This is a genomic window from Pantoea endophytica (assembly GCF_002858935.1).
Taxonomy (GTDB): domain Bacteria; phylum Pseudomonadota; class Gammaproteobacteria; order Enterobacterales; family Enterobacteriaceae; genus Pantoea; species Pantoea leporis.
The window spans coordinates 799,788-855,763 of the sequence record NZ_PJRT01000005.1; the positions used below are offsets into that span (position 1 = coordinate 799,788).

General features: G+C 56.8%; 54 protein-coding genes and 2 pseudogenes (1 of these 56 only partly in view). 19 read left to right on the forward strand and 37 right to left on the reverse strand.

All coding sequences use genetic code 11. The annotated features are described in order from the left end of the window. The first annotated feature begins 117 nt into the window (after positions 1-117). The 5 genes from PZBJ_RS06250 (at position 118) to yahO (ending at position 3,552) form a co-directional block, all read left to right on the forward strand. Positions 118-684, forward strand: a complete 567-nt coding sequence (locus PZBJ_RS06250) for a peroxiredoxin (RefSeq protein WP_101761694.1) — start codon at positions 118-120, stop codon at positions 682-684. A 15-nt stretch (positions 685-699) separates the two neighbouring features. Then, the gene (locus PZBJ_RS06255; protein ID WP_101761695.1) at positions 700-1,929 is read left to right on the forward strand and encodes a protein-disulfide reductase DsbD family protein; all 1,230 of its coding nucleotides are present in this window, start codon (positions 700-702) and stop codon (positions 1,927-1,929) included. A 17-nt stretch (positions 1,930-1,946) separates the two neighbouring features. Then, positions 1,947-2,504, forward strand: coding sequence for a sigma-70 family RNA polymerase sigma factor (locus PZBJ_RS06260; RefSeq protein WP_101761696.1), 558 nt, complete (start codon positions 1,947-1,949; stop codon positions 2,502-2,504). Beyond that, positions 2,491-3,120 carry an NrsF family protein gene (locus PZBJ_RS06265; RefSeq protein WP_101761697.1) on the forward strand — a complete coding sequence of 210 codons (630 nt, stop codon included), beginning with the start codon at positions 2,491-2,493 and terminating at the stop codon, positions 3,118-3,120. The genes PZBJ_RS06260 and PZBJ_RS06265 overlap by 14 nt, the downstream gene beginning before the upstream one ends. A gap of 162 nt (positions 3,121-3,282) precedes the next feature. After that, complete coding sequence (gene yahO / locus PZBJ_RS06270) at positions 3,283-3,552, forward strand: DUF1471 family periplasmic protein YahO (RefSeq protein WP_101761698.1); 270 nt, start codon at positions 3,283-3,285, stop codon at positions 3,550-3,552. Between the two features lie 167 nt (positions 3,553-3,719). Here yahO and PZBJ_RS06275 read toward each other — a convergent pair whose 3' ends face one another. Further along, entirely contained in the window at positions 3,720-4,787 is a 1,068-nt protein-coding gene (locus PZBJ_RS06275; RefSeq protein WP_101761699.1) for an SDR family oxidoreductase, read from the reverse strand. Between the two features lie 100 nt (positions 4,788-4,887). Between PZBJ_RS06275 and PZBJ_RS06280 the strand changes: the two genes are divergently transcribed. After that, positions 4,888-5,790, forward strand: coding sequence for a LysR family transcriptional regulator (locus PZBJ_RS06280; protein WP_101761700.1), 903 nt, complete (start codon positions 4,888-4,890; stop codon positions 5,788-5,790). 90 nt (positions 5,791-5,880) lie between these two features. Here PZBJ_RS06280 and PZBJ_RS06285 read toward each other — a convergent pair whose 3' ends face one another. From PZBJ_RS06285 to PZBJ_RS06315, 7 genes are all read right to left on the reverse strand, one after another. Further along, positions 5,881-6,531: a methionine ABC transporter permease gene (locus PZBJ_RS06285; RefSeq protein ID WP_061719142.1), complete on the reverse strand. Its 651-nt coding sequence runs from the start codon at positions 6,529-6,531 to the stop codon at positions 5,881-5,883. After that, on the reverse strand, positions 6,515-7,615 hold the full coding sequence (locus PZBJ_RS06290; protein WP_101761701.1) for a methionine ABC transporter ATP-binding protein: 1,101 nt from the start codon (positions 7,613-7,615) through the stop codon (positions 6,515-6,517). The genes PZBJ_RS06285 and PZBJ_RS06290 overlap by 17 nt, the downstream gene beginning before the upstream one ends. Before the next feature lie 2 nt (positions 7,616-7,617). After that, positions 7,618-8,424 carry a MetQ/NlpA family ABC transporter substrate-binding protein gene (locus tag PZBJ_RS06295; RefSeq protein ID WP_101761702.1) on the reverse strand — a complete coding sequence of 269 codons (807 nt, stop codon included), beginning with the start codon at positions 8,422-8,424 and terminating at the stop codon, positions 7,618-7,620. 20 nt (positions 8,425-8,444) lie between these two features. Further along, entirely contained in the window at positions 8,445-9,806 is a 1,362-nt protein-coding gene (locus tag PZBJ_RS06300; protein ID WP_101761703.1) for an LLM class flavin-dependent oxidoreductase, read from the reverse strand. Beyond that, a complete protein-coding gene (locus PZBJ_RS06305) occupies positions 9,803-11,005 on the reverse strand; it encodes an SfnB family sulfur acquisition oxidoreductase (protein ID WP_101761704.1) in 1,203 nt (400 codons plus the stop codon). Before PZBJ_RS06305 ends, PZBJ_RS06300 begins: the two co-directional genes overlap by 4 nt. Positions 11,006-11,014: 9 nt before the next feature. Next, positions 11,015-12,220 carry an SfnB family sulfur acquisition oxidoreductase gene (locus PZBJ_RS06310; RefSeq protein ID WP_101761705.1) on the reverse strand — a complete coding sequence of 402 codons (1,206 nt, stop codon included), beginning with the start codon at positions 12,218-12,220 and terminating at the stop codon, positions 11,015-11,017. A gap of 387 nt (positions 12,221-12,607) precedes the next feature. Then, complete coding sequence (locus PZBJ_RS06315) at positions 12,608-14,038, reverse strand: hypothetical protein (protein ID WP_101761706.1); 1,431 nt, start codon at positions 14,036-14,038, stop codon at positions 12,608-12,610. Positions 14,039-14,254: 216 nt separating this feature from the next. Here PZBJ_RS06315 and PZBJ_RS06320 point away from each other — a divergent pair, with 216 nt between their 5' ends. Both PZBJ_RS06320 and PZBJ_RS06325 read left to right on the forward strand, forming a co-directional pair. Beyond that, positions 14,255-15,649, forward strand: a complete 1,395-nt coding sequence (locus PZBJ_RS06320; RefSeq protein ID WP_101761707.1) for an amidase — start codon at positions 14,255-14,257, stop codon at positions 15,647-15,649. Positions 15,650-15,767: 118 nt separating this feature from the next. Continuing rightward, a complete protein-coding gene (locus tag PZBJ_RS06325) occupies positions 15,768-16,715 on the forward strand; it encodes a helix-turn-helix domain-containing protein (RefSeq protein WP_101761708.1) in 948 nt (315 codons plus the stop codon). Here PZBJ_RS06325 and PZBJ_RS06330 read toward each other — a convergent pair. From PZBJ_RS06330 to PZBJ_RS06360, 7 genes are all read right to left on the reverse strand, one after another. Continuing rightward, entirely contained in the window at positions 16,704-17,282 is a 579-nt protein-coding gene (locus PZBJ_RS06330) for an ANTAR domain-containing response regulator (protein WP_101761709.1), read from the reverse strand. The two genes, PZBJ_RS06325 and PZBJ_RS06330, sit on opposite strands and share 12 nt — an antisense overlap. 183 nt (positions 17,283-17,465) lie before the next feature. After that, positions 17,466-18,170: an ABC transporter ATP-binding protein gene (locus PZBJ_RS06335; protein ID WP_101761710.1), complete on the reverse strand. Its 705-nt coding sequence runs from the start codon at positions 18,168-18,170 to the stop codon at positions 17,466-17,468. After that, the gene (locus PZBJ_RS06340) at positions 18,163-18,894 is read right to left on the reverse strand and encodes an ATP-binding cassette domain-containing protein (RefSeq protein WP_101761711.1); all 732 of its coding nucleotides are present in this window, start codon (positions 18,892-18,894) and stop codon (positions 18,163-18,165) included. The genes PZBJ_RS06335 and PZBJ_RS06340 overlap by 8 nt, the downstream gene beginning before the upstream one ends. Next, positions 18,891-19,919 carry a branched-chain amino acid ABC transporter permease gene (locus PZBJ_RS06345; RefSeq protein WP_101761712.1) on the reverse strand — a complete coding sequence of 343 codons (1,029 nt, stop codon included), beginning with the start codon at positions 19,917-19,919 and terminating at the stop codon, positions 18,891-18,893. Before PZBJ_RS06345 ends, PZBJ_RS06340 begins: the two co-directional genes overlap by 4 nt. Then, the gene (locus PZBJ_RS06350; RefSeq protein WP_101761713.1) at positions 19,919-20,788 is read right to left on the reverse strand and encodes a branched-chain amino acid ABC transporter permease; all 870 of its coding nucleotides are present in this window, start codon (positions 20,786-20,788) and stop codon (positions 19,919-19,921) included. The genes PZBJ_RS06345 and PZBJ_RS06350 overlap by 1 nt, the downstream gene beginning before the upstream one ends. An 11-nt stretch (positions 20,789-20,799) precedes the next feature. Then, the gene (locus PZBJ_RS06355) at positions 20,800-22,041 is read right to left on the reverse strand and encodes an urea ABC transporter substrate-binding protein (RefSeq protein ID WP_101761714.1); all 1,242 of its coding nucleotides are present in this window, start codon (positions 22,039-22,041) and stop codon (positions 20,800-20,802) included. A 291-nt stretch (positions 22,042-22,332) separates the two neighbouring features. Further along, positions 22,333-23,445, reverse strand: coding sequence for a lactonase family protein (locus tag PZBJ_RS06360; protein WP_101761715.1), 1,113 nt, complete (start codon positions 23,443-23,445; stop codon positions 22,333-22,335). A 388-nt stretch (positions 23,446-23,833) separates the two neighbouring features. On the opposite strand from PZBJ_RS06360, the gene PZBJ_RS06365 reads away from it, so the two are divergent. After that, a complete protein-coding gene (locus PZBJ_RS06365; RefSeq protein WP_101761716.1) occupies positions 23,834-24,472 on the forward strand; it encodes a LysE family translocator in 639 nt (212 codons plus the stop codon). Between the two features lie 36 nt (positions 24,473-24,508). Here PZBJ_RS06365 and PZBJ_RS06370 read toward each other — a convergent pair whose 3' ends face one another. The 4 genes from PZBJ_RS06370 to PZBJ_RS06385 form a co-directional block, all read right to left on the reverse strand. Continuing rightward, positions 24,509-25,309 (reverse strand): inositol monophosphatase family protein, encoded by an 801-nt coding sequence (locus tag PZBJ_RS06370; RefSeq protein ID WP_101761717.1) that lies wholly within the window; start codon positions 25,307-25,309, stop codon positions 24,509-24,511. A 14-nt stretch (positions 25,310-25,323) separates the two neighbouring features. Next, complete coding sequence (locus tag PZBJ_RS06375) at positions 25,324-26,385, reverse strand: ABC transporter ATP-binding protein (RefSeq protein WP_061719127.1); 1,062 nt, start codon at positions 26,383-26,385, stop codon at positions 25,324-25,326. Beyond that, on the reverse strand, positions 26,382-28,604 hold the full coding sequence (locus PZBJ_RS06380; RefSeq protein WP_101761791.1) for an ABC transporter permease: 2,223 nt from the start codon (positions 28,602-28,604) through the stop codon (positions 26,382-26,384). The genes PZBJ_RS06375 and PZBJ_RS06380 overlap by 4 nt, the downstream gene beginning before the upstream one ends. A 138-nt stretch (positions 28,605-28,742) precedes the next feature. Beyond that, complete coding sequence (locus PZBJ_RS06385) at positions 28,743-29,771, reverse strand: ABC transporter substrate-binding protein (protein ID WP_101761718.1); 1,029 nt, start codon at positions 29,769-29,771, stop codon at positions 28,743-28,745. A gap of 217 nt (positions 29,772-29,988) precedes the next feature. Here PZBJ_RS06385 and PZBJ_RS06390 point away from each other — a divergent pair, with 217 nt between their 5' ends. Continuing rightward, complete coding sequence (locus PZBJ_RS06390) at positions 29,989-31,023, forward strand: LacI family DNA-binding transcriptional regulator (protein WP_101761719.1); 1,035 nt, start codon at positions 29,989-29,991, stop codon at positions 31,021-31,023. Here the strand turns inward: PZBJ_RS06390 and PZBJ_RS06395 are convergent. Continuing rightward, positions 30,981-31,916 carry a LysR family transcriptional regulator gene (locus PZBJ_RS06395; protein ID WP_101761720.1) on the reverse strand — a complete coding sequence of 312 codons (936 nt, stop codon included), beginning with the start codon at positions 31,914-31,916 and terminating at the stop codon, positions 30,981-30,983. The genes PZBJ_RS06390 and PZBJ_RS06395 overlap by 43 nt on opposite strands. Positions 31,917-32,048: 132 nt before the next feature. On the opposite strand from PZBJ_RS06395, the gene PZBJ_RS06400 reads away from it, so the two are divergent. Beyond that, a complete protein-coding gene (locus tag PZBJ_RS06400; protein WP_101761721.1) occupies positions 32,049-32,729 on the forward strand; it encodes an SDR family NAD(P)-dependent oxidoreductase in 681 nt (226 codons plus the stop codon). Between the two features lie 30 nt (positions 32,730-32,759). Here PZBJ_RS06400 and PZBJ_RS06405 read toward each other — a convergent pair. Continuing rightward, positions 32,760-33,231 (reverse strand): annotated as a pseudogene (locus PZBJ_RS06405) (LysR family transcriptional regulator). A gap of 178 nt (positions 33,232-33,409) precedes the next feature. Between PZBJ_RS06405 and PZBJ_RS06410 the strand changes: the two are divergent. Both PZBJ_RS06410 and PZBJ_RS06415 read left to right on the forward strand, forming a co-directional pair. Beyond that, on the forward strand, positions 33,410-34,135 hold the full coding sequence (locus PZBJ_RS06410) for an MBL fold metallo-hydrolase (RefSeq protein ID WP_240632885.1): 726 nt from the start codon (positions 33,410-33,412) through the stop codon (positions 34,133-34,135). Positions 34,136-34,139: 4 nt separating this feature from the next. Further along, positions 34,140-35,462, forward strand: a complete 1,323-nt coding sequence (locus tag PZBJ_RS06415; RefSeq protein ID WP_101761722.1) for an amidase — start codon at positions 34,140-34,142, stop codon at positions 35,460-35,462. Between the two features lie 63 nt (positions 35,463-35,525). Here PZBJ_RS06415 and PZBJ_RS06420 read toward each other — a convergent pair whose 3' ends face one another. From PZBJ_RS06420 to PZBJ_RS06435, 4 genes are read right to left on the reverse strand one after another with little or no spacing between them, the layout of a single operon-like run. Next, on the reverse strand, positions 35,526-35,933 hold the full coding sequence (locus PZBJ_RS06420; protein ID WP_101761723.1) for a DUF2000 family protein: 408 nt from the start codon (positions 35,931-35,933) through the stop codon (positions 35,526-35,528). 34 nt (positions 35,934-35,967) lie between these two features. Next, on the reverse strand, positions 35,968-36,825 hold the full coding sequence (locus PZBJ_RS06425) for an AraC family transcriptional regulator (RefSeq protein WP_101761724.1): 858 nt from the start codon (positions 36,823-36,825) through the stop codon (positions 35,968-35,970). A gap of 21 nt (positions 36,826-36,846) precedes the next feature. Then, positions 36,847-38,145, reverse strand: coding sequence for an SLC13 family permease (locus tag PZBJ_RS06430; protein WP_101761725.1), 1,299 nt, complete (start codon positions 38,143-38,145; stop codon positions 36,847-36,849). A 59-nt stretch (positions 38,146-38,204) separates the two neighbouring features. Continuing rightward, positions 38,205-39,104 (reverse strand): LysR substrate-binding domain-containing protein, encoded by a 900-nt coding sequence (locus PZBJ_RS06435; protein WP_101761726.1) that lies wholly within the window; start codon positions 39,102-39,104, stop codon positions 38,205-38,207. A 99-nt stretch (positions 39,105-39,203) separates the two neighbouring features. Between PZBJ_RS06435 and PZBJ_RS06440 the strand changes: the two genes are divergently transcribed. After that, positions 39,204-39,974 (forward strand): 2OG-Fe(II) oxygenase, encoded by a 771-nt coding sequence (locus PZBJ_RS06440; RefSeq protein WP_101761727.1) that lies wholly within the window; start codon positions 39,204-39,206, stop codon positions 39,972-39,974. Here PZBJ_RS06440 and PZBJ_RS06445 read toward each other — a convergent pair. The 4 genes and pseudogenes from PZBJ_RS06445 to PZBJ_RS06465 all read right to left on the reverse strand — a co-directional run bounded on the left by PZBJ_RS06445 (position 39,969) and on the right by PZBJ_RS06465 (position 43,514). Next, positions 39,969-41,042: a DUF2817 domain-containing protein gene (locus PZBJ_RS06445; protein WP_101761792.1), complete on the reverse strand. Its 1,074-nt coding sequence runs from the start codon at positions 41,040-41,042 to the stop codon at positions 39,969-39,971. The genes PZBJ_RS06440 and PZBJ_RS06445 overlap by 6 nt on opposite strands. Before the next feature lie 73 nt (positions 41,043-41,115). Then, on the reverse strand, positions 41,116-41,886 hold the full coding sequence (locus PZBJ_RS06450; protein WP_101761728.1) for a transporter substrate-binding domain-containing protein: 771 nt from the start codon (positions 41,884-41,886) through the stop codon (positions 41,116-41,118). 230 nt (positions 41,887-42,116) lie between these two features. Beyond that, positions 42,117-42,596 carry an Hcp family type VI secretion system effector gene (locus PZBJ_RS06455; protein ID WP_061719111.1) on the reverse strand — a complete coding sequence of 160 codons (480 nt, stop codon included), beginning with the start codon at positions 42,594-42,596 and terminating at the stop codon, positions 42,117-42,119. A gap of 225 nt (positions 42,597-42,821) precedes the next feature. Continuing rightward, a pseudogene (locus tag PZBJ_RS06465) lies at positions 42,822-43,514 on the reverse strand (hypothetical protein). Between the two features lie 368 nt (positions 43,515-43,882). On the opposite strand from PZBJ_RS06465, the gene PZBJ_RS06470 reads away from it, so the two are divergent. After that, entirely contained in the window at positions 43,883-44,329 is a 447-nt protein-coding gene (locus PZBJ_RS06470) for an ATP-binding protein (protein ID WP_240632886.1), read from the forward strand. A 73-nt stretch (positions 44,330-44,402) separates the two neighbouring features. Here PZBJ_RS06470 and nfsB read toward each other — a convergent pair whose 3' ends face one another. Together nfsB and PZBJ_RS06480 are read right to left on the reverse strand one after the other, a co-directional pair. Beyond that, positions 44,403-45,056, reverse strand: a complete 654-nt coding sequence (nfsB, locus tag PZBJ_RS06475) for an oxygen-insensitive NAD(P)H nitroreductase (protein ID WP_101761730.1) — start codon at positions 45,054-45,056, stop codon at positions 44,403-44,405. A gap of 115 nt (positions 45,057-45,171) precedes the next feature. Then, positions 45,172-46,173, reverse strand: a complete 1,002-nt coding sequence (locus tag PZBJ_RS06480; RefSeq protein WP_101761731.1) for a zinc-binding alcohol dehydrogenase family protein — start codon at positions 46,171-46,173, stop codon at positions 45,172-45,174. A gap of 142 nt (positions 46,174-46,315) precedes the next feature. On the opposite strand from PZBJ_RS06480, the gene PZBJ_RS06485 reads away from it, so the two are divergent. Next, positions 46,316-47,236 (forward strand): LysR family transcriptional regulator, encoded by a 921-nt coding sequence (locus PZBJ_RS06485; protein ID WP_101761732.1) that lies wholly within the window; start codon positions 46,316-46,318, stop codon positions 47,234-47,236. Between the two features lie 241 nt (positions 47,237-47,477). On the opposite strand, the gene PZBJ_RS06490 is transcribed toward PZBJ_RS06485, so the two are convergent. From PZBJ_RS06490 to PZBJ_RS06505, 4 genes are all read right to left on the reverse strand, one after another. After that, on the reverse strand, positions 47,478-48,251 hold the full coding sequence (locus PZBJ_RS06490; protein ID WP_036650080.1) for an FCD domain-containing protein: 774 nt from the start codon (positions 48,249-48,251) through the stop codon (positions 47,478-47,480). Positions 48,252-48,329: 78 nt separating this feature from the next. After that, the gene (locus PZBJ_RS06495; RefSeq protein ID WP_101761733.1) at positions 48,330-48,647 is read right to left on the reverse strand and encodes a PTS sugar transporter subunit IIB; all 318 of its coding nucleotides are present in this window, start codon (positions 48,645-48,647) and stop codon (positions 48,330-48,332) included. 9 nt (positions 48,648-48,656) lie between these two features. Next, the gene (locus tag PZBJ_RS06500) at positions 48,657-50,084 is read right to left on the reverse strand and encodes a glycoside hydrolase family 1 protein (RefSeq protein ID WP_101761734.1); all 1,428 of its coding nucleotides are present in this window, start codon (positions 50,082-50,084) and stop codon (positions 48,657-48,659) included. Positions 50,085-50,093: 9 nt separating this feature from the next. Then, positions 50,094-51,428, reverse strand: coding sequence for a PTS sugar transporter subunit IIC (locus PZBJ_RS06505; RefSeq protein WP_061719102.1), 1,335 nt, complete (start codon positions 51,426-51,428; stop codon positions 50,094-50,096). 168 nt (positions 51,429-51,596) lie between these two features. Here PZBJ_RS06505 and PZBJ_RS06510 point away from each other — a divergent pair, with 168 nt between their 5' ends. Next, a complete protein-coding gene (locus PZBJ_RS06510; protein WP_101761735.1) occupies positions 51,597-51,908 on the forward strand; it encodes a PTS lactose/cellobiose transporter subunit IIA in 312 nt (103 codons plus the stop codon). A gap of 93 nt (positions 51,909-52,001) precedes the next feature. Beyond that, on the forward strand, positions 52,002-52,631 hold the full coding sequence (locus PZBJ_RS06515) for a LysE family translocator (protein WP_101761736.1): 630 nt from the start codon (positions 52,002-52,004) through the stop codon (positions 52,629-52,631). A gap of 69 nt (positions 52,632-52,700) precedes the next feature. Here PZBJ_RS06515 and PZBJ_RS06520 read toward each other — a convergent pair whose 3' ends face one another. Both PZBJ_RS06520 and PZBJ_RS06525 read right to left on the reverse strand, forming a co-directional pair. Next, complete coding sequence (locus tag PZBJ_RS06520; RefSeq protein ID WP_101761737.1) at positions 52,701-53,186, reverse strand: hypothetical protein; 486 nt, start codon at positions 53,184-53,186, stop codon at positions 52,701-52,703. Positions 53,187-53,358: 172 nt separating this feature from the next. Beyond that, positions 53,359-55,545: a TonB-dependent siderophore receptor gene (locus tag PZBJ_RS06525; RefSeq protein WP_101761738.1), complete on the reverse strand. Its 2,187-nt coding sequence runs from the start codon at positions 55,543-55,545 to the stop codon at positions 53,359-53,361. Positions 55,546-55,823: 278 nt separating this feature from the next. On the opposite strand from PZBJ_RS06525, the gene fes reads away from it, so the two are divergent. Beyond that, positions 55,824-55,976, forward strand: partial view of an enterochelin esterase gene (gene fes, locus PZBJ_RS06530; RefSeq protein WP_101761739.1) — the 5' end (the start) only. It continues 1,206 nt past the right edge of the window; only the first 153 of its 1,359 coding nucleotides appear in the window; its start codon is at positions 55,824-55,826; its stop codon lies beyond the right edge, outside the window.

Here is a 55,976-nt window from a genome sequence, read left to right on the forward strand (position 1 = left end):
CATTACTGCACCTTTTTAAATTATTCTTCCCAGCACCGAAACTTTCCTCCCTGCCCCAGCGAACTGAACTAATGAGACATCTAAATCGGAACTCCCATACATCGCAGGAGCAAAAAAATGAAACGCATCAAATCCCTCGTTTGTACCCTGACCATGACAGCAGCGCTGGGTCTTTCCGCCTTTAACGCCGGTGCCGCATTGCCGGTGGGCGCGAAAGCGCCGAACTTCGAACTGCAGGGCGCCTTGGCCGGTAAGCCGTTGACCTTCTCGCTGCAGAAAGCGTTACAGAAAGGCCCGGTCGTGCTCTATTTCTTCCCGGCGGCGTTTAGCGCGGGCTGTACCATTGAAGCGCACGATTTTGCTGAAGCCACAGACAGCTTCAGCAAAATGGGTGCCACGGTAATTGGCGTGACCGCGGGCAATACCGATCAGGTCAGCGATTTCTCTAAACTTGAGTGCCGCGATAAATTCACCGTCGCCGCCGATCCGGGTGCAAAAGTGGCGGCGCAGTATCAAACCACCATGCAGATGAAAGGCAAAACCCTGTCCGATCGCACCTCTTACGTGATCGCGCCCGATGGCGACATTCTGCTGAGTTACACTGACAGAAACCCGGACACGCATATCGAGAAAGCGCTTGCCGCCGTGAAGCAGTACGACGCTTCTCACCCGCAAACTCATTAAGTAAAGAGGCCAGCGATGTTAACCGCCATGCTGGCCGCCTTCATCGGCGGCATCATTCTGAACTTAATGCCCTGCGTGTTTCCGGTGATCTCGCTGAAAGCGCTCGGCCTGTTGCGCCATACCGATAACGCCGCTAGCGCGCGTCGCGAAGGCTTGGGCTTTTTACTCGGCGTTGTGGTGACCATGATGGCGCTGGCGGGCATCCTGCTGGCGGCACGCGCCGGTGGTGCGGCGGTTGGCTGGGGTTTCCAGCTGCAATCGCCGTTGGTGATCGCCTTGCTGTCGCTGGTGATCCTCGCCGCCGCGCTCAATTTGCTCGGCGTGTTTGAAGTGGGCTTATCCGTGCAGCGCGTCGGCTCGGTTGATGTTGGTCGCGGTGCCTTTACGCGTTCGGCGTTGACCGGTGCGCTGGCGATCGTCGTCGCCACGCCGTGCGCCGCACCTTTTATGGCGAGCGCCATCGGCTATGCGCTGGTGCAACCGCCCGCCGTCGCCTTAGTGATCTTCTTTGCGCTGGCCATCGGCTTCGCCGCACCGTTCACACTGGTATCGCTGTTCCCGGCGCTGGCGAAATTCCTGCCGCGTCCCGGCGCATGGATGGATGTATTGAAACGCGGTCTGGCTTTCCCGATGTTTGGCGCGTATGCCTGGCTGGTGTGGGTGCTGGCGCAGCAAGCGGGAAGCGCGGCGCTGGCCACCTTGTTGGCCGCTTCCGTGGTGGTCGCCTTCGCCGGCTGGTTGTACGGCATGGCGCAACATCGCCACTTTGCCGGTAAAAGTCACAAGGTGCTGTATGCCGTCACGGCGCTGCTGATTATCGCGGTCATCGCCCCGCTGCCGACGCTGATCAAACCCGGCGCAGGCTTGGCGGGCGATCAGTTGACGGCGGAAGTGACCAAAGCCAAATGGACGCCGCAGGCGGTTGAAGCGCAGCGCGGTCACGGGAAAGCGATCTTTGTCGATTTCACCGCATCCTGGTGCATCACCTGTCAGGTGAATGAAAAAACCTCGCTCTCAACCCAGGCGGTTAAAGAGGCCATCGCTAAAACCGGCACGCTGTACATGGTGGCAGATTCCACTAAATTTAACCCGGACGTGGATGACACCATGAGTGAGTTTGGTCAGGGCGGATTACCGATGTATCTGGTCTATCCTGCCGACGGCGGACCGCCCAAAGTGCTGCCGCAGGTGCTGACACCGAGTATTGTGGTGAACGCACTGAATCAGGCGAGCAAGAAGGCGTAAGAACAACAAGGCGGATTATGCAAACAAGCGATAGCGCGCGCGAAGGTTGGCCCGCGCTAATGGAACAGGCGCAGGCGGGCGATCAGCTCGCCTATACCCGACTGCTGAAAGCGCTGGTGCCGGTGATTCGTTCGCAAACACGCAAACAGATCGCCGATGATGCACTGGTAGAAGATGTGATTCAGGATGTGCTGCTAACGGTGCATCGGGTGCGTCACACCTATGATCCTGCCTACCCTTTTTTACCCTGGCTGATGGCGATTATCTCGGCGCGCGCGATTGATGCGCTGCGGCGACGTGGCCGCCATCAGCAGTGGGAAGTTAACAACGATATCGTGCCGGAAGCCGCCAGTGCGCCAGACGCACCGCAGCATGACTCGCAGGAAGAGCTGGCCGGATATCTGCGCCAGCTACCTTCGCGTCAGCGCGAAATTGTCGAACATGTGCATCTGCGCGAAATGAGCCTGACGGAAGCGGCCGCGCATAACAATCTGAGTGTGGCCGCGGTGAAATCGCTGCTGCACCGCGCGCTGACCAATCTGCGCCGCTTTGGAGCCAATCATGACCGATCATGACCTGTTAATTGAAAAACTCGGGCGCGAAATGCGACCGGTTAAACCGCTGCGATCCACTAGCTGGCGCGTTATCACCTGGCTACTGCTGGCATTGCCCTGCGGCATTGCCGCCAGCTTCATGGTGCAGCGCAGTGTCACCGACTGGGCGCAGCCGGGCGCGCTGCAGGCCATCCTGCAGCTGGTGCTGGCCTTTGTGCTCGGCACGCTGGCAATCCGCAGCGCTTTCAACATGAGCATCGCCGGACGCCGCAGTATCAGCTGGAAAGCGCTACTGCCAATTGGCCTGCTGTGGCTCGGCATGAGCATCAGCCAGATTCCCGGTGAAGTGCCGATCGAACATGACAATGACAGCGCGCGCTGCTTTACCTTTCTGCTGGTGGTCAGCACGCCGATGATGGTGCTGATGATCGCCAGCCTACGCCGCAGCCGCGCATTGCATCCGGTGCGCAGCCTGGCGATGGCCGGTTTGGGCGTCTCCTGCATGGCGGTCACGCTGCTGGCATTTTGCCATCCGGTGCATCTGCATCCGCTGGATTTTGTCATGCATCTGGCGGCGATAGCGACGATTGTGGCGATGACGGTGCTGGTGGGGAAACGTTGGGTGACGTTGAAGTGAGTCGAGTGAAAGAGTGCAATGGTTAAGTTAATTCTTTGGTGTGATATTTCCATGCAAAAGATTAAAAATCGGCTCACCCATATTGTAAATACGCTATTTCTAAACTATAGAATAATAGCAATATAATTACATTCCCATCAATTACCTCATCCAAGGATACGTATGAAAAAGTTAATTTTCGTATTATTAGCAAGCTCGGTATCTTTCAGCTCACTCGCCGCAGACCTGATGAGCAAAGTTGAGTTTGAAAAGGTAAAAGATCAATATGTAGAGGTAGGGAACATTTCCACCTCAGGTGAAACGGATCCCGCCAGCGCCAGAGAGGAACTGTCTAAATTGGCTGAAGAAAAAGGCGGCGATATCTTTGTCGTAACCTCCGCGAATACCAATAACAAAATACATGGTACCGCCATCGTTTATAAGAAAAAGTAAGTTTCCATTTTGCCTCAGTATAAGCTTAAAAACCTAGCTTATGCTGGGGCATTATTTTCATTAAATTAAATTATCGATCCGGTTGCCTGACAATAAAGCGGATGGTGTGTCGCTATATTTTAATTATGCAAAAGCGGCCCCTATGAGCCGCCCTTTTCAATCAAAATTTACTGCGGAATCACTTTCTCCGCTTTCAGTCGATCAAATAACTGCGTAAATGAATCCAGCGTTGAACGATAACCGGTGAAGCCCGCTTTGCGGCTCTTGCTCATGTCGGTGAACGCTTCCATTGGACGTCCCAAATCCGCGTCGGTATGCCACCAGGATGCCAGTTTAGTGATGTCCGCTTCACGCAATTGATAACGTGCCGCCACCTCGCGCCACGTTTCAGCCGCATCCTGCATGCGTCCTTCCAGTGGCATCATCTGCGCCGGATACTCCGCCGCTTCCACGCCAAAGTAAGCCGCCAGACGTGGCCACAACCAGTTCCAGCGGAACACATCGCCGTTCACCGCGTTGAAATCCTGATTGGCCGCTTCTGCCGCAGTTGCGGCCCACAGCAGCTGTTCCGCCAGCAAACCCGCATCGGTTACGTCGGACACACCGTTCCACTGCTCTGGCGAACCCGGGAAGATAAACGGCAAACCCTGCTCGCGGCACAGCGTGGCATACACCGCCAGCGTCTGGCCCATATTCATCGCGTTACCCAGCGCAAAGCCCACAATCGAGTGCGGACGATGTACGCTCCAGCGATAGCCATATTTGTCCGCACCGGCAAACACCTCGTCTTCCTGCGCATAATAGAAGTTATCGACCGGCTGGCGTCCCTGCTCTTCGCGGAATGGCGTCACCGGCACTGCGCCTTTACCGTAGGCTTCGAACGGGCCGAGGTAATGCTTCAGGCCGGTCACCAGCGCCACATGCGATCCCTTCAGACGCTCGCCCAGTGCTTCAATGACGTTACGCACCATGCCGCCATTGACGCGGATGTTCTCTTTCTCATTTTCCTGGCGCGACCAGACGCTAAAGAACAGCGCATCCGGCTGCTCTTCTGCCAGCGCAGCACGCACCGCATCACCATCCGTCAGATCGGCGGTCAGGCTGCGGCAACCTTCAGGCACTGCGCCACGTCCGCGCGATAAACCGCTGACCTGCCAACCTTCGCGCTGCAATTTTTCCGCCAGCGCACGTCCAATCACACCGCTGATGCCTACAATCAATGCCTGCTTTTGCATTTCAATTCTCCTCGGTTTCAGTAATGATGAGTTTAATAGAGAATTTAATTCCTATCATTGGCATTAATTCACGGCATTCATAACCTGAGTTCACGAATCCATGCACGATCAGCGCCTGAAAGATATTGTCCCTTTTGTTGCCAGCGTCGAGGGCGGCAGCTTTGCCGCCGCCGCTGAGCGCCTGCATCTCACGGGTTCGGCGGTGAGCAAAAGCGTGACGCGGCTGGAAACCCGCCTGGGTTCGCGCCTGCTGGAGCGCACCACCCGCAGCCTGAAACTCACCGACGCCGGAAACGCCTATTACCAAACCTGTTTACGCATTATGGAGGAGCTGGCAGAAGCCGAAGCGGTGCTGGCGGCGCAGCGCACCATTCCTTCCGGGCGCTTGCGATTAGCGGTGCCGAACACCTATGGACGCCTCGGCGTGATGCCGCTGCTGATTCCGTTTTGCCACCAGCATCCGGATGTGGAGCTCAATCTGACTTTTTCCGATCGCTTTATCGATCTGTTTGATGAGGGGATTGATGTTGCGGTGCGCATTGGTGGATCGCCGGATCTGCCCGCCTCGCTGGGCTGTCGCCAGATGGGCCGCGAACGCATGGTGTTTTGCGCATCACCCGATTATCTGGCGCGCGTGGGTCGGCCCACCAGCGAAGCCGAATTGTTGCAGCATCAGGCGATCATGTATGAACGCGTCGATGGCAGCACCAAGCCGTGGCTGTTCACCACGGAAGATGGCTATCCGCACTGGCGTAACCTGCCGCACCGCATGGCGCTGGGTGATGTGGATGCGCAGATGCAGGCGCTGTGTGCCGGATTAGGCGTGGCACAGATGCCATCGTGGCTGGTGCGGGAGCCGCTGGCGCGCGGCGAGCTGGAGATCATTCTGCCCGAGCAGCAGCCGGATGGTTTGGCCTTAACCCTGATTTGGCCGCGCCGCAAGCAGCTGTTACCCAAAGTGGATGCGTTGCTGGCGGCGTTAGAGGGATTGCAGATCAGATAGAAACATAAGGCCAAAAGCGCGCGATGAATCGCGCCGCTATCCCTCTGCACACCTGGCATAGCGGCGCAATTTATTGCGCTTTTCCTAATATCAACGATGGTTCAACCGGCGCGACAACCTGTCGCCAAAGAACTGCAGCACCGTCACCAATGCCACCAGCACCACAATCACCGTCAGCATCACCTGCATATCAAAACGCTGATAACCATAACGATACGCCAAATCGCCCAAGCCGCCCGCACCAATCGCGCCGGCCATCGCCGAGGCGTTAATCATCGTCACCAGCGTAATGGTAAAGCCGCTCACAATGCCGGGCCGCGCTTCGGGCAATAAGACATGCCAGATAATATGCCAGCGATGAAAACCCATCGCCTGCGCCGCTTCGGTCAGCCCTTTATCCACTTCGCGCAGGCTCACTTCGGCGATACGCGCAAAGAACGGCGTCGCCGCCAGCGTCAGCGGCACCACCGCCGCCCACACGCCGTAGGTGGTGCCGACGATCCAGCGGGTAAAGGGAATCAGCGCCACCATCAGAATCAAAAACGGGATCGAGCGGAACAGGTTCACCACCCAGCCCAGCACGCGATTCAGCAGCGGGCTGGGAAACAGATCGCCGCGTCCGGTTACCACCAGAATCACCGCCATCGGCAAACCCAGCGCCAGCGCCAGCAGCGACGACACGCCCACCATCAGCAGCGTGTCCAGCAGCCCAATCCATAAACGATCAATAGCCAGTGACATAGCCCGGTATCTCCAGTTGATCCGCAATCGGAGTTAAAAGCGTCCGCGCGGTGTCAGCGTCATGCTGCGCATCAAGCAGCAGCAACATTTGCCCGGTCGGTTTGCTGTCCACCCACTCCACCGCGCTATACATTAACGTCAGTTCCCCGCCAACTCGTGCGCTTAGCGCCGCCAAATCCGGCTGTGCGCCCTGTCCGGTGTAGCGCAACCGCACCAGCAGACGCGAATCGCCACGCTCGCGCGTCGGCGTCAGCAGCGGTTGAATCGCTTCCGGCAGCGCGCTGAACTGCGGATTGAGCAGCTGTCGCGTGGTCTCTTGCTGCGGATTGCTGTACACCTGCCACACCGGCCCGCGCTCAATGATTTCGCCCTGATCGATTACCGCCACCTGATGGCAGAGATCGTGCACCACGTCCATTTCATGGGTAATCAGCACAATGGTGATGTGACGCTGTTGATTGATCTTCTTCAGCAGCGCCAGAATCGAGCGCGTGGTTTCTGGATCGAGTGCCGAGGTGGCTTCATCACACAGCAGCAATTCCGGATCGTGCACCAGCGCGCGCGCAATGCCTACGCGCTGCTTCTGCCCGCCGGACAATTGCGCAGGCCACGCGTGCTGGCGCTGCTCAAGGCCCACCAGCGCCAGCAGTTCATCCACTTTGCGCCGCCGCTGCGCCGCAGGCACGCCCGCCACTTTCATCGGCAGCTCGATGTTTTCGCGCACCGTTTTCGCCGACAGCAAATTGAAGTGCTGGAAAATCATGCCGGTACCGCGTCGCCAATCCACCAGCTGACGATCGCTCAGCGTGCTTAGGTCAATCCCGTCAATCACCACCTGACCGCGAGTAGGCTTTTCCAGCCGATTAAGGCAGCGGATCAGCGTCGATTTACCGGCCCCGCTACGGCCAATGATGCCGAAAATCTCGCCGCGCTTAACCTGCAGATCGACCTCTTTCAGCGCATCCTGAGTTTGCCCGGGATAGCGTTTACTCAAGCCACGAATCTGCACGTGGATTTTCCCTGCCGTCTCGGCCGTCGGTGACAGCAACGCATCGCGCTCGCCGGGTAGCGTCAGGCTCACCATGCTTACTGGCTCCAGCCCGGCTGATACAGCTTGCCGTAAAAGTCATCGAGTTTGGCGCGCACCACCGGCGAATGCTGGTAGATATCAACGAACTTCGCCAGGCGCGGATCGTTCTGATGACCGTCGCGGATCACGAACTGAATCACATATTCCGGATGCTCCAGGCCATCAAACAGCAGCGCGTTGTTCGGATCGATGGTCTTCGACAGGCGCAGATAGTGCGGATAACCCTGCGCTAAATCGACTTCATCCAGCGAACGCGACAGCTGCACCGCTTCCACTTCGATAATCTTCAGATGCTTTGGATTACTGACAATGTCATCCACGGTAGATTTGAGGCCCGCGCCCGGTTTTAAGCTAATCAGCCTGGCTTTTTGCAGCAGCAGCAGGCCGCGCGCGCCGTTAATCGGATCGTTGGCAATCGCCACCGTGCCGCCATCGGGAATCTGGTCAATCGCGGTATGTTTTTTCGAATAGAGCCCGATGTTGTTGATGATCGCCGGCGCGTACGGCACCAGATGGAATCCGCCCTGCTGGTTGGCGTTCTCCAGGAACGGTTTGTGCTGGAACAGGTTCACATCGATATCGCCGTTTTCCACGCTGACGTTCGGCGCGGTCCAGTCGGTGAACTCCACCAGCTCAACGTTCAAACCCTGTTTTTTCGCCTCGGCCACCGCGGTTTCCAGCGGCGGCGCAAAGGCTGCTGTAGTACCGACTTTCAGCGGCCCGCTGTAGTTTTCGGCGGCGACGGTGCTAAACGCCAGCAGTGCGACGCTGGCAGCCAGCGCAAAATGACGTGCAATGTTCATATCAGATCCCTGAGGTTAAATTAACGAAGGTTAACGCCGTCGCGCCAGCGCGCCGCCGGATGGCGATCGGGCAAGCGGTCCTGCTGTTGAAAAATTTTCTGCCGCAATGAACCGGGCTGATACGCGGTCTTGAAGCGGCCGCGCTGCTGTAATTCCGGCACCACCAGATCGATAAAATCGCGGTAGCTCTGCGGATTAAGGATGCGCGTCAGGTTAAAGCCATCGATATCGCCTTCATCGATCCACTTAATCAGCGCATCCGCGACCTGGCTCGGATTGCCAACGATCAGCGGATAGCGGCTGCCCATCGCGTGCTGCTCCAGCAAACGACGGCGCGTCCAGCCGCTGAAGGCTTTGCTCACCGATTCTATGGCGCGCGTGTCGCCGGTCTGAATCGGCTCATCGAGTTCGAACGCCGCCAAATCCAGGCCAATCGAGCTGGAGAAGTGCGCGATGCCGGCTTCTGGGCTGGCGTAGGCGAGGTAGCTTTGATGCTTCTCCTGCGCTTCACGTTCGGTGGGCGCGACAATCACGCTGACGCCCATAAAGATGCGCAGATCGTCAGGATGGCGTCCGGCCTCCACCGCCGCCTGGCGCAAGCGCGTCGATTGCTCGCGCATCGCTGCCGGTGACGCGGCATTCACAAAGCTGCACTCGGCGTGACGTCCGGCGAACTGCACGCCGCGCGCCGAAGAACCGGCCTGAAACAGCAGCGGCGTGCGCTGCGGCGACGGGCTGCTCAGGTGATAACCCTGCACCTGATAGAACTCGCCCTGATGATTGATTTGGTGGATTTTATTGGCATCGGCGTAGCGACGATTGGCTTTATCCTGCACCAGCGCATCATCCTGCCAGCTGCCTTCCCACAGCTTGTAGGTGACATCGAGAAACTCATCGGCCTGATCATAGCGGCGATCGTGCGCCAGCAGCTGTTGCTGGCCCATGGCACGCGCGGCGCTATCAAGATAACCGGTGACGATGTTCCAGCCGATGCGCCCTTTGGTCAGGTGGTCGAGCGTGGAAAGGCGGCGCGCGAACGGATACGGCGCTTCATAACTCAGGTTGGCGGTGACGCCAAAACCCAGATGCTGCGTAACGCTGGCCATGCCGGAAATCAGCATCAGCGGATCGTTCACCGGTAGCTGAATCGACTCTTTGGCGGTCAGGCCAATGCCTTGCTGATAAACGTCATACACGCCGAGAATATCGGCGATAAACAGCCCATCAAACAGCCCGCGCTCCAGCAAAAGCGCCAGATCCAGCCAGTGATCCAGCGAGTTGAAATCCACCGAACGATCCTGTGGATGCGTCCACATACCGTGATGAATGTGCCCAACGCAGTTCATATTGAAGGCGTTGAGCAGAATCTGTTTTTGACTCATATTGTTCCCCGACGCGGCGGCAACACGCCATTCAGCAGGTAGTTGCCGATGGCCGGATATTTCCAGCGCACTGGATCGTGCAAGGTATGGGTACGCGCATTGCGCCAGTGGCGGTCGAAGTTATGCTCGCGCAGGCTGGAACGCGATCCGCCAAGTTCAAACAGCAGGTTGCTGGCCTCCAGCGACACGTCCGTGGTCCAGGCGCGGGCTTTGGCGACGTCTACCGACGCCAGCGCCACGTTTTCGGCGCTGGGATCGCGCTGCGCCACGTCAACCGCATCACCCGCAATCGCCAGCAACGCATCGCCGGCGCTCAAACGTGCGGCCAGACGACCGGTACGATCAAGCGTCAGCGGATCGTCGCTCGCACGATCGACGCCGCTGTCCGGCCACGGCCGCGCGCGCTGACGCAGGAAATCGAGCATGTCGTCAAACGCCGCCCGCGCGATGCCCTGATCGATAGCCGCATGCATAATCTGCGCAAAGGGCCCAACGGTGCTCGGACGCTCAAACGCCGTCTGGAACGGCACCACATCTTCCGGCGCAATCGCTACGTCGCGGAACTGCACGCTGCCGCTGCCGGTGGTGCGCTGGCCAAAGCCGCTCCAGTCATCAATCACGTTGACGCCGTGCTGATGGCGCGGCACAAACACCAGCTGCTCTTTGCCATCATCGGCAATCGCCAGCGTCGGAATGCGATCGGCATACAGCGCGCCGGTGCAGTAAAACTTGTTGCCGTTGAGGCGCAATCCTTCCGCCTGCTGCGAAACCGCCGTAGAACGCTGATGCGCGGCGGGCGAACTGAATTCCGCCAGCGCGTTGCCGTGATGCACGCCTGCCAGCACTTCGGCGTAGAGCCGCTGTTTCTGCGCCTCGCTGCCGTTGATGCGCAACACTTCCAGCGCGTAAAAATGGTTCTGCGGCACCTGACCAATCGAACCGTCGGCGGCGCTCAAAAGCACGAAAATCGCGGCCAGTTCGGCGGTAGAAATCTCAATGCCGCCAAAGTCACGCGGTACGGTGATGGCGCCGAGCCCGGATTGAAACAGCTGCTGTAACTCGGTGTGCGGCAGTCCACGTTCGCGGTCGCGCTGGGCAGAACCGGCACGAAAACGTTCCGCCAGCTCCTGCGCGACCTGCAACGCCTGCTGGGCATTCTCAATACGCGTCGCGCGCTGTTTAGGCGATACCTGCGTCATGGTTACTCCTTAAATCCACGCATGACGCGCAGGCAGCGCATCATTGAGGTAATAGTTGCCGATGGCATGAGTTTTCCAGCGCACCGGATCGTGCAGCGTGTGGGTGCGCGCATTGCGCCAGTGACGATCGAGACCGTGGCGCAGCAAGGTGCCGCGACTGCCGCCCCATTCCAGCAGTTTCTCGCTGGCCCGCAGCGCCACTTCGGTGGTCAGCACTTTGGCTTCCGCTACCGCAATCGATGCGCGTGCGCAGTTTTCGGCGGTCAGCGCCTGTTGATCGATGCTATCGAGTATCCGGGCAGCACGCGTCAGCAGCGCGTTGGCGGCGCTCAGTTCGGTGCTGATGCGGCCCACATCGGCGAGGATGTACGGATCGTCGGCATTGCGGCTGACATTGGCATCCACCCAGGGTCGCGAGCTGCTGCGCACAAACTCCAGCGCCTCATCCAGCGCACCTTGCGCAATGCCCGCATCAATCGCCGCCTGAATCAGCTGAGAAACTGCGCCGCGCAGCGTCGGTTTTTCAGCGGGAGGCAACGACATCAATAACGCCGGATCAACCACAACCTGATGCAACTTCACCGTGCCGCTGGCGGTAGTGCGCTGGCCAATACCGGACCAGTCATCCACAATTTCCACGCCCGGCGTCGGCAGCGGAATAAAGGCCATTTTCGGCTGCTGATCGTGCATCGCCGTGGTGACAAGAATGTCGGCGAACAGCGCGCCGGTAGAGTAAAACTTCTCGCCGGTGAGCTGCACGCCGTGTGACGTTGTCACTAGCTGCGCCTGTACGTCTCGCGTATGTTTGGTGTTTTTCTCCGGTCCGCCGTTACCCAGACGTTTGCCCTGCACCACCGCGCTCAGCAGCCGCTGCTGTTGCGCGGCAGAACCTTCGCCAAGGATGAACTGGATCAGACCAAAGTGGTTTTGCGGGATTTGCCCCAGCGAGGGATCGCTGGCGGAGATCAGACGAAACACTTCGGCCATGGTCTGGTACGACAAACCCGCACCACCCAATTCGCGCGGCACGCTGATGCTGCCAAGTCCCAACGCGGTGAACTGGTTGAGCAGCGCGATGGGATAGATGCGTTGCTGATCGCGCTCAACTGCGCCACTTTTCGCCTGCCCGGCCAAATGGCGTGCCGCGGCGATGGCTTCTTCATCGCTGTTTAATACCGCTGCGCGGTTAATAATCTCGTCACTGTTTTGCGTCATAGCTGATTTCACTTTTACTGCACAGCGAAGTGTAAGCCTGCACTGAAAAACTCAGCAGGCCGTGGAATGAATAACGGATTGAAAGCGATGATAATCAGCGGGGTTAAAGCAAGTAAATAGCGCGGTTATGCTATATCCGGCAATGCGTTGCCATTATTAATCTATGGATTTATTGAAGCACAACAACAGGCTAGCGGCGGCGCTGCAGGCAATTAGCGAGTATTAAAAAGCAGTGAGTAATTCTTAAGATCAAATAACGCTAAGAAAAGTTTAATTCCGCAAATAATGTAGCGGCGCGATTTATCGCGCGTTGATGTTTAACTTTCAAAAACGCGCGATAAATCGCGCCGCTACGGATGGTGCGGAATTTAAAAGCGGCGCGAAATATTAATTATTTAATTGCGCATCAAACTGCGCGGCAGCGAAACTGCGGGTGGATTCGCTTTTCACACTATGCGGAATCTGCACGCTATCGATCAACTTCGCCAGCTGATAGGTTTTCACCGTCTCATTTTGCGTTAGCTGCTGCGCATAATTCGCGGTCAAATCCCCTTTCTTATTCTGCGTCACCGAGGTCTGGCTGCGCTCTTCATCATCGATCAGATGATACTTATAGTTTTGCGACGACTTCTGTTCGGTCAACTTCGCCGCTGAGACAGAATCCAGCGCGGTGTGGAAGCTGGCCTTGAGTTTAAACAGCGTTTGCTGGGTCAAATCCTGGGTATCACCATGCGTTTGCGTAGCCGTTTTTTGCGCCACGTTCAGGGAGAAGGTGTCATGCTCTTCCGGCTTATACGGATTACCGGAAACCGGCGTCTGCTGATAGCTCGCCGAGAAGTCCGCCAGTCCGCTGATTGCGCCGTTCTTCGCCGCATTGGCATCAATCGACTTCACGCGCTGCGTATTGATGCTTTCAGCCGCCTTACCTTCTGTGGTATTGAGCGCGCGGAAGCTGTCTTTAAACAGCGTCAGCATGTCGCTATCGCCGTGACCGCGCGAGGCGGCCTGATCAAATTTGCTGCTCCACCGATCCAGCGCCGCTGCCTGCTGTGCCGCGCTGCCCGCCTGCGTCAGTTTCGAAACATCGGTATTGAGTTTGATGCTGACATCGCCGTTGTGGAAGCCGAGCCAGCGTGCCTGATCGTCGGCATGCAAGTTCAGCGACTGCGTGACGTTATTGCCATTACGCAGATCGGTCTTCAAATCGACGCTTTTCAACACTGAAGTGTCGAACTTCATCAGATCGCTGATATCGAGTTTGGTGGTGCTGCCATCCAGGCCATCCAGCGCCTTCTGCAAACCGGTGGATAGCTGACCCATCGCCGCCGCTTCAACGTTGTTGAGCTGGCCACCGCTGGTTTTCAGCTCCACCACCATGCCGCCCTGTTGACGCGTCATCTGCAAACTCACCTGCACACCAGATTGGGTAGTGATGGTCAGCGCCAGCGCACTTTGGCTGCTGCTCCGCGCACCATCTACCGCTTCCGTCGCTGGCACGCTTAAGGTTACGTCGCCGCGATGGCTGGCCAGATTACTCAATAAGGTGCTGCCGAGACCTTTCATGCCGACGCCGCTGGCATGCGCGGCACCGTTGAGCTGCGCTTGCAAGCTGCTGGTGACATCGACGGAACTCTTGACCTGCGCGGGCGCGATTTTGTAGATCGCGGCGATGGCATCACTCGCCTCGCTGAAGGTGACTTTGGTCGACGCTTCCGCCGTCAGAGCGTTTTGCGCGGATTTGTTGTTCACCGCCGGCGTCACCACCGCATTCGATGCGATTAAATTTCTCAGTACGCTGCTGCCAATCCCATTTAGCATGAAAATAATCCTCGTTGTGTACTATTGCTGAGAGTTATCGGCGAAATGTTCAGCGGCTTTAATGGTTTTTGCCCTCACCTAACCCTCTCCCATGAACGGGTGAGGGAAATGCATTGGCAGTTCTGACATACCATCTGTCCGCCTAAACACAGCCGTACTTTACGCAGTGACTTAGGTTATTCATCAACACATCTCTCACTCACGAGGTAGGTCACGATGGATAATCTGCATTACAAAAGCTTGCTGGAAATTGGCCGCTTGATTCAGTCGGGCGAAATCTCTTCGGTAGACGTCACGCAAACCCTGCTGACGCGCATTGATACGCTCGATCGCGACTTACACAGCTACTTCTACGTGATGCGTGACAGTGCGCTGCAACAGGCGGCCGAAGCCGATGCCGAAATAGCCCAGGGCAAAATGCGCGGTCCGCTGCACGGCGTGCCGATCGCGCTCAAAGATCTGATCTGGACCAAAGACGCGCCCACCAGCCACGGCATGATCATCCACAAAGATCGTTACCCTACAGAAGACTCCACCGTGGTGGAGCGCTTCCGCGCGGCGGGTGCGGTGATTCTCGGCAAACTGACGCAAACCGAAAGCGCCTTCGCCGATCACCATCCCGACATCACCCGGCCGAATAATCCGTGGGGCAGCGCGCTGTGGACCGGCGTCTCCTCCAGCGGATCCGGCGTCGCCACCGCCGCAGGGTTATGCTTCGGCTCAATTGGCACCGATACCGGCGGATCGATTCGTTTTCCCTCCAACGCCAACGGCCTGACCGGCATTAAACCGACGTGGGGCCGCGTCACGCGTCACGGTGCCTGTGAACTGGCGGCATCACTGGATCATATCGGCCCGATGGCACGTAACGCCGCCGATGCCGCCGCCATGTTGCAGGCGATTGCCGGTCGCGATGATAAAGATTCCACCTCCAGCAGCGAGCCGGTGCCCGATTATCTCGCGCTGATGACGCGCGGCATCAGCAAGATGCGTATCGGTGTTGATAAAAGCTGGGCGCTGGAGAAAGTCGACGAGGAGACGCGTGCTGCGCTGCAATCCGCGATCGCCACCTTGAGTTCGCTCGGCGCGACGCTGGTAGATATCACCTTGCCCGATACCGAAAAAGCCGCCGCCGAGTGGAGCGCACTCTGCGCCGTGGAAACCGCGCTGGCGCATGAAGACACTTATCCGGCGCAGAAAGATCACTACGGTCCGGGCCTGGCTGGTCTGCTGGATCTCGGTCACAGCGTCACCGCGCTGGAGTATCAACGTTTGCTACTCAGCCGTGCGGCGCTGCGCGGCGATATCTCCGCGCTCTTTACCCAGGTTGATCTGATTCTGGCACCCGCTACCGCGTATGCCGGATTGACCTGGGACACCATGACCCGTTTTGGTACCGATCAGGCACTGTTTAACGGCGTGCTGCGCTATACCAGTGCATTCGATGCCAGCGGTCATCCCACCATCACCCTTCCGTGCGGCAAAACCGCAGGCGGCGCGCCGATTGGCTTCCAATTGGTGGCAGCACATTTCGCCGAAACCACCATGATTCAGGGCGCGTGGGCCTTCCAGCAGGTCACCGACTGGCATAATCAGCATCCTGCGTTGTAAATCTGCGTCGTTTGCCGCCCCGATAGCTTCGGGGCGGTCATTTCACCCGCTCATGGCCTGAAACTTGCTTCAACTTCCTGACTTCCGCCCTTTTTCGCCATGTTTAGGGGATGCTGATATGAAAGAGCTTTTCACCACCGACGATCTCGATAACCGTCATCGCTTCGATGCCTGGCGTGATGCGGTGTGCTCGCGTCTGATCAACGCCCAAGCGCGACAGATGCATTCAAGCACTTTTTCCGGCAGCTTTGCCTATTCGACGCTCGGTCACATGGATATTGCCAATCACGTATCGCATACCGCGCTGATGTGGCAACGCACAGCAGAATGCATCCGCTGCCATCCTAATCACGATTTCTATCTGGGCTACGTCTGCGCCGGCAGCGGCACGCTGCGGCAGAATGGCCATCAATCACGCGTCAGCGCCGGCGATGTGGTGATTTACGATGCTGCCACGCCGTTTGATTTTACGATGGAGAAGGTGGCGATCAATATCGTGCATCTGCCACGTCACATCATGGAGAAGGAAGCGCCTGCCACCGCCAAACTGGCGGGCAAAACGCTGGATCTCACGCGCCCCGGCATGGCATCGCTCAAGCTGCTGCTGCAGGAAGCGTTCGTGTTTAATCCCGACCGCGAGAACCCGTTTCTGGCCGAGCAGTTTGCCAACACGCTGCTGAATATGATTTCGGTGAGCGTCAATTTGCAGCACAGCGAAGAGGCGCTGAAGCCGGATCTCTACTCACGCGTAGTGAGTTTTCTGCGTCACAACCTGCAGGAGCCAGAGCTGTCGGTGGCGCAGATCGCCAATGCGCATCATGTCTCGCCGCGCACTATCAGCCGGGTGTTTGCCGCGCACGGCACCACGCCGATGAACTTCCTCTGGCAGGAGCGTTTGCAGGCGTGTCATCGCATTCTCGCCGAAGGCAAAGCGCGCAATATCACCCAGGTGGCGTTGGATCACGGCTTCAGCGATATGTCGCACTTCAGCCTGGCGTTCCGCAAAACCTTTGGTTATACGCCCAGCAGCCTGTTACGGCAGCCGGACGCGCCGCTACTTTTGTAGCGTGGTGATCACGCGCTCGGCGGTGTATTCCATGCTGCTGCGCGTGTTCATCGCTTCACTGCGCATCAAGCGGTACGCCCCCGATTCATCCAGCCCGAAGGTTTGCATCAGCACGCTTTTGGCCTGCGCCAGTCGCTCACTCCGCGCTTGACGCGCCTGCTGTACCGCACGCAACCGCTGCTGGTGACGCACGGTTTTTAGCGTGCCAATCATTTGCACAATTAAGGCAAACGGATTGAGCTCACGCGCAGCGATGGCATTCGGCTGGAGTTGCAGCAGTAGCGGAAACAGCCGTGCGTTGTGGCTATCCGCCAGCGCGATGATGGGAATATCCCTCTCGCGCGCACTGATAAACAGCGGGGTTAACAGTGGCTGCTGATGCATATCGATCGCCACCAGCAGCAGCTGCGTATCCGTGGAGAGTGACGCGGCAGGCGGCCAGCTGTGCTGCGCGTGACAGCCCAGCTGCGTCAGCGAGGCGCAAAACGCGCGCACACTCTGTGAATCAGGATGGAAAATATGCAGCCGGACACCAGAAAGCGTTGCCAGTAATGATTGTTCAGTCATGGTTCACCCTATGCGCATCCCGAATGAGGAAAGCTCACAGTAAGCGAGCGGATGGGTTAACGCTTTGCTGATGCTGCCGGGTGCTGTGTCACGGCGGACAATGTCCGCTGCGCGCTGATGCCCTCACCCCGGCCCTCTCCCGCCTGCGGGAGAGGGCCGGGGTGAGGGCAAGGGTAAAACAGCTCAAGCATGAAACCCCAAAAACTGTTCCGCCACGCTGGCGCTCGACTGGGTTTTCGGATCGATCCTCTGCACAATCTGCCCCTTTTCGATCACATGAATCTGGTCAGAGAGCGCGTATAGAAACTCGATATCCTGTTCCACCAGAATGATCGAAATATCCATCTCATGCCGGAGCCGTCGTAACGTCTCGATAATCTCCTCGCAGATATTCGGTTGAATCCCTTCCGTTGGCTCATCCAGCAGCACCAGCTGCGGCTGGCCGCACAGGCAGCGCGCCAACGCCAATAGCTGCTGCTCGCCGCCCGATAGCGCACCGCCCGGCTGCGCCAGCAGGCGTTTCAGGCGCGGAAAATACGCCAGCATCTGCTCGATAATCTCTCCGGCGCGGGAGAAGTGTTTCACGCAGCCCATGCGCAGATTTTCCTCCACCGTCAGTTGCGGGAAAATCTGTCGGCCTTGCGGTACAAAACCGATGCCCGCTACCGCCCGCTGGTGCGCCTGATAACGGGTAATATCGATGCCGTTCAGCGCGATCTGGCCTTGCCAGGCCGGCAGTTCGCCCATAATGGTGCGCAGCAGCGTGGTTTTGCCCATGCCGTTGCGGCCCAGCACGCCGGTAAACGACTTCGCGCCGACAAACAGCTCGGATAAGTTCAGCACCGGAATCTTGTTGTAACCCGAGACCATCTCTTTAATTTCAAGCATGTTTAATCTCCAGATTGCCGAGATACGCCTCTTTCACCCGCGGATTTTGCGTCACCTCGCGGAAGCTGCCTTCCGCCAGCACCGCGCCCTGGTTAAACACCGTTACCTGCTGCGCAATCATGCTGATGAACTCCATGTCGTGTTCCACCACCACCACCGTGCTCTGCTGATTAATCGCCTTGATCAGCTGCGCGGTTTTGCGCACTTCCTGATGCGTCATACCCGCCGCCGGTTCATCCAGCAGCACCAGCTGCGGTTTAGAGATCAGGATCATCCCCAGCTCCACCCACTGCCGCTGACCATGTGCCAGTTCCGAGAGCACCGCATGTTGCAGATCGACCAGACCGATATCCTCCAGCACCTGTTCTATCGCCGCCGGCAGCGCCGCTTTCGCCAGCTTATTTGCTGCCGCCTGCCACAGGTTTTCCCGCACGCTTAAGCCTTCGAACACGCTCGGCACCTGAGTTTTAATGCCAATCCCCAAACGCGCGATTTCCCATGGCCGTTTGCCGGAGATCACCTGTTCGCGATAGCAGCACTCGCCGCGCGTCGGCGTGACCTGGCCGCTCAGCATCTTGAAGAAAGTGCTTTTGCCTGCGCCATTCGGGCCGATCAGGCAGCGCAACTCACCTTCACGTAGGGTGAAATCCACCTCTTTCACCGCATGCACGCCGCCAAAACTGACGCCCATTTTGCGGGTTTCCAGTAACACGTTGGTCGTCATGGTTTCACCTCACTGACCTGCGCGCGGCTGGCGGGCGCGGCGGAACGCTTGCGCCGCCACAGGCGCTGCAACGTTGGCAGAATGCCGCCCGGAATCAGCAACACAAACACCGCCAGAATCACGCCGAGCACTAAGTTGACATCCACGGTTTGCTGCGCGCCCAGCCGCGTCACCATCCACTGCAACAACACGCAGCTGATCACCGGACCCAGCAGCGTGCCGCGGCCACCGACAATCACCCAGATGATGATCTGCGCCGACTGGCTGATGCTAAAAACGCCGGGACTAACAAAGGCGCCCCAGTTGACGTACAAACAGCCCGCCAGTCCGGCAATGGCCGCGCCGATGGCGAAGGTTGCCAATTTATGCGCCGGCACGTTGTAGCCGAGCAATCCGGCGCGCTGCTCGTTCTCACGAATTGCCACCACGGTTTTGCCAAAACGGCTCAGCAGCACGAACTTCAGCAAGGCGTAGCACAGCGCCAGACATCCGGCGGTGACCATAAAGATCGCCTCGGGCGATAAAATCGCCTCCGGCTGGAACGGCAGGTTAAGCGTCGGCACCGAAGGAATGCCGTTAAAGCCGCCCAGCAACGCCTCGCCGATGTGGTATTCGCTGCCGGAGGTGGAGTTGACCCAGTTAAACAGCACCAGACTCACCGCCAGCGTGATGGCGCCGAGATAGACATCGCTGACGCCGCCATAAAAAATCACATAGCCGAACAACAGCGAGAACAACGTTGGCAGCAGCACCGCCATCACCACCGCCCAGGTCGAATCGCCCCAGTTGATAGCGCAAATCGCATAGGTGTAGGCCCCTAAACCGAAAAACGCCGCCTGACCAAAGCACAGGATGCCGCCGTAGCCCCAGATGAACGCCAGGCTGAGCGACAACAAACCCATCACCAGAAACACCGTCAGCGACAGCAAGGTGTAGAGCTCAATCGCGCCTGACAGCCACAGCGCCACCAGCACCATCGCCAGTGAGATGACGATAATCTGGATCTTTTCCGAGAACAGTTTCATTACAGCGATCTCCTGAAGAAGCGTCCGGTGATGCCCTGCGGCAGCAAGCGCAGCAGCACAATGGCGCTCAGCAATAGCGCGACGGCACCAAACACCGGCGTGGAGAAGTACGTCACCAGTTGCGAAATGGTGCCGAATAACGTCGAGGCGGAGAGTGTTCCGGCGATGATGGCGCTACCACCGCCAATCACCGTGATAAAGGCTTTGGCGATAAAGCTGACGCCAATGGTCGGGATCACGCCGGTAATCGGCGCTAACAGCGCGCCGCCTAAACCCGACAGCGCTGCGCCCAGGCCAAACGTCAGGCTGTAGATTTTGCCCGGATTGCTGCCGAGCGCCGCCGCCATGCGCGCATTCTGCATGGTGGCGCGCGCGCACAAACCTAAAGTGGTGAAGCGCAATAGCAACCACAGCGCGCCGAGCAAGCCGATCGCAAACACAATCATGAACAGCGAATAACCGCTGGTGCTGTAGCTGCCGATGCTGACGCTGGGCAGCGGTGAACTGATGCCCAGCGTGGTGTTGCCGAACAGCATGGTGGCGGCACCAATCAGCGCCAGACTCAGCCCCCATGTCGCCAGCATGGTGTCGATCATCCGCCCGTACAGATGACGGATAATTACGCGCTCGATTACCGCGCCAAACACCCCCACAGTGAGCGGCGCAATCACCAGCATCGAGATCCAGATCGGCACGCACCACTGATTGGTGGCGAGAATGGCGCTGTAGCCGCCCAGCATCATGAATTCGCCGTGCGCCATATTGACGATTTTCATCATGCCGAACACCACCGCCAGCCCGACGCTCATGATCACCAGCACGGCGATGGCATTAAGCACTTCAATGGCGTAGATAATGAACAGATCCATAGCGGCTCCTGTCACAGCTCAATTTGATACTGTTTGGTATCGCGCGGGTTTTTCTTCAGATCGCACACCATCGCGGTATCCACCGGCGCTTGATCGGTGAAGGTTTGCAGAATTTTCATCTGATGGTTTTCCACTTCGGCGATATGCACATCCAGCGAACAGTGATGCGTGGCCGGATCCACACTCAGCTTGCCGCTCGGCGAGGTCAGCGTGACGCCGGACTCCAGCGCCTCGATCACCTTCATGCGATCGATATCGCCCGCTTTGCGCACCCCTTCCGCCCAGATCAACATGCCCTGATAAGCGCCCATCGCCAGGTCGCTGATGTACGGCGTATTGGCGCCGTAGCGCGCATGGAATCGCTCAACGAAAGCTTTGTTTTCCGGCGAGGGGATTTCCTGCATATAGTTGGCGGCAACCAGAATGCCGTTGCTCTCTTCCGGCGACAGAATGATATGTTCGTTGCCGCCGCCAAACACCGTGGAGGCAATCGGGATCTTGCCGCTCATACCAGCCGCATGCCACTGGCGATAGAAGGAGATGTGCGCGCCACCGACCAGCGCTGACCACACCATGTCGGGTTTGGCGCTCTGGATTTTAGAGATCGCCGCACCAAAATCGGTAACATCCAGCGGGAAGAATTCAACCGTTACCACTTCACCGCCATTATCGTGCACCGACTTTTTCACCCACGCCGAGACGATTTGGCCGTAGTTATAATCCGCCGCCAGCACGTAGACTTTTTTGCCCCACTTCTTCACCGCGTAAGGCACCAGCTTTTCCACGGTTTGTGCTGGCGTAGAACCGGATGAGAAGTAATTGCGATCGCACACGCCGCCTTCATATTGCGCCGGATAAAAATAGAGTGAACGGAAACGATCCAATACCGGACGAATAACCTCACGCGAGGCCGAGGTAATACCACCATGCACCACCGCCACTTTATCTTTCAGCGCCGCCTGCTGCGCATATTGCGCATAAAGCTGCATATTGGATTGCGCATCGTAATTAATCACCTGCAACGGTCGACCTAATAAACCACCCGCCGCGTTGATCTCTTCTGCCGCCAGATTAATGGCGTTCGACATCGGCTTACCGTAAATATCAAGCCCGCCGGATAAGTCGAGAATACTGGCGATTTTGATAGCGTCCTTGCTGTCGGCGGCGAAAGAGAATTTAGGCGCAACGCCTGCAGCCAAGCCTAATGCCGAAACGGCTGAACCCTGGATAAATGAACGACGACTAATAGCCATAGCAACCTCTTGAAAAGAGAAGGATCAAACAGGAGTGTTTCCGGGAGGCCGGAGAGAATAAAAGCGATCTACAGACGGCGCTGTCTGTATTGACAAGAGGGGTGCCACATCGTTGGGGCGTTGTTTTTAATAAAGCAAGAAGTGGGCCAAATTAATTAGACTCTGCATATTCACGTAGCGGCGCGATTCATCGCGCAATAAATTGCGCCGCTACGACAACGTGCGCACTGTTAAATGGCAATGGGCACCAATGAGGTGCGAGGTCGCCCTTCATGGCGACCTCAATAACACTCAATTAAAAAACTTAATATCCGTCGGCGTGGCAATCTTCGCCACTTCACCCGCGGCTTTCAGCACACCGCTCTGTTCATCGAAATGGAACAGGGTGATGTTATTGGTAAACACGTTCGCCACATAAAGGTATTTGCCGCTGGCATCAAAGGCGAAAGCGCGCGGTTCAATGCCATCCGCTTTATAGCGCACCGGCGATCCCAGTGAACCATCCTGCTCAATGCGGAACACTACTAAGCTGTTATCCGATCCACGATTAGCGGCAATCACAAATTTGCCGTTCGGGCTGAGGATAATGCCGCCGCCGCTGCGATACTCGGCGCTGCTGTTTTCCGTATTCAGTTTGACGCTGGATTGCTGGTGCAGACGATCGTTCTGCACCGCAAACACCACCACTTCACCGGCCATTTCGGTAATGACATAGGCGTGTTTACCATCCGGTGAAAACACCATGTGGCGCGGGCCAGAACCGGCCGGGAAGGTGACATCGCGTGAGGTATCCGCTTGCAGCGGCTGAGCATTGCCGGCGTGATAGGAATAAGCGTGCAGTTTGTCGCCGCCGAGATCTGCAGCGTAAAGGTATTTGCCATCATGAGTGAAGGTGGTGGAGTGCGCATGCCCGCTATCCTGACGATCTTTCACCGCCCCGCTGCCGCTGGCGAATGGGAAATTCTGTACCTGCTCGCCGAGCGAACCGTCGTGATGAATCGGGAATACCGCCACGCTGGCACCACCTTTAGCCACCGAGTAGTTGGCGACAAAGAGGAATTTCCCGTCCGGGCTAATGGTGGCATGTGTCGGCTGCTGGCCGTGGCTATCCACCGCGTTAATCACGCGCACCTTGCCGCCGTGATCAATCGCCAGCGCAGTGACGGCACCGGCGTTTTCTTCGTTAGTGGTGTAGGCAAAACGTCCATCGTGCGATTTCACAATCCACGATGGGCTTTTCATTTTGATGAAATCGAGCGGCGTCAGCGTGCCGTCGCTATTGACCTTCAAACGGTATAAACCTTCGCTGGGATGACCTGGATTTTGCACTAACGGCGCATCCGGGATGCTGGTCCATGTGCCCACTAAAGCCGTTTGGTTATGATGTTCCGCTGCAGTTGCCATTGCACTTCCCGCTAATGTGAAAACAGCTAGCGATAATGCCACGCTTAAACGTGACGCCATACCGCCAGACACCGTTTTATTGTGATTTTTCATTGTGGTACCCACCATAATCGGAATGTTCTTTATAAAAATCGTTCGCAGAGTTGGATTTTTTATTGTGATTGCGGCCAATGCTGCAGGCCGCATAACGACTATAGTGGGATTGCTTTGATTCGCGGCGAACAGGCGTGATCGTGTTCACATTATCGTGGATTTATCCGCCGTTAGAGCACGATTACCTCCAAACGTGGCAGCCGGAATAGCACAAATGCGTAATTCTCATTATTACTGCGTTTTCCTGCATGCTTTAATACAGCCCTATTAACATGCCAGGGATGCTGACGTTGCTATGCTGCAGTTTTCAAATGGTTTTCTGCTGAGTTTGTCGTTATGCCTTGATATTGGTCTCGCCAATATCGCCATGATCACGCTGGCGATGCAGCGCGGCTATTTTCACGGTTTTTGGTTGGGGATTGGCACCTGCATTGGTGACTTAATCTATGCGGTGCTGGCGCTGGCGGGCATGGCGATAGTGCTTCAATTCACCGCCGTGCGCTGGGTATTGTGGATTGGCGGCGGTGTGATGCTGCTATGGTTTGCCGGGAAAATGCTGTATGCGGCGTTGCAAAAGCAGGCTGCACTGCCGGAAACCGAACAACAGCCCTATCGATCGCTGCTGCGCGAGTTCAGTCGTGGCGTAATGCTGGCGATGTCATCGCCGACCGCGATTTTGTGGTTTGCCAGCGTCGGCGGTGCGTTGATTTCCCGCATGGGACACGGCAGCGCGGCCGCAACCTCATCGTTTCTTGGCGGCTTCTTTATTGCGGGCGTAGTGTGGACCTGCGTGCTGTGCCTGGTCGGTAGCATGGGCGGTAAGCTGTTGGGGCAGCGTTTGCTGAAGTATTCCTATCTTGCTTCGGCTTTGATTTTTGTTTATTTCGCCATCTATGTGATTTGGTCGGGTTACCGGGAATTTATTCTGGTTTGATAGAAGGTCGCCATTAAATGGCGACCGCAACCAACATCACAACCCGGCAATCCGCTTCAAATCCGCTTCCGCGCCTGGCGCAACCGCCAATACCTGTGCGCCTTTCAACAATCGTTCACCTTCGGTATTGAACGGGTGATACCAGCCGCCCGCTTCCTTCACCAGGCAATAACCGGCCAGGCAATCCCACGCATGCATATAGGGTTCGTAATAACCGACCACGCGCCCAGCCGCGACCCACGCCAGCATCAATGCGCCGGACCCAATGCGAATAAAATTCCCACCCGCCGCCAGCAGCGATGCGAGGATTTTTCCTACTTCATCCGGGCTGACGTGGCTGTTGGCACCAAAACCGGTGACGTGGTTTTGCAGCGTGCGCGACGCATCCACCTGCAAGCGCTTGCCGTTGAGCGTGGCGCCCTGACCCATCGCCGCCACGTAACACTCCTGATAAGTGGGCGCGAAAATCACGCCAATCACCGGCACGCCGTCATGCAGCACCGCCACGGACACGCACCAGTTCGGCATGCCGTTAAGGAACGGGCTGGTGCCGTCGATCGGATCGACCACCCACGTATAACCCGATGAACCTTCCTGCAATCCGTACTCTTCGCCGAGGAAACCGTCGTCGGCAAACTGCGCGCGAATTTGCTGGTCGATCATCTGCTCCACTTCGCGGTCAGCGCGCGACACCACATCCTGCAAATCGTATTTGGTCTCCACCACCAAGGTTTCACGCTGATGGAAATACTCCAGCGCCTTCGCGCCGCCGGCGCGTGCCACCTTCTCCGCCAGAATCAGGCGCGATAATAGCGGGTCATTGTCTAATTCACTCATCATCCATCCTTACATTAACCGGCAATCAGGGCCAAACCCTGAGGTTTAAAATCAATCGCGACGTTCGAGGCCAGCGGCAACTGCTGCTCCATCTCGGCATCGACAATAAACAGTGAACCCAATTCGGTGGCGACTTCATATTCGATATGGTCGCCGAGCCACGTGCTGTGCGTCACTTCGCCGCGCAGTGCACCTGCGCCTTCTCCGCGCAGGGTGATGAATTGCGGTCGCACCGACAGCTGTGCTGCGCCGGTTTTCAGGCCGTTGCCGCGCACGCGATAGCGCTGGCTGCCGAGTCGCACCAGCGCTTCGCTGCCATCAAGCTGCTCCACTTCGCACGGCAGGATATTGGCCTCGCCCATAAAGTCGGCGATAAACACCGAGTTCGGCGCGTGATAAAGACTTTCCGGCGCGCCCTGCTGTGCAATATCCCCCTCTTTCATGACAATAATCTTATCGGAGACCGCCAGCGCCTCTTCCTGATCGTGCGTGACGTACACCGCGGTGAAGCCGAGTCGCTGTTGCAGATCGCGGATATCGGTGCGCACCCGGCGACGCAAACGCTCATCGAGATTCGAGAGCGGTTCATCCAGCAGCAGCACCTGCGGCTCCAGCACCAGCGCGCGCGCCACGGCAATGCGCTGTTGCTGCCCGCCGGAGAGCTCAGATGGCAATCGCTGGCCCTGATGTTCGAGGCCCACCAGCTTCAACCCTTCGCGCGCGCGGTCCTGCGCTTCACGCTTATTCATGCCCGACGACTGCAAGCCATACATGATGTTGTCGAGCGCGCTCATGTGCGGGAACAGCGCGTAAGACTGAAACACCATCGCCACGTCGCGCTCATTGGCGGGCAAGTTGGTGACATCTTTGCCGCCAATCAAAATGCGCCCGGCGCTGGGATGCTCGAGCCCGGCCAGCAGGCGCAGCGTGGTGGTTTTGCCGCAGCCGGACGGACCCAGCAGCGTTACCAGCGTGCCGGGCTCCACCGTCAGCGAGAGATCGGGAATGGCATCAAATCCGGCAAAGCGTTTCGAGACGTGTTCAAACACCACAGATCCAGCGGTTACGCGTGTCATACGGCTCTCTCCTGCGTTAATGAGGTTGTTGCGGGCGGCACCGCAATATCGACCGGACGGGCCACGCGGCGCAGACGCCGTTCGCCCACCAGCCACTGGAATATGCCGATGATCAGCAGCATCACCACAATCAAGACGGTTGAATAAGCAATCGCCACACCGTATTCGCCGTTTTCCACCAGCCCAACGATGTACGAGGTTGCCATGTTGTATTGCGCGCTCACGAGGAAGATCACCGCACTGATTGAGGTAATGGCACGCACGAAGGCATAGACCAGCGCGGCGCTGATGGCGGGTTTCAGCAGCGGCAGTACCACTTTGCGCAGCGTGCGGAAGCTGTTGGCCCCGAGCGTTAATGACGCTTCATCCAGACTTTTATCCAGCTGGCTCATCGCTGCGATGCCGCCGCGCACGCCAACCGGCATGTTGCGGAACACAAAGCAGGCTACCAGGATCATCGCGGTACCGGTGATCTCCAGCGGCGGCAGGTTATAGGCCATCACATAACTCACGCCGATCACCGTGCCGGGAATGGCGAAGCTCAGCATCAGCAGGAACTCGAAGGTCTGACGACCGGCAAACTTCTGCCGCACAATCAGCCATGCGGTGAGCAGGCCGACAATCGCCGTCAGCGGCGCGGCAATCAGCGCGATCTCCAGCGTGGTCCAGAACGAGTTCCACGCCACGCCGCTCCACAGCAGATGCCCGTCGCTGAAGCTGACGCCGAAGGCGCGCACGTAATGCTCGATGGTCAGCGCATCATTCAATCCCCACGACTGCACAAAGCCGCCGACCACAATCATGCCGTAGATCACCAGCGTGAACAGGCCCCAGGGAATCACCATGCCGTACACGCCAAAGCGCAGCACGCGCGGCAGCTGCACATGTTTGCCGCCGTCGCCTTTGCCGGTGACGGTGGCGAAGTTTTTACCGCCGAGCCACCAGCGCTGCAGCACAAAGGCCGTCAGCGTGAAGCACAGCAGAATCATCGCCAGCACCGCCGCACGACTTGGATCGTTCTGCGCGCCAACTACCGAGAAGAAGATCTCCGTGGAGAGCACGCCGTGACTGCCGCCCAGCACCATCGGATTACCAAAGTCGGCCATGCTTTCGATAAAGCTAATCAGGAAAGCGTTGGCCAAACCCGGCGCCATCAGCGGCAGCGAGACGCGTGTGAAGGTGCGCCAGCGATTGGCACGCAGCGTCTGTGATGCCTCTTCCAGCGACGGACTGACGCCTTCCACCACGCCAATCAGCACCAGAAACGCAATCGGCGTAAACGACAGCACCTGCGCGATCCAGATGCCGGTTAAGCCATACAGCCAGCGGCCCGGTTCGATGCCAAACAGCGCCGCCAGATGTTCCGTCACCACGCCGGAGCGACCAAACAGCAGGATCAGCGCCAGACCAATGACAAACGGCGGCGTGATGATCGGCAGAATGGTCAGCATGCGCAGCGCTTTCTTACACGGCAGCGGCGTGCGCGTGGCGGCTAAGGCAAACGCCAAACCGAGCAGCGTTGATCCGGCGGCAGTCATCAGCGCCAGCCACAACGTGCGCCATGCGGTGCCGCAGGTGCCGCCCGACAAGCAGGACAGGCTCCAGATCGACGGATCCTGAATGTTGCTGATTAAGCCATCCGGTTTGAAGCTGCCGTCTACGTCCTGCACCGACACCACAAACATGCTCAGCACCGGATAGAGCACAAAGATGCTCACCAGCGCGGTGAGCAGCACCAGAGACGCCACCACAAAGGCGTCGCCTTTCATCACGCCGCGTTCGGCCAGCGCGAAGGAGAACAGCAGCAGGAAAGTGGTCAGTAACAGCAGCGCACCTGCGCCCATCGCCGGCTGGCCCGAGGCAAGTGCGCCGAAGCGGTTTTCCAGCCACAGCCAGCTCCAGCCGCTGTAGCCAATGGCGTGACCTTCGATGATGAGGAACAGCACGCCAAGCGCGCTGAACAGCAGCAGCAAACGGCTGCGCGCCGCGCCTGGCAGGAGGCCGCAGCCAGCGCACAGCACAAACAGCGCGATGGCGATGATGAGCCACGGATGTTCGCCCACTTGCCACAACGCAGGCGCGTTGGCGCTATCGCTCCACAGGCTGGTTAACCAGCCGCGGCTGAAGAAACCGGCTTCCAGGCTGAACCACGGCAGCAGCAGTAACGCCACTGCGCCGATGAGCAGCGCGCCTGTCAGACGACGATTATTTGCATTCATCCAATCCCCCAAAACGTCATTGCGTGCACGTATGCGTAGCGGCGCGATTTCTCGCGCGTTTTTGCTTTTCAACATTCGAACCGCATGCACCGACGAACAACGCGCAATAAATTGCGCCGCTACGGTGTGCGCAAATTCTTACTGCGCGCTGGCACCGATCTCTTTATCCCAACGTCCCAGTAACGCTTTACGTTTGGCCGAATCGCCGTAGGTCTTGAAGTCGTAATCGATCAATTTGATGTTCTCAAAGCGCGGCGCGTACTCTGAAATCTCCGCGTTGCGGTTCGACGGCAGCTGGAAGGATTTGGCCTCTTTCATATGCGATTGCGCTTCGGCGCTCAGCGCCCAGTCGTACCAGACTTTGGCGTTAGCGAGATTGCGCGCTCCTTTAACAATCGACATTGAGCCAATCTCATAGCCGGTGCCTTCGCAGGGCGCCACGGTCTTAATTGGGAAACCGTCGACTTCCATCGCCACCGCATCATGCATAAACACAATGCCCACGGTGGTTTCGCCACGCGCCGCCGATTTCACCGGCGCCGAGCCGGATTTGGTGTACTGCGAAATATTGGCGTTGAGTTTTTTCAGGTAATCAAAGGCCTGATCTTCACCCATGATCTGCACCAGCGTCGCCAGCGTGTTGTACGCCGTGCCCGACGAGTTCGGGTTGGCGATCTGAATTTCTCCTTTGAAGCTTGGGTCCAGCAAATCGGCCCAGCATTTCGGCTCTTTCAGCTTTTTCGACGCCAGTAATTTGGTGTTGTAACCCCAACCGAGCGCGCCGGCGTATATGCCCACCGTGCGGTAATGGGAGTTTTCCGCCTGCTTCTGCGCCCAATCCTGCTGCTGATCGAGCAGCGGCGATTTGTACGGCTGCGTCAGCCCCTCTTCCGCCGCCTGCATATGCGGATCGCCGGTGCCCGCCCACCAGATATCAGTGCGCGGATTGCGTGCTTCGCTGCGCAGGCGTGCATAAGCTTCGCCCGCCGAGAGGCGCACCATGCTGACTTTGATATCCGGATGTGCCTTGCTGAAGATGTTGGTCATGTGCTCGCACACCACCACATCGGCGGAGCAGACCATGTTCAGATTGCCCGCCGCCGAAGCGGCAAAAGGTATGGCAGTGCAACAGAGGGATAGCGCGATGGCCATTGAGGTGACTCGCATAGTGTTCTCCTGGATTGTAGGGTTGGTGCTTCATTGGCACCTTTTCTTGCACGTGTGTGCAAAGTAGTAATGAACAAGAAATGTCCTGTCAAACACCACGCTGCGCAATTGTTAGGCGATGTCACAAAAATGCAACAAATGAGATCTTAAGCAGTTTGCACAGCTTTGCAATCTGAGGCAGACTCAGTTGCAGCCAGATTGTGAAGAGGTGTTGAACATGCAGCATGAGAAAGCTGTGGTGAGCGCGCAGGATGTCGCTGAACGCGCGGGCGTATCGCGCTCAGCGGTGTCGCGCGCGTTTACGCCGGGCGCCAGCGTGTCACCGGCAACGCGAGAACGGGTGATGAAGGCGGCGGAAGAGTTGGGGTATCACGTCAATCATCTGGCGCGCGGTCTGGTGCGCAATCGCAGCAGCATTGTCTGCCTGATCGTCTCGGAAATCGCCACGCCCTATCGCGCCAGTCTGGTACGCTGGCTGACGCAGTTTTTGCAGGAAGCAGGCAAAGTGGCGATGCTGATCAACACCGACCGCTCGGATAACAGCGTTTCGGCGGCATTGCAGCAGGCGATTAATTTCCGCGCCGATGCCTCAATCATTCTCTCCGGCATGCCGGATCGCACCATCACGCGCCAATGCTATAAACACGGTCAGCGCATCATTTTGATCAACCGCGATGAAGCGTTGCCGGGCTCGCTGAGCATCAATCTCGATGCCGAAAGCGCCGCGCAAACGGCGGTAATGGCGTTTCAGCGCGCCGGTTGTCAGCATCTGGCGTTTGCCAATTCGCTGGCGGGCACGCCGAGCCTGAAAAAGCGCGAAGACACCTTTGTGCTGGCGGCCGAACGGGCGGGATTAACCGTGACCATCGAACGTTTTGGTACCACCTCTTACGAGAGCGGGCAGATTCTGGCGCACCGCTTGCTGACGCGTCATCAGCGACCCGACGGCGTGTTTTGCGTCACCGATTTGGTGGCCTGCGGCTTTATGGATGAAGCGCGCCACCGCTTTGCGCTGCGCGTGCCGGAAGATCTCTGTTTGATCGGTTACGACAACATCGCGCAGGCCGGCTGGTCATCCTACAATCTCACCACGTTTTCCCAACCGGTTGAGCAGTTCGCGCAGGACGCGGTGAAGTGGTTGATACACACCGAGCAGGAGGAAACCGGCTTCACGCCGCAAGGTGAACAGCAGCACGAAAGCCTGCTGTATCAGGCTGATGTGGTGTGGCGTGGTTCGGTGCGCGGCGGCTGACAAACATTTTTTACCACGCCGCGTAACCAATGATGCGCCGCGTCGTTTTCCAGTCGCGGATGCCACAGTTGTGACACTGTCATTTCTGGCGTGGCGAACGGCAGTTCAAACATCGCTAAGCGGGTGCTGTTTTTGATCAACGGATGATGCAGAAACAGCGAACGCGGCACCAAAGCAATGTGATCCGATTCCTGCGCCAGCGCCACCGCGCTGGAGAATGCCGCTACCACCGCCGCCACTTTGCGGGTTAATCCAGCCTGCTGCAGCGCATCGTGAATCGGCCCGCCAAGCTCACCGCGCCGTGACGCCACGATATGACCAAAGGCCGCGAACTGGGCGATATCCCGCTGCTGCGTGAGCGGATGTCCGGCGCGCACCACGCCAACGAAGCTATCGCGGAACAGCGCCTGCAGGCGAATCTCCGGGCCCATATTGCCCAGCACGCCAATCTCCAGATCGATGTTGCCTTCGCGCAAATCGCGCGCGCTTTTCTCCGGCTTGGGCACAAAACTGAGCCACGCGTGCGGCGCCTGGTGCGCCACGGCAGCGATGAGCGCGCTGCCAAAGGCTTCGACAAATCCTTCATTGGTGCGCAGGGTGAAGCAGCGATCTAGCTGATGCAGATCCAGCGACTGCGCCGTTGGGCTTAACACCGCACGCGCCTCGCGTACCGTGTGATGCGTGCGCTCGCGGATCGCTTCGGCATAAGGTGTCAGCACCATGTTGCGTCCGGCGCGTACTAACAGCGCATCGCCGGTGGTGGCGCGTAAGCGTCCCAGCGTGCGGCTCATCGCCGATTCGCTTAAGCCCAAGCGACGCGCAGCGCCAATCACGCTGCCTTCAATCAGCAGCGCATCCAAAGCAATTAACAGATTCAGGTCGGCATCATTCATGCGGTTTATCCTCGCCGATTCAGCGCAGTGAGACAAGGCGTTTGGTGCAGGTTAATACTGCGAGTGCTGCGCATTCCGCCTGCCCTCGCCCGGCGCTACACTCTTCTTATCGCAAACACCGAGGAGAACAACATGAAGATATTACTGATTGGCGCATCGCGTGGCCTGGGTTTGGCACTGGCGGAAACCATGCTGCAGCGCGGTTATCAGGTGGTCGCCACCGGACGTGAAAACTCGACAGGAAATTTACAACAACTGGCCGATCGCTTCCCCGCACAGTTGACGGTGGAAAGCGTGGATATCAATGAACCGGAACAGGTCGCAGCGCTGCATACGCGGCTGGTGGATTGGCAGTTCGATATGCTGTTCGTCAACGCAGGGGTGAAAAATGATGACCGCGAAACCATCGCCGATGTTTCCACCGAAGAGTTCACCCGCGTGATGGTGACTAACGCGCTAAGCCCGTTGCGGGTGATTGAAACCTTTAAAGATCGCGTTACGCCCAGCGGCACTATTGCGGTGATGTCATCTGGCCAGGGCAGTTTGACCAACAACACCAACGGTAATTACGAGGTGTATCGCGGCAGCAAAGCGGCGCTAAATATGTTTATGCGCAGCTTCGCCGCACGTAGCGGCGGCGAGCGCACGTTATTGTTGATGGCACCCGGCTGGGTGCGCACCGATATGGGCGGCCCGGAAGCGCGCCTGACCATTGAGGAGAGCATTCCGAACTTGCTGAACACCATGGAAAGCTACGCTGGGCGACGCGGAATTCATTATCTGGATTATTTAGGGCGTGTGGTGCCGTGGTGAACGTGCAGGTCGCCATTTATGGCGACCTCATCAAAGCGGCTTACTCTTTATCAGCCCGCGCAGCCTCTCCCGCAGCCAGCGGTTGGCGGCATCTTCGCTGCGCGCGTTATGCCACAGCAGCGACACTTCATAATCCGGCATGTTCACCGGCACGGGCGCGGCGTTCAGACCGTATAATTCGCACCAGGATGGCACCAAACCCTGCGGCACCGTAGCGAACAGCGGCAAACGCTTAAGCAGCATCGGCAACGCGGAGAAATTTGGCGTCACATAGCGCACGCGCCGCGCCACACCTTGTTGCTGCAGCTGCCGATCCAGCACGCACAAATAGCGGATCGTCAAACATCTCGCGCAGACGTTTTAACGCCGCGCTCACTGCCGGTTGTCCGAGATAGAGCCGATTTGCCGCTTGCGTGACACTGCGCACCTCGTACATCACCAGCAACACCACCAGCAAATTCAGGTCGATGCGCGAAAAATCATTTTCGTTGATGCTTTGCATGATTCTAATCGATTTAAATAATGATCGAGCCGCCAGTATAGTGAGGCTTCTTCGCTGCCATCAAAAAATTTAGGAGCACCTGATGACGATTCGCGTCGGCGATTGCCTGATTACCAAAGTGAGCGAATAAACCGCCGCCTTCCCGCTGGGCGTGCTGTTTACGCCACATCGCGCGGAGATGAGTAACGAATTAGCTGAGCAGCCCGCCGAAATGTCGATTCATAGCTGGGTCATTCGCACCGGTGAACACACCATCATTATCGATACCGCCACCGGCAACGGCCGCAATCGCGATAACAAGCCATTATTTCACCAGCTGAACACGCCGTATGCCACAAACCTCGCGCAGGCGGGCGTTGATCCAGCCGAAGTGACGCTGGTGTTGATGACGCACATTCATACCGATCACGTTGGCTGGAATACGCATCAGCGTGATGGCGAATGGCTGCCAATGTTCCCGAATGCGCGCTATATCTGCTCCGCGCGGGAACTGGCGCACTGTCAACAGAATCCGGCGGCGCATGAGCTCTATCGCGACAGCATTCTGCCGCTGATAGCAAGCGGACAGCTAGAGACTATCAACGTTCAGAATTCACCTTTGTTTGCTGGCGTGCTGCGCTATCTCTCCACGCCCGGTCACAGCGTTGATCATGCATCGATCGTGCTGGAAAGCGCCGGTGAATCGGCGATCTTTGCTGGCGACGTGATGCATAATGCCATCCAGTTTCAGTATCCGCACTGGAACTCACTGTTTTGCGAGAATAAAGCGCTGGCGGTCACTTCACGGCAACGGGTGGTGGACTGGTGCGCACAACATCAGGCAATCTGGTTCAGCACCCACTTTAATGGCAGCGCGTGCGGACGCGTCACGCGCGACGGGCAATGGATTCCGCTGGAGGTTTAACCTAATGCAATACGCTGATTATCCCACCGCTTCGATTAACGATTTACATCAGGCGCTGACCCAGCGCACGGTGAGCGCGCGCCAGTTAGCTACCTTCGCGCTGCAGCGCATTGGCGAGGTGGATCAACCGCGCTACAACGCCATCACCTGGCTGTTTGCCGAACAAGCCTTAGCGGCAGCGGACGCCAGCGATGCGCGTCGTCAGCGCGGCGAGGCGGCGGGACCGCTGGAAGGTATTCCGGTTCTGATTAAAGACAATATCGAAGTGCAGGGCTGGCCAACCAGCGCCGGTTCGGTGCTGCTGCGTGAGGTTATTGCCAGCGACGATGCGCCGCTGGTTACCCGACTGAGAAAGGCAGGCGCGATTCTGATCGGCAAAACCGCCATGCATGAGCTGGCGGCGGGCATTACCGGCGCGTCGTCGTTAAGCGGATTTACCCATAATGCGTGGGTTGAAGGCCGCTCGCCGGGCGGATCGAGCAGCGGTTCCGCCGTGGCGGTCGCAGCCGGTTACGTGCCGCTGGCGATCGGCAGCGATACCGCCGGATCGGTGCGCATTCCGGCGGCGTTTAACCATCTTTTTGGCCTGCGCATGACGCGCGGTGCAATCAGCACCGACGGCATTGTGCCGCTGTCGCCAACTCAGGATATTCCCGGCCCGCTGGCGCGGTCGGCGGCGGATTTACGTTTAGCGTCTGAAATTCTTAGCGGACAACAGTTTGCGGAGAGCGATGAGCCGCTGCGCATCGGCATCTGGCTGGAAGGGTTTGCAGCCGATGAAGACGAGATTAATCAGGCGGTTCGCGCGGCGCTGGCGGATTTCGCGCCGCGTGAGGTGAGTTATCCGCAGCTGGAGACGTTGGCCGCCGACGCCAATATCATCGGCTACGAATTTGCCGCTGCGCTGGCGGCGTATCTGGCGGATAAACCGCAGGCGCAGATCCGCACGCTGGCGGAAGTGGTGGCGTCCGGGCGCTATCATCCGCAGCTGGAAACGGTGTTTACCACGCGGGCCCAGCATCCGGGCGTTGAGAGTGAAGGTTACCGGCGGGTGCAGCAGCGTCAGCGCGATCTGTATTTGCAGCTGGCTGAATTTTTCGCCGCGCAGCAGATCAATCTGTTGGCTTATCCGGTGGTGCGCCGTGCGCCGGTTAAGCACGGTGAGATGCAGGATGGCAGCAACGCGCTGATTTCAGCGGTGACCGGCGCACCGGCGATCAGCATTCCAGCGGGATTCAGCGCCGCAGGTTTGCCGATTGGGCTGGAGCTGCTGGCGCTGCGTGGGCGGGAAGATTTGTTGCTGAGCGCGGCGGATAAGTTTGTTTAATAGCGCCCTCACCCTGGCCCTCTCCCGCCCGCGGGAGAGGGTTAGTGTGAGGGAAAACGTGCTTTACCCGTGCAACGCCAATCCCTTAATCGCCTTATCCACCGCCTTCTTCGGGCCGCGCAGCGCAATGCCGACCAGATTCAAATGATCAGCATCCTCCGCCATAAACACTTCGCGGTTCGCCGCGTCGTGGCCGGTAGAAAACATCGCTTCCACGTAAGGAATAATGGTTAACTCGCGCTCCAGTCCCTGACGGTGCGCACGCTGCAAACCGGCCAAATCCCCGGCAAACACCAGCATCGGCTGGCCCGCCATGTTGCCGTACTGTCGCGCTTTGGCATCAACATAGGGTTCGCCCATCATCTCGGGGGCGGCGGACGCCACGCCGGTAGCGAGGAACGCCACCACATTCAGGCGCTGCCAGGTGGCTAAATCATCACGTACGATCAGGGCGATTTTGGTATCAAACATCTGCAACAACTCTCCAATGACAACGAAAACCTCATCATCTAAGAGCAGGCGGGGAAGCGTATAGAACGTTTGTGCACTGACGTTGATAAGCGGCGGGCGTCATGCGATAGGCGCGCTGGAACCAACGGCCCAAATGACTTTGATCGGCAAATCCAACCTGCGCCGCCACCTGCACCGGCTCAATGCCCTGCGCCAGCAACGCGCGCGCGCTGCGCAAACGCAAACGCACCAGATAGGCATGCGGCGATTGGCCGAACGCCTGTTTGAACTGGCGCGTCAGGCGGAATCGATCAATGCCGGAAAGGCGCGACAGCTCATCCAGACCAATATCCTGCGCCATAAAATCGTGCAGATAGTCGCGCAACAGCTGCATCTGACGCATCGCTTCGCTGTGCTGCAGGCTGGGTTTGGTATCCAGATGGCGTGACAGCAGGGTGAGCAAATGATCGAGGCTTTGATCGCGCGCCAACCGCCCTTCGCCCTGATGCACGGCAAACCAGGCTTGCTGAATGGCGCTGGCTAACAGCGCATCGTCAGTCAACGTGTGGCGGAAAGCGCCTTCGATATTCGACACATCGCCCAATCCGCGACGCTGCATCATCTCCGCCACCCAACTCTGCGGCAAATAGAGCATCACGTAGGTGAAGCCCTCGGCGTCCGGCGCATGTCCGTCGTGTACCGCGCCCGGTTCAATCAAAATCGCCCGGCCCGGCGTGCTGGTGTGCAGCGAACGATGGCAGTTGAAACGTTGTAAACCTTGCTGCGTCACGCCCACCAGCAGTTCGTCGTGATCGTGCGGATCGTAAGCGTGTCCGCGAAAGTGCGCATTAACGCTTTCAATTCCAGTCTCATCGTCACGACGAAAATCAACCCAATCATTATTGGCTGGCATAGGCAATCTCTGGCAAAGACATTAGGCATAGCCTAGCAGCCGAAACCACAGATAATCCAGCGGTAACAGCAGCACCACGCTCAGCAGAAAAATCAGTGCGCACAGCTGCAAACCGGCCTTCGCCGGAACGTTGCCGAGTCCCATCGCCACCACCACCGGCGATGCCTGATACGGCAGCAGCGGCGTGGCGTAGGCAAACACTTGCAGCATAATCACAGTGAGCAGCGGAAAGCCGGAAGCATTCGCCAGCTCTTGCGCCATCGGCGTCACCATTGCCGGAACCCCGTTGGCGGTGAGCACAAAATTTAGCAACGACACCAGCGCATTGAGTACTGCGAAATTGCTGAAGGATGGGTGTTGGTGCAGCGGCAATACGCTAAGCAACGCGTTGGCGATCATCCGTCCCAAACCGGAATCCACCACCAATGTGGCGACGCCAAGGATTCCGGCAATGTAAATGCAGGTGCGGAAATTTACCCCGCTGGCAAAGTCCTCGCTGGTGATAAACCCTACGCGTGGCAGCAAACAGATACAGGCTGCCGCCAATCCCACCCACGCAGCCGGTAAGCCGTGCACGCTGTCGGTCATCCAAAGTAGTAAGGTGATCGCCAGCAGGCCAATCAAGCGCCACTCGCTGCGGCTCAGCGCGGTTAAGCTGTCGCGCTGATGGACCGCTTTGGGTTGAGCACGAAACAGAAAGAGCAGGCAACCTATCAATAACAATCCTTTAGCGATGCCCACCACCGGCATATGCAGCAACCACCACGGCAACCATTGCAGATGCAGCTGATACGCGCTTTCCGCCGCGCCGCTCAACACCAGATTCGGCACATTGGCGGGCAAAATACTGGCGGAGAGCTGGAACGTACCAAATCCCACCGCCAGCGCCAGGCCAATACTGCCTCGACTGCCCGCTTTGATTCCCGCGCGTTCGCCCATTGCCAGCACCACCGGCATGAGCAGCGCGATGCGTCCCATATTCGAGGGCATGACAAATGCCAGCAGATAAGTCAGCAGCACGGTTCCCGCAATCATACGCGGCCAGCTTTGGCTAAGCGGCACCACCAGCCAGTTCGCCCAGCGCTGCGCCAGACCAACTTTGCGGATCGCCGCGCCCAGCACAAACCCGCTGAGTACCAGCCAAAACGCCGACGAGGCAAAACCGCTGAATATGCTGCTGGCAGGAGCCAACTTTAGCAACATCGCCGCCGTGAAAAACAGCAAAGCGGTAACGTATTCCGGCAAACGCGCGCTGGCCCATAGCAAAATGGTGGTGCCCACCACCAACGCGGTGAGCCAGAAGTTGAGATCTGTGGTCATTGGTGAACTCCCTTTCTTTTCCAGGTCGCCATTTAGCGGCGAAACTACGAGTGGGTACGTTATCTCGCCAGCTGCGTGAGCCAGTGGATTAGCGCAGCGCTGCCCGGCTGGCTGAGCGAGCGCTGCGGCCAGGCGAGGAAATAGGGTTTGCTGAGCGGCAAGCTAAGCGGATCGACAACCACCAGCTCGCCGCGCGCCAGTTGGTTGGCAATCAAACGCCGCTGACCGAGCAGCAAGCCCGCGCCTGCCACGGCGGCATCAATCGCCAGCGAGGTAAGATTGAAACTGAACGACGGCTGCGGCGGCGCATCGTCAATGCCTTTGGCCTGAAACCAGCTGCGCCAGTCAGGTAAGAAACGCCCTTCGTTGCCCCAGTCGAGGTGAATCAGCGGCGCATGCTGCAACACTTCCATACCGGCAAAACGATGCAGTAGTGCCGGGCTCGCCACCGGCAACACCTCATCGAGAAACAGCAGCTGCTTGTCCAGCTGCGGATAGCGATCTTCGCCGAAACAGATGACGAAATCGGCCGGCGTGGCGTTGAAATCCACTTGCGTATGGGTGCCGTGCAGCGATAAATCAATTTCAGGACAGTGCGCGCGCCACTGCGCGATGTTCGGCAGCAGCCATTTTGAGGCCAGCGCCGGCAGCGAATAGAGCGTTAATCGCGGTGCCGACGCCGCATGGCGCAGGTTTTGCTGGCCGAGGTGCAGAATGTCGAACGCCTCAGTGACATAACGCAGATACTCTTTGCCCATCTCCGTCAGCATCACGCCGCTTTGTGTGCGCACAAACAGCGTGCTGCCCAATTGCTCTTCCAGTTGGCGAATTTGCTGGCTCACGGCGGCGGGCGTTAACGCCAGCTGCGCAGCCGCTTTCGCCAGGCTGCCCAGTTCCGCCGCCACTTTGAAGGATTGAATGACGCTGATTTTGGGCAAACGTGGTGATGGCGCGGGCATTAAGGTTTCCTTAGCAAGGTGTTAAATTTTTATCGTTACGTATTAACATATCAGCGAGTTACAGTCTTTACACACCTGTAACACATGAGAAGTAAAACTATGTCTGCCTTGATTCGTTTCGATCTGCATCCGCTGGCCGATGCCGACTGGCGTCGCACCTGCCGTGAGCAACTTAATCAGCACGGCGCTTTAGTTTTGCGTCAGTTCCTGCAGCCCGCTGCGCTGCAGGCCATCATTGCCGAAGGCGATGCGCAGCGCCATCTGGCGTATCACACCGCCAGCAAACACAACGTTTATCTGATGAAAAAAGATGAGGCCTTCAGCGCCGATCATCCGCGTAATCGCGATGTCATTAGCACCAAAGGCTGCATCACCGATGATGTGATTGCCGCCGATTCGCCGCTGCGCCAGCTCTACAACGATGAACTGTTCAAAAGCTTCCTGTGCGATGTGCTGGGTGAAGAGGCGCTCTATCCGTATGCCGATCCGCTTTCGTCGATCAATCTGCACTACGCGCCCGACGGCCAGGAACTGGGCTGGCATTTTGATAACTCGTCGTTCGCCATCACGCTGCTGGTGCAGAAACCGCGCGCCGGCGCCGTGTTCCAGTACGTGAAAGATCTGCGCGATGCTGATGCCGGTCAGATGAATTTCGACGGTGTGGCGGCGGTGCTGGATCAGCGCCAACCGGTAGAAGCGCTGGCGATTGATGCCGGGGATTTGGTGCTGTTCCGTGGGCGCAATTCGCTGCATCGCGTTACGCCAACCGAAGGCGATATCACCCGCATGCTGGCGGTGCTGGCGTATAACACCGAGCCAGGCATTGCCCTGTCGGAAACCGCCCGCATGACCTTTTACGGACGCTTATAAATCGATTAACGCCCGCCAGCCACGCACAAAAATCTGCTGGGTGCGAAAAGCCACCAGCGCGCGCCAGTCAGCGTCGGCGGGCCAGAATCCTTCCACCAGCTCCTGCTTAATCGCCCGCCCGCTTTCACTGGCTGGATCGCCTTGCAGATGCAGCCAGTGATCGTCGCGCACGCGGCGATGCATCTCCTCGCCAGGATAGGTGCCGCACTCCACCACCAGCGGCAAAATCTGCGTCTTCGGTAGCGACGTCAGCAGAAATTGCGACACATAGCCGGTAGCCGTGGCGGTCACGCCGGTTTCGCTGTCGCGCCCTGCGCCGGTGAACAGCAGCGTTAACCATTCTCCATAAATCTCCTTGCCCCAGTCATGTGCGGCAAAACGCTGCTCGGCAATCGACAGCAGCATCGGATGACCCCACGCGCCCGCGCCGGTGTGCAGATCGAAGCTGATGATGGTTTTGGCCTGCGACAAGTGATCGGCGATGATGGTTTGCAGCGTGCGGTACGACCAGCCTGGCTGTTGGCCGCCGAAGAAGAAACCGTCCGCCGCGCCATATTGCCCCGCTTCCACCACGCGTTTTATCGCCGGCCAACCGGCGCTGTTGAGCGCGTCAGCTAACAGCTTATCGGCGCGGGCACGTTCCCCGTGGTAAATGCCATGCCACGCGGCGTAAGCGGGATTGGCGGGTGTCGGCTGTGAAAAATCGATAAAGTGGCGATTGAGGTCGATGTTGTCTTCATTGACGCGGCGTAAATGCGCCGCGCCCCACGGATTGAGCAGATGCAGCATCACGATAGCAGTATCCGCGGGCAGCGCCGTGAGGTTGAAGGTATCCAGCCAGGCGATCTGGCAATCGGAGCCGTAATAGCCTTCTACGCCGTGCGTGCCGGAGATCACCAGCATCAGCCGTGATGCGTTGGCATCGCCGATTATCGCTACGTCAGTGAAAAGTTCCTCGCCCTGCGGACCGGGTAACGGATGCGCGTAGGACGTTAATGCGCCGTTTTGCCGTTTGACGGCGGCGAGAAAGCGGGCGCGTTGAGTTGGGTAGTGCGGTAAGTTCGTCATGATTTTTGAGTGAGTGTGGGTGCGGTTGGTGGGCAAGGTCGTCATCAATGGCGACCTTGCGTGCAGATGAATTTTACGGATAGACCTTGAATTTGAAGTACTTCTTCGCCAGTTGATCGTAAGTGCCGTTGCTGTGCAGTTCGGCCAGCGCGTTGTTGATCAACTTCAGATTGGCCGCATCGTCTTTACGCAATCCAATGCCCACGCCATTGCCCAGCACCTCTTTATCCACCAGCGTGGCACTGATGACATAGTCTTTGCCGGCTGGCGTGTTAAGAAAACCTTGTTCTGCCGAAACCGCATTGGCCAGACTGGCGTCGAGCCGTCCCGCCACCAAATCAGGATAGATCTCCATCTGATTAGGGTAAGAAACCACACTCACGCCCTTGGTTGCCCACTGCGCTTTGGCGTAGGTTTCCTGAATGGTGCCCTGCGCGACGCCGATTCTTTTGCCGCGCAGCGCGTTAATGTCTCCCGTTAGCGGCGCTTTGGCGGGTGTAAGCAATGCGCTCGGCGTGACGTAAAGCATGTCGCTGAAGGCGACCTGCTCGCGGCGTTTCTCCGTCATCGACATCGCCGAAAGAATCGCATCAAACTTTCTCGCCTGCAGCGCCGGAATGCTGCCATCAAAACCAATCTGCACCCATTGGCACGTCACTTTGGCCTGGGCGCAGATCGCGTTGCCGAGATCGATATCAAAGCCCTGCAAAGAACCGTCGCTGGCTTTGGATTCAAACGGTGGGAACGTCGGATCAACGCCGAAACGCAAGGTTTGCTGGGCAAATGAAGCGTGGCTAAACGCGCTCAGTGAAAGCAGTAAGGCAAAGGACAAACTTTTCTTCATTGTATCTCCGGCAGGTAGCTAAATTCACAACGTCATACAGAGTTAATAACATGGTGGACATGATCTCACTACAGAAATTACGGATTTAATGCAGAGGGAATACTTATTAAACAGAAGGGGTTAAGAAATTTTATCTTCGGCAGTAAGAGAATCTTAATGCCGAAGATGAACGTTATGCGGAAACAAACTTAGTTTGGATACACTTTATAACTTTGGTCACTGAAATAGTGTCACGCGCAAGCGTATTCATTCCATGTATCGCGGTAAATAATATTTCCTTCCGTGTACTTCCAGGTGATCGCCTCATAACGCAACTCTAATGTTTCAACATGAGTGTTGCTCTGACCATTTGGGGCAAGGTAAGGCGAAACCGTGGTGATTTTAACGTTATCCAAAATGATATTGAAATATTCGGACTCAATGCCTGATTCAAGAATCCGATACATCTTGATCGTAGCTTTTTTAAGTGTGCGCCCTTCACATACAGCGCGATAAAGAATTGGTGTTGTCTTGTCGAACTCTTTTACTATCACGATAGGTTGATGGACTCGCGTTGCGGTCAATTTTCCCCTATTTGGATCTACTGGGATGGTTATGCCGTGTGAAAATGATTTTAATTCGATAGAACCTAACCTCAGTGGGATTAAACAACTTCCAACAATAGGCGAGCCATTTTCATCTTCTAGCCATAAATGTGCGGGCGTCGACATACAATATCCTTATCTGTTAACAGTTTTTTAAACTTCATCATTTTATGTAACGAGCCACGATGACCAGCGCGAATATAAAGAAAACCGCAATAGGCCAAACTGGACTTCCTGGAAAAAAATGAGCCTGAAGTAATGCAAAGACAATGGTCAATATTGCCGGTCCGTATATCCATACTAACGACCTAACTAATGAACACATTGAGTCTTTTATAAATTTAATCATAGTTACCTAATCAACCGGGTAATGATATCTGCAATATTTTCTTCAGTTGCCCACTGAGCATCCAGGGCACTCGCGCGTTGCATTACGGGTTCAATTAGGAAATACATCATTTCCAGATTCTGTAAATAGAGCGCTGAATAATAGACGGGATATTGAGTTTGAAGGCGGTGCGCACTATCTGCTGCCCTCTGAACAATACCATACAAAGCTGCTGCTCCCACTACACCACCGGCTATTCGCCCTATCAGCGCGCTGATCTCCATACTCAGGTCTAATCCCATGCGAACGGCGCTGGCTGCCGCCATAGCAAAACCTGCGTTAGTCAGTGAACTTGCAGCAATATGAACATTAAGCGTCACAAGCTTTTTCTTTATGTATTCTAATTGCTGTGCAGTTTTATATTTTAGCAGTTCTTCAAAATATACTTTAAGCATCTCAAAGCCAATATCTCCATGCCTGAGAAGTCGGTAAACCCCATCCCGAAAACGGATATCTTCATTTTTTTGCCGCAGGCATACATCGTTATATTCATCAGTGAAACAGGACGTGTAAAACAACGCTCGGGTAGCACCAGCACCGATTGATTTGACCTATTCCGCCACCTGTTTTCCGACGGCATCAACGGCATTGTCAAGTTTCATTACGAGAATTTTATTTGCTTGAAGATAACTGATGACTTCACTGCTGTTAAACATAACTTTTGCATCCTATATCCTTATAGTAACTGTGGTCTACGATACTGATTATCAAATTTTAGATCCACCTATTACGTTAGGTCATTTCTATATAACAAGTGCGCATGTCATTCTTTTGTCATAACTCGCTCACGCTGATGTCAGAGCCGATTGCATATCCTGATGGCCTACCTTCAAATCAGGAGTATTAAGATGAAATCGAACAAACTCACCCTTGCAGCGGGCATGCTGCTGGCTATCGCAGGCGGATGCGATTGACGTGCGCCTTTTGTCGCAGCGAATGCCTGAACAGGCGGTAGCGGAACTGCAGCCGCTGGTGGCGGCTTTCAATCAGATACTGGGGGCGCCTTGAACGGAGTTATCAACAGTTGAGCCAGGTTTCTACTGATATGGCGCACGATCTGCGCACGCCGATTAGCACGCTGATCGGCCAAACTGAAGTGGCACTGAGTCAGACGCACAGCGTCGTAGATTATCTGGCGCTGCACGGCGAACTGCTCGCTGATCCGCAACTGCTGCAACGCGCGCTGGCCAATTTGATCGCCAACGCGCTGCGCTATGGCGACCAAAACTCAACCATTCGCGTGTTTAATCAGGACCATTCGTTGACAGTGGAAAACCACGGCCCGGCATTAAGTGAGGAACAGCAGGCGCGCATTTTTGATCGTTTCTGGCGCGCCGATAGCTCACGACATCAGGGCAGCAGCGGTTTGGGCTTATCGATTGTGCGCAGCATTATGCGTTTGCATCAGGGAAGTTGTGAGATGCATAGCGAGAAGGGTGTGAATCGCTTTACGTTGCGGTTTCCGTATTGATCTTGCGCGATAAATCGCGCCGCTACAGAAACGTGCGTCCATCCGTAGCGGCGCAATTTATTGCGCGAAATATTTAAATAAAGGTAAAAATCTCGTCACGTGGCAAACGTGATTTCGGCAGCGCGGCGTTGAAATCCGCATCGCTGCGATAACCCAGCGACACCAGCACCACGCTGGTAAAGCCCTTCTCACGCAGACCCAGCGCTTGATCCAGCGCGCGCTGATCGAAACCTTCCATCGGTGTGGCATCAATGCCCAACATCGCTGCGCCCAGCAACAATCCGCCCAACGCCAGATAAACCTGCTTTTCCATCCACTGCGGCACATCGCGTGATTCATAGCGATGCATATCGACATAGCTGCGACGCACCATGTCATTGTTCGCTTTGCTTTCCGGCCTGGCGTAACGGCCATCAGCATCTTCCTGATCAAGCACGTTCTGCAAATGCGCTTCATCCAGATCGGTGCGCATGCACAGCGCGATAACGTGCGAGGCATTGCGCACTTTCGGGCTGTTATAGGCAAAGGCGCCATCGGTGGATGCGGCGATTTGCTCGCGACCCGCTTCGGTTGACGCCACCACAAAATGCCACGGCTGCGAGTTCACCGAAGACGGGCTGTTGCGCAGCACGTTCAGCAGGGTTTCGATTTCATCCTGCGGCAGGCTTTTACCTTGTTCAAAGGCTTTTACAGTGTGACGACGAGCGACTGCATCATTGAGTGTCATGGCCTATTCCTTTTTCTTTGTAGCGCGATAAATCGCGCCGCTACACAAGTGTGCGGATATCCGTAGCAGCGCAATTTATTGCGCGTGGTTTGCATCATTTATTGCGTTAAGTTGGTTAAAACCCGCTCAGCACGATCTTACCGCGTGCGCGACCGCTCTCGATCAGCGCATGCGCCTTGCGCAAATTGGCGGCATTGATCATGCCGTGATGTTCGCCGGCGGTGGTTTGCAGCGTTTTGTCATCAATCAGCTGGCTCACGCGCTGCAGAATCTCATGTTGGCGCTGCATATCGGCGGTATGGAACAGCGAGCGCGTAAACATCAATTCCCAGTGCAGTGAAATCGCTTTGCGCTTCAGCGGCACCGCATCCAGCGTCTCGGGATCGTCGATCAACGCCAGCTTGCCCTGCGGCGCGAGCGCATCAATCAGCTGATCGTAATAGCTATCGGTATGCGTCAGCGAGGCGACATAGCGCACCTCTTTATGTCCAATCGCCGCCAGCTGTTCGCCCAGCGGTTGAGAATGATCAATCACATGGTGCGCACCGAGTGAACGCACCCAATCCGCCGTTTCCGGGCGGGAAGCGGTGCCGATCACCGTCAATTTGGTTAGCTTGCTGGCGAGTTGCGTCAATATGGAACCGACGCCGCCACCTGCGCCAATAATCAGCAGCGCGGCGTTGTCATCGGCTTGTACCTCAAGACGATCAAACAGCAGTTCCCACGCGGTCAGCGAGGTCAGCGGCAGCGCGGCGGCATCGGCGTCATTCAGTGAACGCGGTTTGTGCCCGGCGATGCGTTCATCCACCAGCCCATATTCGGCATAGCTGCCGGCGCGCGTGATATCACCAGCGTAAAACACCTCGTCGCCCGGCTGGAACAGCGTGACATCTGCGCCCACTGCTTCCACCACGCCTACCGCATCCCAACCGAGAATGCGCGGCTTATCGGTCGGCGCACCGGCGCGCACTTTGGTGTCCACCGGATTGACCGCAATGGCGTGAATTTTTACCAGCAGATCGCGCGCGCCTGGCGTTGGCTTATCAACCTCAAGCTCATACAGCGCATTTTCATCGGAAATCGGTAAACCGTTTTGGCTATAAACAATGGCTTTCATCAGGCAGATCCTTATTCATCAGCAGGTTTGGTGAAGTAAATTCAGCATAGCGGTCCACAGCGCAATGAAAAATGCCAGTTGCAGGTGAACACTTTCACTCTTAGAGTGAAAATCCCTGCTGACTACCACGATGAATAAGAAGATGATCCGACTGGAAGATGTCACTCTGTTTGTGCGTTCAGCCGCACTCGGCAGCTTTTCACGCGCGGCGCGCGAGGTGAATTTACTGCCCGGACAGGTCAGCGCGGCGATTCAGCGGCTGGAGCGGGAACTGGATCGCCGCTTGTTCGCCCGTTCCACCCGCAGCCTGCGCTTAACCGCCGAAGGGGAAAAGTATCTGCCCTTTGCGCAGGAGATGCTGGCGCTGATGCATGCCGGTGCCGACAGCTTGCAGAGCGATGAAGATGCGCTGAGCGGCGAGCTGAAAATCGCGCTGCCGTCGGATATTGGTCGCAATATTTTGCTGCCGTTGATCACTGACTTTTGCCGCGCGCATCCGGCGCTGGCAGTGCGGCTCTCCTTTTCCGACCAGATCAGCGATGTGTTCCGCGATCCGGTGGATATCGCCATTCGCTACGGCAAGCTGGAAGACAGCAGCTACGTGGCGTTGCCGCTGGCGGAGGACAATCGCCGCGTGATGGTGGCGTCGTCGGATTACCTTGATCGTCACGGTCGCCCGCAACAGCTGGAGGAGATCGCCCAGCACCATCATGGCCTGCTGTTTATGATGGGCGGCCACGTTTACGACAAATGGACCTTTCCGCAGGATGGCATGCGCCGCCAGATCACGGTGAAAAGCCGCATGCTGTGTGATGATGCCGAAGTCGCGCGGCGCTGGGCCATCGCCGGCATGGGTATCGCCTATAAATCGTGGATTGATGTGTGTGACGATGTGCTGGCCGGCAGGCTGGAACGCGTAATGCCGGAGATGCCGGGTGAAAGCACGCCGCTGCACCTTATCTGCCCTCATCGCAAACAGTTTTCCCCCGCGATCCGCGCGCTGCATGAGGTGCTACGCACGCCGCTGCGTGCGTTAACCGCGAAGCTCACCCAGCATGAGTAGCGTCGCGATTTATCGTGCAGCTTTGTCATTGAACCTTGCGCGCTGCGTTGTAATTACTATCACACAGGGGCCCGCATTTAGGTCGTTATGCTCGTCAGTTAAGACGTGAAAATCCTTAGTTACCGAGAGCTCACATTGTAGCGGCGCAATGCATTGCGCGATAAATCGCGCCGCTACGGAAGAAGCGGTGATTTGATACGGCGTTTAACTGAGCGGCATTACGCCATGAATGGCGACCTCATCACATCAACTTACCCTGGAAAATCGGCACGGATTCGAACAGATAGCCATCAAAGTCTGGCGCATCGGCATCGGATAACTCCAGCAATGTGTTCTTGACGTTTTCCAGGTGCTGCCACATCGCCTGCCAGGAACCCATCACATCCCGGCGTCGCAGCGCGGCCAGAATGGTTTGATGATCGCCCAGCCACTTCAGGCGATAGGCGCGGGTTTCATACTGCGGTCGCAGTTGCTGCCAGAGCGGGCTGGCTTCGTGATGACGCCAGACGCTGGTCACTGTATCGAGCAACATCTGATTTTGCGTCGCGCCTGCCAGTAGCAGATGAAATAACTTGTCGTTATCCTGGCTGCTGTCGTTGAGTGCAATGGCGCGCTGCTCCTGCTCCAGCGTGCGGCGCAGGTTTTCAATATCGGCTTTGGTGGCCATTTTGGCGGCGAAGGCCGCGATGTTGCTCTCCAGCAGCTGACGCGCCTGCAACATCTCGAACGGGCCGACATCGCTGCGGAAAAAGGCCTCTTCCGCATCCTCACTTTCCGAAGGAATGCGCATCACGTAAACGCCAGAACTTTGACGAATATCCACCGTGCCTTCCAGCTCCAGCATTAGCAACGCTTCACGCACAATGGTGCGGCTCACGCCCCAGGTTTCGGCCAACTGCCGCTCTGGCGGCAGTCGTGATCCAACCGGATAATGACCATCAAGGATTTGCTGACGCAGATGCTGACCAATTTCCTGATACTGCTTTTTCTCTTGTGGCGCTTCGGCTTTTTCCACGCTCTCACCCTTTTGCATCATGGTGCATTCGGCCCGGCCGCGTCCTGTGCGAGCCGGAGCCTGACTGCTATCTGGGCGCTAGTGTACCAAAGCCAGTGCCTGATCGAGTACCTTTGCACCATTCAACGTGCCGTAAGCCACGCTATCGATCACCGCAATCGGCAGTTGATAGCTGTCGGTCAGCTTTTTATTCTCCTCCAGCTTAAAGCGCACCTGCGGTCCCAACAGCACCACCACCACGTCCTGACCGTAGTTTTGTAACTCTTCACGCAGGTTTTGTTCCGGAATGGCGTAGATCTGGTACTCAAGACCGCGTGCTACCGCCTCTTTCTCAATGCGGGTGACTAACATCGAAGTCGACATGCCTGCCGCGCAGGCCAGAATAATACGTTTCATCGGTTGTCCTTATTTGGCTTCATCGTCAATGTTGAGGGTCAATTGCTGGGTGTCGCGCAATTGACGGAACCAGTGCGCGGATTTCTTCATCCGCCGCTGCCGCTGGTTGTCGAGGTCGATCTCGATCAGTCCGTAGCGGTTTTTGAAGGCGTTCATTGGTGAAACGTTGTCGGTGAACGCCCACAGCATGTAGCCCTGACAGTTGCTGCCCGCTTCACGCGCACGCACCGCCTGGTAGAGATGTTCAGCAATAAAGTTGATGCGGTAGTCGTCCTGAATTTCGCCCTGCGCATCCTTAAACTGCGCTTCATTCTCGATGCCCATGCCGCTCTCGGCCACAAACCACGGCAGATTGCCGTACTCCTCTTTCATGCGCTGCGCCATGTCGAAAACAATGCGTGGCTGAATCTCCCAGCCGCGCGAGCTGTTCATGCGGCGGCCTGGCAACTCAAAATGTTCGTAGTAAAAAGCGGGATGGAATGGCGTCTCTGGGTGCCAGGCGCGTGAAGGCGCTTTAACACGATGCGGATAGTAAAGATTGAGCCCCACTTCATCGACGGTGTTGGCGGCGATGATCGCCAGCTCTTCCTCGGTGACATCCCACTGCACCTCATGTTTATCCAGCAGTTGCAGCAGTTCCGCTGGATAGACGCCTTTGATTGCCGGATCGAGAAACACCCGGTTGTAAAACAGATCGTAGATTTTTGCGGCTTTAACATCGTGCGCCGCCGAAGAGCGCGGATAGGTCACTTCCGGATTGAGAATGGTGCCCACCGTGCCGGCATAACCCTGCTGACGGAACAGCTTAACCACCTTCGCCGTGGCGAGATTTTTATGGTGATTCCACTGCATCCACTTATGGGTGTTCTGCTCATACGGCCAGCGCAGCGCATCAAGATAGACGCGCGTCTGCACCACAATCGGCTCATTGAAAACAAACCAGCGCGTCACTTTTCCGGCGTAGCGGGCAAACACCTTCTCGGCATAGCGAGTAAAAAGCTCAACCACATTTTTTGATTGCCAGCCGCCGTACTCTTCCAGCAACTGCAGCGGCAGTTCGTAATGTTCGAGACACAACATCAGTTCAATGCCCTGTCGCTGCATCTCATCAATCAACTGGTCGTAATAGGCCGCGTACTCCTCATCAACCACCGCGTTTTCATAATCGGTGAGAAAACGCGACCAGTTGATCGAGGTGCGATAGTGCGTCAGCCCCGCCGCTTTCATCAGCGCCACGTCTTCGCGGAAGCGGTTGATAAAATCTGTCGCCACCGCCGGTCCATAGCCGTTATGCCAGACGTGGCGATCCTGCTGATACCAGGCATCCAGATACGAATCCTGGCCGGCTTTTTTGCCGCTCCAGCCTTCGGTTTGCCAGGCCGATGCCGCCGCGCCGAGAATAAAACCCTGCGGCAGCGCAATGGTGTGCTTACTCATAGATCCTCCTTAATTTTGTGCCAGTTCGGCCTGCAGATTTTTTGCTTCCGCCGCTTCGGCGCGACGCGCGGCCACTTTGACAAAAGGCAGATAAATCAACACCGAAACTACGATGCAGATGATTTGCGTCACCACCGCGCCCATCGAACCGGCGGTAGAAAGCCACGCATTGATGATCGGCGGCGTAGTCCAGGGAACCATCACCACCGCTTTGCCGGCAAAGCCCATCACCGTGGCGAAATAGCCAATCGAACCGGTTACCAGCGGGGTGATGATGAAGGGAATGGCAAGAATGGGGTTGAGCATGATCGGCATACCAAAAATCACCGGCTCATTGATGTTGAATAAGCCAGGTCCAAACGACAGTTTGGCGATTTCACGCATCTCTTTGCGTTTGGTGGCAATCATCACGGCGGTTAACAGCCCGATAGTCAGGCCGGAACCGCCGATGCTCATGTACACGTCCCAGAATGGCATGGTGATGATGTTTGGCGCTTCCTTACCCTGCTCGAAGGCGTTCATGTTGACCAGAATCGCCCCCAGCAGCAGCGGCTCACGAATCGGTTTCACCATCTGGTTGCCATGAATACCAATCACCCAGAACAGCTGGGCAACAAACATCAGCAGCAGAATGCCCCACAAGCTCTGCACCACCGATTCCAGCGGCTGCTGCACCACTTTGTACACTGCGTCGTACAGGTACATGCCGGTGATCTGATGGAAGATAAAGCCAAAGGTGGCGACCAGCGTGACGGTGATGATCGACGGAATCAGCGCAGAAAATGACGCGGCAACGTTCGGCGGCACGGTATCCGGCATTTTGATTTTCAGCCGTTCAACCTGCTCCAGCCGGCAGTAAATCTCCACCGACAGAATGGCGATAAACATGCCGAGGAACAGACTTTTGGTATCGGAGAACTGTTTTGCCAGCACATCGGTTACCACGTGCATCTGGCCATCCACCAGCATTTGCAGCGTGGTGGGCGTCACCGAGATGAAGCAGATGATCGCCAGCAGGCCGGGAAACAGCGTTTTAATGCCGTTGATGCGGCCCAGTTCGATACCAATCAGAAACACCGCACCGATATTCAGAAAGCTCAGCGTGGCGTAGTTAATGCTGCTGGTGATCGGTTTCAGATCGGCGAGAAACGACAGCGCAGAGAAACTGGCGAGGCCATTTTTCGGATCCAGCACCATGTTGGAAATCAGCACCGAAAACGCGCCGACGATGATCACCGGCATCAGCGTAATAAACGAGGCTTTGATCGCCATAATGTAGCGGTAGCTGTTGAATCGCGTGGCAAAGCTACCCAGTGAATCGATAAGACGTTCCTGTAGAGACATTGGTCAACCCTCAGCGGTTTTAGGTGTTATGCATCAGCTTGATGGTTCGTGGCATACCAAAATGGCGATATTCGCCGTTAATTTCTGTGATCATGCTCGCGGAACTCATTTTTGGTATTCCGGTAGCATCGTTATTACCAATTTGGCATACCAATAAGTGAGGCGGATATGGATTTTGAACAAACGATGATGGAGTTGCTGATTAATGCCGGTGAGGCGCGATCGCAAGCCATGATGGCGATTCAGCAGGCGCGTAAAGCTGACTGGCACGGTGCCGATGAGGCTTTAGCAGCATCCGACGAGGCCGCAAAAGCCGCGCATAAAATCCAGACCGCGTTAATTGGTGCCGATGAAGGCAGCGGTAAAGTACCGGTCACGCTGATTTTGGTGCATGCGCAGGATCATCTGATGACGGCGATGCTGTGCCGCGATTTGGCGGGCGAGTTGGTGCTGTTAAGGAAGGAGTTGCATGGGGAGTAAGGATGCAGCAAGGATGAATAGTTAAACCATTCTGGAAGAATGCAGCTTCAGGCGATATAACATTGGTTCACTTCCGCCATCGCAGAGGAACCTATGGCGCTGTCACATGAACTGATTCTTATCTACACCACCTATTTCGTCGCTACCGCCAGTCCCGGCCCGAGCAATATGGCGATTATGGGCACGGCGATGAAACAGGGACGCGGCGCGGCGCTGGCATTAGCGAGCGGCGTGATTGGCGGTTCAATGATGTGGGCGCTGCTGGCGGCTTGCGGGGTTCTCACCGTGCTGGCCACCTTTGCGCAACTGCTGGTTGTGCTAAAGATTGGCGGCGGATTGTATCTGCTGTGGCTGGCGTTTAAGGCGGGGAAATCGGCGCTGCGTCGGCCAGATGCCAGTGAATTCGCACCGGTCAGCGAAAAAGCGCGCTTCGGCAGAATGTTTCGTCAGGGCATTTTGATGCACGTCGGCAATCCTAAAGCGATTTTGACGTGGGTGGCGATCATGTCGGTGGCGTTAAAACCGGGTGCGGCGGCATCAACCTTGCCGATGATTATTGCAGGCTGCGCGGCAATTTGTGTGCTGGTGTTTGGCGGTTACGCGCTGCTGTTTTCCACCGCGGTGATGGCGGCTTTCTATCGCCGTATCCGTCGTGGGCTGGATGCGCTGCTGGCTTGCTGCTTCACAGTTGCGGGATTGAAACTGGTGTTTAGCCGGAGTTGATGTAGCGAGGTCGCCATGAATGGCGACCTGAAAAAACCATACTGGTGCGCATTTGTGCGCACCCATACATCAGGAATTATTCGGCGGCGTGGCGTCGGTTTCACTGAACGCGGGCTTCTGGCGCGTTACAGAATAGACCACGTTTTTCGGGCTGTTCGGATCGGTGGTGACATCCACGGACGCGATGGTCACTTTGCCAAAACCAAACAGCGTCTGCACGTAACCACCAATCTGGTGTTTACCTGGCGCAACACGAATTTCTCGTTTTTCACCCTTCTTCAGCAACCCCGCATCCTGACCATCTACCGTCACATAGACAGAAGAACCGTCATCGGTACGCGTCACCAGGTGCGAAACGTTAATCACCGTTGGGCCGGTCTCGAATGGAGAAGGCGAATCATTATTGTCGATTGGCGCGCCGGTTGCAGGCTGAGCGGCGGATGCGTCCGCAGTCGCAGTGCTGTCATGAGATGTACCAGTAACGGCGGCAAGGCGGGCGCAGCCGGTGAGCATGATTGTTGCCATCAAAGTGGCTAAAGTGAAGCGCGATAACATCGTGACGAAAAACCCCTGCTAAATGAGAAGCGCGTATTTTAACGTGCCTTGCAGAGTGATGACAGTCACACAAATACAGTATTTTCCGAAAACCGCTTAATAAATACCCGGCTGAAAGCGCGTCGCACGGAATGCGAAACGAAACGGCGGCCACGCAGGCCGCCGGAGGGAATTACCAGCTGTAGCTGACGGAAGCCACAATGGTGCGACCGCTGCCGTAGAAGCAGGCGCTTTCATTACTGCATGACGCCACGTAGTGCTTATCCGCGATGTTGTTGACGTTCAGCTGCAGCGTGGTGCCGCGCAGCGAGTTCGCCGCTTCGCCCAGCTCATACTTCGCCATCGCATCATACAGGGTGTAGTGCGGTACTTTATCGACGCCAATTTCATCCGCTGGCGCGGTGCCGGTATAACGCACGCCGCTGCCCAGCGTAAAGCCGCTCAGCACGCCATCGAGGAAGGTATAGCTGCCCCACGCCGACGCCGCATGACGCGGAATGCTCGACGGTGAATGGCCGATGCGCTGCGTGATACTGCTCTCTTTGGTCACCGCATCGGTGTAGGTATAGGCCGCTAACAGTTTGATCTCTGGCGTGATCTGCGCATGCGCTTCGGTTTCGATGCCCTTCGAACGCACTTTACCAATCTGCTCGTTATAACCGGTCACGCTGTTATAAGCGGTGATGTTTTTCTGCGTGATATCAAACGCTGACACGGTAAACACCGCATCCCAACCTACCGGCTGATACTTCACGCCCACTTCGGTCTGTTCGCCTGTGGTCGGTTTGAACGGATCGGTGCCTGGCGCGCCGCTGTTGAGGTTTGGCTCGAACGAGGTGCTGTAGCTGACGTACGGTGAAATGCCGTTATCAAACGCATACAGCAGACCCGCGCGGCCAGTGAACTTGTTGTCATTCTGCTGGGTTTCACTGTCGTCGGTGCGATCCTGCGTGCGCACTTCGCTCCAGTCGTGACGTCCGGAGAGCAGCAGGTTCCACTGATTCCACTCCAGCTGATCCTGCAGATAAACGCCCACCTGATCGAGCTTCTTGCGCGTGCTGGTAGTGAGCGTCAAATCGCTCTCGTTGATGCTGATCCGTGTCGGATTCGCCCAGTCGAGGATGTACTGATCGCCGCTGTCACGCCACAGTTTGTTATCCACGTCGCTCCACTTGTAATCCAGCCCGCCGAGAACGGTATGCGCGATGTTGCCGGTTTCAAAGGTGGCTTTCAGCTGGTTATCAAGACCCAACTCTTTCGACTTGATCTTGTCATGCTGCGGACGACGGTTGATCGAGTGATCGTTATCCGCATCAAAGGTATACACCAGATATTTGTACGATTCGTCCATGTTGCTGTAGCGCAGATTCTGCGTGAAGCTGACGTTATCGCTTAAATTGTGCTCGAAGATATAGCCGATCGAAGTCTGTTCGCGCTTGGCTTCGTTGAAGCTCGGATCGCTGACGTTGAAATCGTAAGGTATAAAGCCCGCGCTGCTCTCTTTCAACGTACCGCTGGCCGGCAGGAAGTTACGGTATCCCGCTTTCGGCTCGTTCTGATACATCGTCAGCAGCGTTAAGCTGGTGTCCGCGTTCGGCAGCCAGGTTATCGCTGGCGCAATCGCCATGCGCTGCTGTTTGTTGTCCTTAACGAACTCATGTTTGCTGCTGGCAATACCGTTCAGGCGGTAGAACAGCGTGTTGTCATCATTCAGCTTGCCGCCAAAATCAAACGCTGCTTCACCCAAATGCTGGTTGCCGGTGCTGAGCTGCACTTTGTGAATGCTCTGCGCAGTTGGGCGCTTGCTGGTCATGGCCACGATACCGCCCGGATTCACCTGGCCGTACAGCACAGAAGCTGGGCCGTGGATCATCTCTACGCGCTCCAGCAACCAGGGATCGATCTGCCCCGCTGCGCCCGCCTGGCCGGATAAACCGTAGCTCAGGCCATCGAGGAATTTCGGCGCATAGCGGAAACCGCGCGCGATGATCTCATCATTACGGTTGGAGTTACCGCGATAGTTGGTCAACACGCCGCTGCTGTAGCTCAGCGCATCGGCGACGGAGGCCGCAGCCTGATCGTCCATCTGCTCGCGGGTAATGACCGAAATGGATTGCGGGGTTTTGCGCAGCGGCGTCGCGGTTTTGGTGCCTGCCGCGCTCTCTTTCGCCACGTAGCCCTGCAGCGGCGAAGTCACGCTTTCACGCGTGTCGGCGTTGACGGTTAGGGTCTCTTCGGCAGCCACACTGAAGGCGGCTGGTGTCACCAACAAAATTGAGGCCAGAGAAAGGTACAGAGGATTGAATCTGAACTGCCGTGCCACAGCAGGTATTGCTGAATTTTTAGCGTTAACGGACATAGTTGCCATCTCTATTTCAAACTGCCTTGTAGATGAAATAATCCGTTCAGTCGCCCTCGCCCAACGACAAGGGCTGTAACGGATTGAAATATTAGTCTCTTGCGTTATTGACGGTCCTAATTTCCCTGCGTGACGTCCTTCACAAAATAATCCACTGAAATTACGAAGGTTTATCAGGCACGAAAAATCATATTGCAAATGTAAATCGTTATCAATAGCATTTGCATTAGCTTTGGTTAAGTAAAGACAGTGAACAAAATGTGGAGATGGGTTGCAGGATGTTTCAAACAAGCGCAGAAAATACAACGCAGACTTGGTTGCCCGCCGGAACAGTTGCGCAATGGTTGCAGCAGGCCGAAATAGGAAGCGAAAGCTGGTGGCAGCGGCTATATGCGGTCGGTACGCCGCTGGTGGAGCGTGACGAAAGCGGT

Bases quoted from the DNA above. Each gene is read 5' to 3' on its own strand.
- PZBJ_RS06250 (WP_101761694.1), top strand. From the start codon at position 118: ATGAAACGCATCAAATCCCTCGTTTGTACCCTGACCATGACAGCAGCG.
- PZBJ_RS06255 (WP_101761695.1), top strand. From the start codon at position 700: ATGTTAACCGCCATGCTGGCCGCCTTCATCGGCGGCATCATTCTGAAC.
- PZBJ_RS06260 (WP_101761696.1), top strand. From the start codon at position 1,947: ATGCAAACAAGCGATAGCGCGCGCGAAGGTTGGCCCGCGCTAATGGAA.
- PZBJ_RS06265 (WP_101761697.1), top strand. From the start codon at position 2,491: ATGACCGATCATGACCTGTTAATTGAAAAACTCGGGCGCGAAATGCGA.
- yahO (WP_101761698.1), top strand. From the start codon at position 3,283: ATGAAAAAGTTAATTTTCGTATTATTAGCAAGCTCGGTATCTTTCAGC.
- PZBJ_RS06275 (WP_101761699.1), bottom strand. From the start codon at position 4,787: ATGCAAAAGCAGGCATTGATTGTAGGCATCAGCGGTGTGATTGGACGT.
- PZBJ_RS06280 (WP_101761700.1), top strand. From the start codon at position 4,888: ATGCACGATCAGCGCCTGAAAGATATTGTCCCTTTTGTTGCCAGCGTC.
- PZBJ_RS06285 (WP_061719142.1), bottom strand. From the start codon at position 6,531: ATGTCACTGGCTATTGATCGTTTATGGATTGGGCTGCTGGACACGCTG.
- PZBJ_RS06290 (WP_101761701.1), bottom strand. From the start codon at position 7,615: ATGGTGAGCCTGACGCTACCCGGCGAGCGCGATGCGTTGCTGTCACCG.
- PZBJ_RS06295 (WP_101761702.1), bottom strand. From the start codon at position 8,424: ATGAACATTGCACGTCATTTTGCGCTGGCTGCCAGCGTCGCACTGCTG.
- PZBJ_RS06300 (WP_101761703.1), bottom strand. From the start codon at position 9,806: ATGAGTCAAAAACAGATTCTGCTCAACGCCTTCAATATGAACTGCGTT.
- PZBJ_RS06305 (WP_101761704.1), bottom strand. From the start codon at position 11,005: ATGACGCAGGTATCGCCTAAACAGCGCGCGACGCGTATTGAGAATGCC.
- PZBJ_RS06310 (WP_101761705.1), bottom strand. From the start codon at position 12,220: ATGACGCAAAACAGTGACGAGATTATTAACCGCGCAGCGGTATTAAAC.
- PZBJ_RS06315 (WP_101761706.1), bottom strand. From the start codon at position 14,038: ATGCTAAATGGGATTGGCAGCAGCGTACTGAGAAATTTAATCGCATCG.
- PZBJ_RS06320 (WP_101761707.1), top strand. From the start codon at position 14,255: ATGGATAATCTGCATTACAAAAGCTTGCTGGAAATTGGCCGCTTGATT.
- PZBJ_RS06325 (WP_101761708.1), top strand. From the start codon at position 15,768: ATGAAAGAGCTTTTCACCACCGACGATCTCGATAACCGTCATCGCTTC.
- PZBJ_RS06330 (WP_101761709.1), bottom strand. From the start codon at position 17,282: ATGACTGAACAATCATTACTGGCAACGCTTTCTGGTGTCCGGCTGCAT.
- PZBJ_RS06335 (WP_101761710.1), bottom strand. From the start codon at position 18,170: ATGCTTGAAATTAAAGAGATGGTCTCGGGTTACAACAAGATTCCGGTG.
- PZBJ_RS06340 (WP_101761711.1), bottom strand. From the start codon at position 18,894: ATGACGACCAACGTGTTACTGGAAACCCGCAAAATGGGCGTCAGTTTT.
- PZBJ_RS06345 (WP_101761712.1), bottom strand. From the start codon at position 19,919: ATGAAACTGTTCTCGGAAAAGATCCAGATTATCGTCATCTCACTGGCG.
- PZBJ_RS06350 (WP_101761713.1), bottom strand. From the start codon at position 20,788: ATGGATCTGTTCATTATCTACGCCATTGAAGTGCTTAATGCCATCGCC.
- PZBJ_RS06355 (WP_101761714.1), bottom strand. From the start codon at position 22,041: ATGGCTATTAGTCGTCGTTCATTTATCCAGGGTTCAGCCGTTTCGGCA.
- PZBJ_RS06360 (WP_101761715.1), bottom strand. From the start codon at position 23,445: ATGGCAACTGCAGCGGAACATCATAACCAAACGGCTTTAGTGGGCACA.
- PZBJ_RS06365 (WP_101761716.1), top strand. From the start codon at position 23,834: ATGCTGCAGTTTTCAAATGGTTTTCTGCTGAGTTTGTCGTTATGCCTT.
- PZBJ_RS06370 (WP_101761717.1), bottom strand. From the start codon at position 25,309: ATGAGTGAATTAGACAATGACCCGCTATTATCGCGCCTGATTCTGGCG.
- PZBJ_RS06375 (WP_061719127.1), bottom strand. From the start codon at position 26,385: ATGACACGCGTAACCGCTGGATCTGTGGTGTTTGAACACGTCTCGAAA.
- PZBJ_RS06380 (WP_101761791.1), bottom strand. From the start codon at position 28,604: ATGAATGCAAATAATCGTCGTCTGACAGGCGCGCTGCTCATCGGCGCA.
- PZBJ_RS06385 (WP_101761718.1), bottom strand. From the start codon at position 29,771: ATGCGAGTCACCTCAATGGCCATCGCGCTATCCCTCTGTTGCACTGCC.
- PZBJ_RS06390 (WP_101761719.1), top strand. From the start codon at position 29,989: ATGCAGCATGAGAAAGCTGTGGTGAGCGCGCAGGATGTCGCTGAACGC.
- PZBJ_RS06395 (WP_101761720.1), bottom strand. From the start codon at position 31,916: ATGAATGATGCCGACCTGAATCTGTTAATTGCTTTGGATGCGCTGCTG.
- PZBJ_RS06400 (WP_101761721.1), top strand. From the start codon at position 32,049: ATGAAGATATTACTGATTGGCGCATCGCGTGGCCTGGGTTTGGCACTG.
- PZBJ_RS06410 (WP_240632885.1), top strand. From the start codon at position 33,410: ATGAGTAACGAATTAGCTGAGCAGCCCGCCGAAATGTCGATTCATAGC.
- PZBJ_RS06415 (WP_101761722.1), top strand. From the start codon at position 34,140: ATGCAATACGCTGATTATCCCACCGCTTCGATTAACGATTTACATCAG.
- PZBJ_RS06420 (WP_101761723.1), bottom strand. From the start codon at position 35,933: ATGTTTGATACCAAAATCGCCCTGATCGTACGTGATGATTTAGCCACC.
- PZBJ_RS06425 (WP_101761724.1), bottom strand. From the start codon at position 36,825: ATGCCAGCCAATAATGATTGGGTTGATTTTCGTCGTGACGATGAGACT.
- PZBJ_RS06430 (WP_101761725.1), bottom strand. From the start codon at position 38,145: ATGACCACAGATCTCAACTTCTGGCTCACCGCGTTGGTGGTGGGCACC.
- PZBJ_RS06435 (WP_101761726.1), bottom strand. From the start codon at position 39,104: ATGCCCGCGCCATCACCACGTTTGCCCAAAATCAGCGTCATTCAATCC.
- PZBJ_RS06440 (WP_101761727.1), top strand. From the start codon at position 39,204: ATGTCTGCCTTGATTCGTTTCGATCTGCATCCGCTGGCCGATGCCGAC.
- PZBJ_RS06445 (WP_101761792.1), bottom strand. From the start codon at position 41,042: ATGACGAACTTACCGCACTACCCAACTCAACGCGCCCGCTTTCTCGCC.
- PZBJ_RS06450 (WP_101761728.1), bottom strand. From the start codon at position 41,886: ATGAAGAAAAGTTTGTCCTTTGCCTTACTGCTTTCACTGAGCGCGTTT.
- PZBJ_RS06455 (WP_061719111.1), bottom strand. From the start codon at position 42,596: ATGTCGACGCCCGCACATTTATGGCTAGAAGATGAAAATGGCTCGCCT.
- nfsB (WP_101761730.1), bottom strand. From the start codon at position 45,056: ATGACACTCAATGATGCAGTCGCTCGTCGTCACACTGTAAAAGCCTTT.
- PZBJ_RS06480 (WP_101761731.1), bottom strand. From the start codon at position 46,173: ATGAAAGCCATTGTTTATAGCCAAAACGGTTTACCGATTTCCGATGAA.
- PZBJ_RS06485 (WP_101761732.1), top strand. From the start codon at position 46,316: ATGATCCGACTGGAAGATGTCACTCTGTTTGTGCGTTCAGCCGCACTC.
- PZBJ_RS06495 (WP_101761733.1), bottom strand. From the start codon at position 48,647: ATGAAACGTATTATTCTGGCCTGCGCGGCAGGCATGTCGACTTCGATG.
- PZBJ_RS06500 (WP_101761734.1), bottom strand. From the start codon at position 50,084: ATGAGTAAGCACACCATTGCGCTGCCGCAGGGTTTTATTCTCGGCGCG.
- PZBJ_RS06505 (WP_061719102.1), bottom strand. From the start codon at position 51,428: ATGTCTCTACAGGAACGTCTTATCGATTCACTGGGTAGCTTTGCCACG.
- PZBJ_RS06510 (WP_101761735.1), top strand. From the start codon at position 51,597: ATGGATTTTGAACAAACGATGATGGAGTTGCTGATTAATGCCGGTGAG.
- PZBJ_RS06515 (WP_101761736.1), top strand. From the start codon at position 52,002: ATGGCGCTGTCACATGAACTGATTCTTATCTACACCACCTATTTCGTC.
- PZBJ_RS06520 (WP_101761737.1), bottom strand. From the start codon at position 53,186: ATGTTATCGCGCTTCACTTTAGCCACTTTGATGGCAACAATCATGCTC.
- PZBJ_RS06525 (WP_101761738.1), bottom strand. From the start codon at position 55,545: ATGTCCGTTAACGCTAAAAATTCAGCAATACCTGCTGTGGCACGGCAG.